The organism is Enterobacter asburiae (assembly GCF_024599655.1).
In the GTDB taxonomy this organism is placed as follows: Bacteria; Pseudomonadota; Gammaproteobacteria; order Enterobacterales; family Enterobacteriaceae; genus Enterobacter; species Enterobacter asburiae_D.
Map to the genome: position 1 here is coordinate 2,691,457 of NZ_CP102247.1, position 56,307 is coordinate 2,747,763.

At 55.7% G+C, this 56,307-nt stretch carries 56 protein-coding genes and 1 pseudogene (2 of these 57 cut by a window edge); 33 read left to right on the top strand and 24 right to left on the bottom strand.

The window, feature by feature from the left end; genetic code table 11:
• From NQ230_RS12680 to clcB, 6 genes are all read left to right on the top strand, one after another.
• Positions 1-276, top strand: partial view of a YoaK family protein gene (locus NQ230_RS12680; protein ID WP_257257886.1) — the final stretch only. Its footprint begins 462 nt before the window's first position; 276 of the gene's 738 nt are visible here — the last part of the coding sequence; the start codon falls outside the window, past its left edge; it ends in the stop codon at positions 274-276.
• 275 nt (positions 277-551) lie between these two features.
• A complete protein-coding gene (gene osmY / locus NQ230_RS12685) occupies positions 552-1,262 on the top strand; it encodes an osmoprotectant ABC transporter permease OsmY (protein ID WP_257257887.1) in 711 nt (236 codons plus the stop codon).
• Positions 1,263-1,280: 18 nt separating this feature from the next.
• The gene (osmX, locus tag NQ230_RS12690; protein ID WP_257257888.1) at positions 1,281-2,180 is read left to right on the top strand and encodes an osmoprotectant ABC transporter substrate-binding protein OsmX; all 900 of its coding nucleotides are present in this window, start codon (positions 1,281-1,283) and stop codon (positions 2,178-2,180) included.
• Positions 2,181-2,188: 8 nt separating this feature from the next.
• The gene (osmW, locus tag NQ230_RS12695) at positions 2,189-2,836 is read left to right on the top strand and encodes an osmoprotectant ABC transporter permease OsmW (protein WP_023311514.1); all 648 of its coding nucleotides are present in this window, start codon (positions 2,189-2,191) and stop codon (positions 2,834-2,836) included.
• Complete coding sequence (osmV, locus tag NQ230_RS12700; protein ID WP_257257889.1) at positions 2,836-3,984, top strand: osmoprotectant ABC transporter ATP-binding protein OsmV; 1,149 nt, start codon at positions 2,836-2,838, stop codon at positions 3,982-3,984. Before osmW ends, osmV begins: the two co-directional genes overlap by 1 nt.
• 102 nt (positions 3,985-4,086) lie before the next feature.
• A complete protein-coding gene (gene clcB / locus NQ230_RS12705) occupies positions 4,087-5,397 on the top strand; it encodes a voltage-gated ClC-type chloride channel ClcB (protein WP_257257890.1) in 1,311 nt (436 codons plus the stop codon).
• Here clcB and bioD read toward each other — a convergent pair.
• The 3 genes from bioD to ynfL form a co-directional block, all read right to left on the bottom strand.
• Positions 5,332-6,027 (bottom strand): dethiobiotin synthase, encoded by a 696-nt coding sequence (bioD, locus tag NQ230_RS12710; protein ID WP_024909130.1) that lies wholly within the window; start codon positions 6,025-6,027, stop codon positions 5,332-5,334. The two genes, clcB and bioD, sit on opposite strands and share 66 nt — an antisense overlap.
• Before the next feature lie 130 nt (positions 6,028-6,157).
• Positions 6,158-7,378 (bottom strand): sugar metabolism global transcriptional regulator Mlc, encoded by a 1,221-nt coding sequence (mlc, locus tag NQ230_RS12715; RefSeq protein ID WP_121423550.1) that lies wholly within the window; start codon positions 7,376-7,378, stop codon positions 6,158-6,160.
• 118 nt (positions 7,379-7,496) lie between these two features.
• Positions 7,497-8,405, bottom strand: a complete 909-nt coding sequence (ynfL, locus tag NQ230_RS12720; RefSeq protein ID WP_257257891.1) for a multidrug efflux transcriptional activator YnfL/SxtR(Kp) — start codon at positions 8,403-8,405, stop codon at positions 7,497-7,499.
• Positions 8,406-8,526: 121 nt separating this feature from the next.
• On the opposite strand from ynfL, the gene ynfM reads away from it, so the two are divergent.
• A complete protein-coding gene (ynfM, locus tag NQ230_RS12725) occupies positions 8,527-9,780 on the top strand; it encodes a multidrug efflux MFS transporter YnfM/SxtP(Kp) (protein WP_257257892.1) in 1,254 nt (417 codons plus the stop codon).
• 63 nt (positions 9,781-9,843) lie between these two features.
• On the opposite strand, the gene NQ230_RS12730 is transcribed toward ynfM, so the two are convergent.
• The 3 genes from NQ230_RS12730 to NQ230_RS12735 form a co-directional block, all read right to left on the bottom strand.
• Positions 9,844-11,235 carry an APC family permease gene (locus NQ230_RS12730; protein ID WP_257257893.1) on the bottom strand — a complete coding sequence of 464 codons (1,392 nt, stop codon included), beginning with the start codon at positions 11,233-11,235 and terminating at the stop codon, positions 9,844-9,846.
• Positions 11,225-11,419 carry a YmjE family protein gene (locus NQ230_RS23045; protein WP_442778872.1) on the bottom strand — a complete coding sequence of 65 codons (195 nt, stop codon included), beginning with the start codon at positions 11,417-11,419 and terminating at the stop codon, positions 11,225-11,227. The genes NQ230_RS12730 and NQ230_RS23045 overlap by 11 nt, the downstream gene beginning before the upstream one ends.
• Before the next feature lie 172 nt (positions 11,420-11,591).
• Complete coding sequence (locus NQ230_RS12735; RefSeq protein ID WP_032657576.1) at positions 11,592-13,010, bottom strand: glutamine synthetase family protein; 1,419 nt, start codon at positions 13,008-13,010, stop codon at positions 11,592-11,594.
• Between the two features lie 214 nt (positions 13,011-13,224).
• Between NQ230_RS12735 and puuD the strand changes: the two genes are divergently transcribed.
• The 7 genes from puuD to NQ230_RS12770 all read left to right on the top strand — a co-directional run bounded on the left by puuD (position 13,225) and on the right by NQ230_RS12770 (position 20,138).
• Complete coding sequence (gene puuD / locus NQ230_RS12740; protein ID WP_257257894.1) at positions 13,225-13,989, top strand: gamma-glutamyl-gamma-aminobutyrate hydrolase; 765 nt, start codon at positions 13,225-13,227, stop codon at positions 13,987-13,989.
• Between the two features lie 25 nt (positions 13,990-14,014).
• On the top strand, positions 14,015-14,572 hold the full coding sequence (gene puuR / locus NQ230_RS12745) for an HTH-type transcriptional regulator PuuR (RefSeq protein WP_013096835.1): 558 nt from the start codon (positions 14,015-14,017) through the stop codon (positions 14,570-14,572).
• A gap of 158 nt (positions 14,573-14,730) precedes the next feature.
• Positions 14,731-16,224 (top strand): aldehyde dehydrogenase PuuC, encoded by a 1,494-nt coding sequence (puuC, locus tag NQ230_RS12750; protein ID WP_257257895.1) that lies wholly within the window; start codon positions 14,731-14,733, stop codon positions 16,222-16,224.
• Complete coding sequence (locus NQ230_RS12755; RefSeq protein WP_121423542.1) at positions 16,221-17,501, top strand: NAD(P)/FAD-dependent oxidoreductase; 1,281 nt, start codon at positions 16,221-16,223, stop codon at positions 17,499-17,501. Before puuC ends, NQ230_RS12755 begins: the two co-directional genes overlap by 4 nt.
• A 25-nt stretch (positions 17,502-17,526) precedes the next feature.
• Entirely contained in the window at positions 17,527-18,798 is a 1,272-nt protein-coding gene (gene puuE / locus NQ230_RS12760) for a 4-aminobutyrate transaminase (RefSeq protein ID WP_257257896.1), read from the top strand.
• A gap of 514 nt (positions 18,799-19,312) precedes the next feature.
• A complete protein-coding gene (locus tag NQ230_RS12765) occupies positions 19,313-19,993 on the top strand; it encodes a DUF4145 domain-containing protein (protein ID WP_257257897.1) in 681 nt (226 codons plus the stop codon).
• 4 nt (positions 19,994-19,997) lie between these two features.
• Positions 19,998-20,138 carry a hypothetical protein gene (locus tag NQ230_RS12770; RefSeq protein WP_252089916.1) on the top strand — a complete coding sequence of 47 codons (141 nt, stop codon included), beginning with the start codon at positions 19,998-20,000 and terminating at the stop codon, positions 20,136-20,138.
• A 51-nt stretch (positions 20,139-20,189) separates the two neighbouring features.
• Here NQ230_RS12770 and NQ230_RS12775 read toward each other — a convergent pair whose 3' ends face one another.
• The 4 genes from NQ230_RS12775 to NQ230_RS12790 form a co-directional block, all read right to left on the bottom strand.
• Entirely contained in the window at positions 20,190-21,029 is an 840-nt protein-coding gene (locus NQ230_RS12775) for a hypothetical protein (protein ID WP_257257898.1), read from the bottom strand.
• 277 nt (positions 21,030-21,306) lie between these two features.
• A complete protein-coding gene (locus NQ230_RS12780) occupies positions 21,307-21,918 on the bottom strand; it encodes a recombinase family protein (RefSeq protein WP_257257899.1) in 612 nt (203 codons plus the stop codon).
• 135 nt (positions 21,919-22,053) lie between these two features.
• Positions 22,054-22,398 carry a hypothetical protein gene (locus NQ230_RS12785; RefSeq protein WP_257257900.1) on the bottom strand — a complete coding sequence of 115 codons (345 nt, stop codon included), beginning with the start codon at positions 22,396-22,398 and terminating at the stop codon, positions 22,054-22,056.
• 855 nt (positions 22,399-23,253) lie between these two features.
• On the bottom strand, positions 23,254-24,087 hold the full coding sequence (locus NQ230_RS12790; RefSeq protein ID WP_257257901.1) for a hypothetical protein: 834 nt from the start codon (positions 24,085-24,087) through the stop codon (positions 23,254-23,256).
• A gap of 1,385 nt (positions 24,088-25,472) precedes the next feature.
• Between NQ230_RS12790 and NQ230_RS12795 the strand changes: the two genes are divergently transcribed.
• Positions 25,473-26,402 carry a hypothetical protein gene (locus NQ230_RS12795; protein ID WP_257257902.1) on the top strand — a complete coding sequence of 310 codons (930 nt, stop codon included), beginning with the start codon at positions 25,473-25,475 and terminating at the stop codon, positions 26,400-26,402.
• Positions 26,403-26,429: 27 nt separating this feature from the next.
• Here the strand turns inward: NQ230_RS12795 and NQ230_RS12800 are convergent, their stop codons facing one another.
• Entirely contained in the window at positions 26,430-27,404 is a 975-nt protein-coding gene (locus NQ230_RS12800; protein ID WP_257257903.1) for a site-specific integrase, read from the bottom strand.
• 254 nt (positions 27,405-27,658) lie between these two features.
• Here NQ230_RS12800 and NQ230_RS12805 point away from each other — a divergent pair, with 254 nt between their 5' ends.
• The 5 genes from NQ230_RS12805 to NQ230_RS12820 all read left to right on the top strand — a co-directional run bounded on the left by NQ230_RS12805 (position 27,659) and on the right by NQ230_RS12820 (position 31,585).
• Complete coding sequence (locus NQ230_RS12805; RefSeq protein ID WP_257257904.1) at positions 27,659-29,146, top strand: carboxypeptidase M32; 1,488 nt, start codon at positions 27,659-27,661, stop codon at positions 29,144-29,146.
• A 156-nt stretch (positions 29,147-29,302) separates the two neighbouring features.
• Complete coding sequence (locus tag NQ230_RS12810) at positions 29,303-29,842, top strand: thioredoxin fold domain-containing protein (RefSeq protein ID WP_257261341.1); 540 nt, start codon at positions 29,303-29,305, stop codon at positions 29,840-29,842.
• Positions 29,843-30,016: 174 nt separating this feature from the next.
• The gene (gene asr / locus NQ230_RS12815) at positions 30,017-30,484 is read left to right on the top strand and encodes an acid resistance repetitive basic protein Asr (RefSeq protein WP_050583699.1); all 468 of its coding nucleotides are present in this window, start codon (positions 30,017-30,019) and stop codon (positions 30,482-30,484) included.
• A 93-nt stretch (positions 30,485-30,577) separates the two neighbouring features.
• Complete coding sequence (ydgU, locus tag NQ230_RS23070) at positions 30,578-30,661, top strand: small membrane protein YdgU (protein WP_021241182.1); 84 nt, start codon at positions 30,578-30,580, stop codon at positions 30,659-30,661.
• Positions 30,662-30,763: 102 nt separating this feature from the next.
• Complete coding sequence (locus tag NQ230_RS12820; protein WP_219322420.1) at positions 30,764-31,585, top strand: trypsin-like serine peptidase; 822 nt, start codon at positions 30,764-30,766, stop codon at positions 31,583-31,585.
• A gap of 1 nt (position 31,586) precedes the next feature.
• On the opposite strand, the gene NQ230_RS12825 is transcribed toward NQ230_RS12820, so the two are convergent.
• From NQ230_RS12825 to NQ230_RS23050, 4 genes and pseudogenes are all read right to left on the bottom strand, one after another.
• Entirely contained in the window at positions 31,587-33,749 is a 2,163-nt protein-coding gene (locus NQ230_RS12825) for a bifunctional diguanylate cyclase/phosphodiesterase (protein WP_257257905.1), read from the bottom strand.
• A gap of 83 nt (positions 33,750-33,832) precedes the next feature.
• A complete protein-coding gene (gene mdtI / locus NQ230_RS12830) occupies positions 33,833-34,162 on the bottom strand; it encodes a multidrug/spermidine efflux SMR transporter subunit MdtI (protein ID WP_024909144.1) in 330 nt (109 codons plus the stop codon).
• Positions 34,149-34,511, bottom strand: coding sequence for a multidrug/spermidine efflux SMR transporter subunit MdtJ (mdtJ, locus tag NQ230_RS12835; RefSeq protein WP_213820690.1), 363 nt, complete (start codon positions 34,509-34,511; stop codon positions 34,149-34,151). Before mdtJ ends, mdtI begins: the two co-directional genes overlap by 14 nt.
• A gap of 117 nt (positions 34,512-34,628) precedes the next feature.
• Positions 34,629-34,799, bottom strand: a pseudogene (locus NQ230_RS23050) (protein YdgV).
• 133 nt (positions 34,800-34,932) lie between these two features.
• Here NQ230_RS23050 and NQ230_RS12840 point away from each other — a divergent pair.
• The gene (locus NQ230_RS12840; protein ID WP_032638218.1) at positions 34,933-35,967 is read left to right on the top strand and encodes an AI-2E family transporter; all 1,035 of its coding nucleotides are present in this window, start codon (positions 34,933-34,935) and stop codon (positions 35,965-35,967) included.
• A gap of 3 nt (positions 35,968-35,970) precedes the next feature.
• Here the strand turns inward: NQ230_RS12840 and NQ230_RS12845 are convergent, their stop codons facing one another.
• Both NQ230_RS12845 and NQ230_RS12850 read right to left on the bottom strand, forming a co-directional pair.
• The gene (locus tag NQ230_RS12845) at positions 35,971-36,918 is read right to left on the bottom strand and encodes a zinc-dependent alcohol dehydrogenase family protein (protein ID WP_257257906.1); all 948 of its coding nucleotides are present in this window, start codon (positions 36,916-36,918) and stop codon (positions 35,971-35,973) included.
• Between the two features lie 28 nt (positions 36,919-36,946).
• A complete protein-coding gene (locus NQ230_RS12850) occupies positions 36,947-37,972 on the bottom strand; it encodes an LLM class flavin-dependent oxidoreductase (RefSeq protein ID WP_032657621.1) in 1,026 nt (341 codons plus the stop codon).
• Between the two features lie 178 nt (positions 37,973-38,150).
• Between NQ230_RS12850 and yajD the strand changes: the two genes are divergently transcribed.
• The gene (gene yajD / locus NQ230_RS12855) at positions 38,151-38,498 is read left to right on the top strand and encodes an HNH nuclease YajD (RefSeq protein WP_003857471.1); all 348 of its coding nucleotides are present in this window, start codon (positions 38,151-38,153) and stop codon (positions 38,496-38,498) included.
• A 52-nt stretch (positions 38,499-38,550) separates the two neighbouring features.
• On the top strand, positions 38,551-38,820 hold the full coding sequence (locus tag NQ230_RS12860) for a hypothetical protein (RefSeq protein ID WP_213328442.1): 270 nt from the start codon (positions 38,551-38,553) through the stop codon (positions 38,818-38,820).
• A 12-nt stretch (positions 38,821-38,832) separates the two neighbouring features.
• On the opposite strand, the gene NQ230_RS12865 is transcribed toward NQ230_RS12860, so the two are convergent.
• Complete coding sequence (locus NQ230_RS12865) at positions 38,833-39,618, bottom strand: MipA/OmpV family protein (protein ID WP_257257907.1); 786 nt, start codon at positions 39,616-39,618, stop codon at positions 38,833-38,835.
• 124 nt (positions 39,619-39,742) lie between these two features.
• Here NQ230_RS12865 and NQ230_RS12870 point away from each other — a divergent pair, with 124 nt between their 5' ends.
• From NQ230_RS12870 to NQ230_RS12885, 4 genes are all read left to right on the top strand, one after another.
• Positions 39,743-40,438 carry a response regulator gene (locus NQ230_RS12870; protein ID WP_159514012.1) on the top strand — a complete coding sequence of 232 codons (696 nt, stop codon included), beginning with the start codon at positions 39,743-39,745 and terminating at the stop codon, positions 40,436-40,438.
• Positions 40,435-41,631: a sensor histidine kinase gene (locus tag NQ230_RS12875; RefSeq protein WP_159514011.1), complete on the top strand. Its 1,197-nt coding sequence runs from the start codon at positions 40,435-40,437 to the stop codon at positions 41,629-41,631. Before NQ230_RS12870 ends, NQ230_RS12875 begins: the two co-directional genes overlap by 4 nt.
• Before the next feature lie 78 nt (positions 41,632-41,709).
• Positions 41,710-42,858, top strand: a complete 1,149-nt coding sequence (locus NQ230_RS12880) for an efflux RND transporter periplasmic adaptor subunit (protein WP_257257908.1) — start codon at positions 41,710-41,712, stop codon at positions 42,856-42,858.
• Entirely contained in the window at positions 42,855-45,932 is a 3,078-nt protein-coding gene (locus NQ230_RS12885; protein ID WP_257257909.1) for an efflux RND transporter permease subunit, read from the top strand. Before NQ230_RS12880 ends, NQ230_RS12885 begins: the two co-directional genes overlap by 4 nt.
• Before the next feature lie 22 nt (positions 45,933-45,954).
• On the opposite strand, the gene NQ230_RS12890 is transcribed toward NQ230_RS12885, so the two are convergent.
• Positions 45,955-46,722, bottom strand: coding sequence for an arylamine N-acetyltransferase family protein (locus NQ230_RS12890; RefSeq protein ID WP_257257910.1), 768 nt, complete (start codon positions 46,720-46,722; stop codon positions 45,955-45,957).
• 96 nt (positions 46,723-46,818) lie between these two features.
• Here NQ230_RS12890 and NQ230_RS12895 point away from each other — a divergent pair, with 96 nt between their 5' ends.
• The gene (locus tag NQ230_RS12895) at positions 46,819-48,273 is read left to right on the top strand and encodes an aminotransferase-like domain-containing protein (protein WP_257257911.1); all 1,455 of its coding nucleotides are present in this window, start codon (positions 46,819-46,821) and stop codon (positions 48,271-48,273) included.
• On the opposite strand, the gene NQ230_RS12900 is transcribed toward NQ230_RS12895, so the two are convergent.
• Positions 48,245-49,129, bottom strand: a complete 885-nt coding sequence (locus tag NQ230_RS12900) for a LysR family transcriptional regulator (RefSeq protein ID WP_257257912.1) — start codon at positions 49,127-49,129, stop codon at positions 48,245-48,247. The genes NQ230_RS12895 and NQ230_RS12900 overlap by 29 nt on opposite strands.
• 135 nt (positions 49,130-49,264) lie before the next feature.
• Between NQ230_RS12900 and NQ230_RS12905 the strand changes: the two genes are divergently transcribed.
• Complete coding sequence (locus NQ230_RS12905; RefSeq protein WP_159514005.1) at positions 49,265-50,245, top strand: NAD(P)H-dependent flavin oxidoreductase; 981 nt, start codon at positions 49,265-49,267, stop codon at positions 50,243-50,245.
• A 41-nt stretch (positions 50,246-50,286) separates the two neighbouring features.
• Here the strand turns inward: NQ230_RS12905 and NQ230_RS12910 are convergent, their stop codons facing one another.
• Entirely contained in the window at positions 50,287-51,342 is a 1,056-nt protein-coding gene (locus NQ230_RS12910) for an SDR family oxidoreductase (protein WP_257257913.1), read from the bottom strand.
• A gap of 97 nt (positions 51,343-51,439) precedes the next feature.
• Here NQ230_RS12910 and NQ230_RS12915 point away from each other — a divergent pair, with 97 nt between their 5' ends.
• Positions 51,440-52,327 (top strand): LysR family transcriptional regulator, encoded by an 888-nt coding sequence (locus tag NQ230_RS12915; protein WP_257257914.1) that lies wholly within the window; start codon positions 51,440-51,442, stop codon positions 52,325-52,327.
• 82 nt (positions 52,328-52,409) lie between these two features.
• A complete protein-coding gene (locus NQ230_RS12920) occupies positions 52,410-52,679 on the top strand; it encodes a hypothetical protein (RefSeq protein WP_048980445.1) in 270 nt (89 codons plus the stop codon).
• Between the two features lie 12 nt (positions 52,680-52,691).
• Here the strand turns inward: NQ230_RS12920 and umuC are convergent, their stop codons facing one another.
• Both umuC and umuD read right to left on the bottom strand, forming a co-directional pair.
• Entirely contained in the window at positions 52,692-53,954 is a 1,263-nt protein-coding gene (umuC, locus tag NQ230_RS12925) for a translesion error-prone DNA polymerase V subunit UmuC (protein ID WP_257257915.1), read from the bottom strand.
• Complete coding sequence (gene umuD, locus NQ230_RS12930; RefSeq protein ID WP_193939791.1) at positions 53,938-54,372, bottom strand: translesion error-prone DNA polymerase V autoproteolytic subunit; 435 nt, start codon at positions 54,370-54,372, stop codon at positions 53,938-53,940. The genes umuC and umuD overlap by 17 nt, the downstream gene beginning before the upstream one ends.
• A 285-nt stretch (positions 54,373-54,657) precedes the next feature.
• Between umuD and NQ230_RS12935 the strand changes: the two genes are divergently transcribed.
• Positions 54,658-54,858 (top strand): hypothetical protein, encoded by a 201-nt coding sequence (locus NQ230_RS12935; protein ID WP_023311485.1) that lies wholly within the window; start codon positions 54,658-54,660, stop codon positions 54,856-54,858.
• A gap of 45 nt (positions 54,859-54,903) precedes the next feature.
• Here the strand turns inward: NQ230_RS12935 and NQ230_RS12940 are convergent, their stop codons facing one another.
• A complete protein-coding gene (locus NQ230_RS12940) occupies positions 54,904-55,770 on the bottom strand; it encodes an aldo/keto reductase family oxidoreductase (RefSeq protein WP_252031087.1) in 867 nt (288 codons plus the stop codon).
• Between the two features lie 143 nt (positions 55,771-55,913).
• Here NQ230_RS12940 and tcp point away from each other — a divergent pair, with 143 nt between their 5' ends.
• Positions 55,914-56,307, top strand: the 5' end (the start) of a protein-coding gene (gene tcp, locus NQ230_RS12945; RefSeq protein ID WP_257257916.1) for a methyl-accepting chemotaxis citrate transducer. It continues 1,268 nt past the right edge of the window; only the first 394 of its 1,662 coding nucleotides appear in the window; the start codon lies at positions 55,914-55,916; the stop codon falls past the right edge of the window.

A 56,307-nucleotide genomic window follows, 5' to 3' on the forward strand; every position in this document is an offset into this window, starting at 1 on the left:
GGCACGCTGACGGACGCGGGAATATCCCTGGCCTCCGTACTGGTGGCAATGCTCCGCAGGGATTACTCCAAAGATACGGCGGCACAAAAAAGCCAGTTGAAAACCCACTTAACCACCCTTTTCTCGTTTATCACGGGCGGTATCGCAGGACTGCTGCTGTTCAGGTGGATCGGGTTTAACGCCATGCTGGCGCTCGGGTTGATGCTCGCCGTGGTCGCTATCGTTTCAATTATCACCGTCTCGACGCGGGTTCGACGCGTTCGCGCCTCTCTATAAGATAATGACCTGTATCGGGCGTAAGAGCTCTTTAGATGTGACGTTGTCACATCTAAAAATTCGCTTTAGGACTATTCTGCCTGCCCCTCAATCAGCCCTTACGCCATAAGGCTTAACACCAGGTTGTCACTGTTTTCATAGGGTTACTGATTTTACCCCTTCGCTGGAACCCTTCCCAAACGCTTGCTATAGGTGAAATACCCCTGCCGAAACATGGCATAACAACAGGCAACCGGTGGTTGCTATAACGCATGCGCACAGGGAGACACACCGCAATGCACCCATTACTCAAACGCTCGCTGCTGTTTGTCGGCGCCATTATCGTGGTCCTCGCCCTCCTCGTCTGGGGTATCGGGATGGAGACGATAAAGGCGCGCCAGATTGACCTGGTCTATCTCGGGCAACAGCACATGATTCTGGTTTTCTCATCGATGTTTTTTGCCCTGCTGGTGGGTATTCCAGCCGGTATTCTACTAAGCCGCCCGGCCGCGCGGGGTATCGCCGAATATGTGATGCAAATCTTCAACGTCGGCAACACGCTGCCGCCGCTGGCCGTTCTGGCGCTGGCGATGGTGGTGATTGGCATTGGCGATACGCCCGCCGTCATCGCCCTGTTCCTCGCCTCGCTGCTGCCGATCGTGCGTAACACCTACGCCGGGCTGTGCTCGGTCCCGCCGTCGCTGCTGGAAGCGGCAAACGGCATCGGGATGACCAAATGGCAGCGCCTGCGTCAGGTTGAGCTACCAGCCGCCTGGCCGGTCATGCTCTCGGGGATCCGCATCGCCACGGCTATTAACGTCGGTACCGCACCGCTGGCGTTCCTGATTGGCGCCAGCAGCTACGGCGAGCTGATTTTCCCCGGTATTTACCTGAACGATTTTCCGACCCTGATCCTCGGCGCGGCGGCCACCGCCCTGATCGCCCTGATCCTCGATACCCTGCTGGCGGCGCTGGGTCGCGCGATGAGTCCCCATCTCGCTCGATAATAATAACAAGGAGCTTTTATGAGACTGTTTTCCGGCCTGACGGCGCTGTGTGCCGCGGCGCTGTTCACCAGCCAGGCGATGGCGGCCCCGCTGATTCTGGCGACCAAGAGCTTTACCGAGCAGCACATTCTCTCGGCGATGACCGTGCAGTACCTGCAAAAGAAAGGTTTTCAGGTCCAGCCGCAAACCAACATTGCCACGGTGATCTCCCGCAACGCGATGATCAACAAGCAGATTGACATGACCTGGGAGTACACCGGCACGTCGCTGATCATCTTTAACCACATCAACAAGCGCATGTCGCCGCAGGAGTCTTACGAGACGGTGAAACGCCTGGACGCGAAGCACGGTCTGGTCTGGCTCAAACCCGCCGACATGAACAATACCTACGCTTTCGCCATGCAGCGCAAGCGCGCCGAGGCGGAACATATCAACACCATGTCGGAGATGGTGGCGAAGATTGAGCAGGTCCGTAAAACCAATCCGGACAAAAACTGGCTGCTGGGCTTGGACCTGGAGTTTGCGGGGCGCAGCGACGGCATGAAGCCGCTTCAGGCGGCCTACAAGATGGATCTGGACCGCCCGCAAATCCGTCAGATGGACCCCGGTCTGGTCTATAACGCGGTGCGCGACGGCTTCGTTGACGCCGGTCTGATTTACACCACCGACGGGCGCGTGAAAGGCTTCGACCTCAAGGTGCTGGAAGACGATAAAGACTTCTTCCCGAGCTACGCGGTGACGCCGGTGGTGCGTAAGGACACGCTGGAGGCCAACCCCGGTCTGGAAGAGGCGCTCAATACCCTCTCGGCCCAGCTCAACAACGACGTTATCACCGAGCTGAACAAGAAGGTGGATATCGACCATCAGTCACCGCAGCAGGTCGCCCGCGATTTCCTGCGTAGCAAACAGCTGCTGTAGGAGGCGCTATGGAGACGATTCACTACATTCTGGACAACTGGGATTACCTCTTAACCCTGACGCTACAGCACCTGTGGCTGGTGGCGCTGGCCGTAGGTTTAGCCATCATCATCGGCGTACCGCTGGGCATTCTGATTGTGCGCCACAGGTGGCTGGCAACGCCGGTGCTGGGGATAGCCACCATCGTGCTGACCATTCCGTCCATCGCCCTGTTTGGCCTGATGATCCCGCTCTTTTCGCTGATCGGTCAGGGTATCGGTGCCCTACCCGCGATCACGGCGGTGTTTCTCTACTCGCTGCTGCCGATTGTGCGTAACACCCATACGGCGCTCGACAGCCTGCCGCCGGGCCTGCGCGAAGCCGGCCGCGGCATCGGCATGACCTTCTGGCAGCGGCTGCGCTGGGTCGAGATCCCGATGGCGCTGCCGGTGATTTTCGGCGGGATCCGCACCGCCGTGGTAATGAATATCGGCGTGATGGCGATTGCCGCCGTGATCGGCGCGGGCGGTCTGGGCCTGCTGCTGCTCAACGGCATCGGCGGAAGCGATATTCGCATGTTGATTGCCGGCGCGCTGATGATTTGTCTTTTAGCGATTGTGCTCGACTGGCTGCTGCACCGTCTGCAGGTGGTTCTGACTCCAAAGGGGATTCGATAATGATAAAACTGGAAAACCTCACCAAACAATTTTCACAGAAGCACGGCCAGACCTTTAAGGCTGTCGATAACGTCAACCTGAACGTGCCCGAAGGGGAAATGTGCGTCCTGCTCGGCCCGTCCGGCTGCGGGAAGACCACCACCCTGAAGATGATTAACCGCCTCATTACCCCAAGCAGCGGGACGATCCTGATCAACGGTGAAGACACCAGCGGGATGGACACCGTCACCCTGCGCCGCAACATCGGCTACGTGATCCAGCAGATTGGCCTGTTTCCGAACATGACCATCGAAGAGAACATTACCGTTGTGCCGCGCATGCTGGGCTGGGATAAAGCGCGCTGCAAAACCCGCGCCGAAGAGCTGATGGATATGGTGGCGATGGATCCGCACAAGTTCCTCAACCGCTACCCGCGCGAGATGTCCGGCGGCCAGCAGCAGCGTATCGGCGTGATCCGCGCCCTGGCGGCGGATCCCCCGGTGCTGCTGATGGATGAACCCTTCGGCGCGGTGGACCCGATCAACCGCGAGGTGATCCAGAACCAGTTCCTGGAGATGCAGCGCAAGCTGAAAAAAACCGTCATGCTGGTGAGCCACGATATCGATGAAGCCCTGAAGCTCGGCGACCGTATTGCGGTGTTCCGTCAGGGGAAAATCGTGCAGTGCGCCAGCCCGGATGAACTGCTTGCGAAACCGGCGAATGAGTTTGTCGGCTCATTTGTCGGTCAGGACCGCACCCTGAAGCGCCTGCTGCTGGTATCGGCGGGCGACGTCACCGACCAGCAGCCGACCATTACGGTGCGGGGCTCTACTCCGCTTCCCGACGCCTTTGCGACCATGGATGATAACGATATTCGCGCGGTTACCGTGGTCGACGATCACGGCAAACCGCTGGGCTTTGTGAAGCGTCGCGAAGCGCGTAACGCCAGCGGCACCTGCGCCGACATTCTGCATCCGTTCCGCATGACCGGCAAAGCGGAAGATAACCTGCGCGTGGTGCTTTCACGTCTGTATGAGAGCAATACCAGCTGGATGCCGATCGTGGATGAGGACGGTCGCTACAACGGTGAGATTTCGCAGGACTATATCGCCGAGTACCTGAGTTCAGGGCGTACGCGCCGGGCGCTGAATATTCATAGCGACAGCTAACCCTCCTGGCCGGGCATCGCCCGGCTTTTTCGCACGCATACCTTTTGCTAACCCCTCGATTTCCCGCCACAATATTGTATCGTCCCCGTTTAATCGCGACTCATGCAACGTCTTCATACGTACCCCGACATCCGCGCGATGTTTCGCCGACTGCTGATTGCCACCGTCACCGGCGTGCTGGCCGCGCTGGCCGTGGCGGTATTCCGCCACGGAATGTACCTGCTGGAGTGGCTGCTTCTCAGCAACGACAGCGGCAGCCTGGTGAATGCCGCCGAGTCGCTCTCGCCCTGGCGGCGCGCGCTGACGCCAGCGCTGGGTGGGCTGGCCGCCGGGCTGCTGCTCTGGGGATGGCAGCGTCTGACGGCGCAGCGGCCTCATGCCCCCACCGATTACATGGAAGCGCTGGAGACCGGTGACGGCCAGTTTGACTACGGCGCCAGCCTTGTGAAATCCCTTGCGTCGCTGCTGGTCGTGGCCAGCGGAAGCGCCATCGGGCGTGAAGGGGCGATGATCCTGCTTGCCGCCCTCGCCGCCTCCCTTTTCGCCCGGCGCTTTACGCCCAAATCCGAATGGAAATTATGGATAGCCTGCGGTGCCGCCGCCGGGATGGCCAGCGCCTACCATGCTCCGTTAGCCGGAAGCCTGTTCATTGCTGAGATTCTGTTTGGCACGCTGATGCTGGCCTCGCTCGGCCCCGTGGTTATCGCGGCGGTGGTGGCGCTGCTCACCACGCAGCTTCTGGCACCGGGCGCCGGTACGCTCTACGCGGTCCATCTGAGCGGCATCCTCACCGCGGCCGATTATGCCCTGCTGGTCGCGATAGGGCTGGTGGCGGGTCTCTGCGGACCGCTGCTGATGTGGCTGATGGCGTTCAGCCACGGTCTTTTCCTGCGCCTCAAGCTTTCGCCGCCGTGGCAATTAGCGCTGGGCGGTGCGATCGTCGGGCTGCTGTCTCTCCTGACGCCGAAGGTGTGGGGGAATGGCTATAGCGTGGTTCAGGCTTTTCTGCTCGCGCCGCCGCTGCTGTCGGTGATTGCCGGGGTGTTTATCTGCAAACTGCTGGCGGTACTGGCGAGCAGCGGATCGGGCGCGCCGGGAGGGGTGTTTACGCCCACGCTGTTTGTCGGTATGGCAACGGGGATGCTGTTCGCACAGCTGTTCGCGCTGTGGCTACCGGGTTCTGAGACGGCGATTCTGCTGGGGCTGGCAGGGATGGCAACGCTACTTGCCGCGACCACGCATGCGCCCATTATGTCGGCGCTGATGGTCTGTGAAATGACCGGGCAGTATTTTTTACTGCCCGGCCTGCTGGTCGCCTGCGTGGTGGCGTCCGTATTGTCGCGGACGTTACGCCACGACTCGATCTACGGTCAACACGCCACCGAGGGCAGAGAGATCGATGTACTGCGCTAGCTCGCGCTGCTCGGCGCGCGGCAGATAAGGCAGCTCGCCCACCAGCGGTCCGGGCAGCTTGGTGCTCAGCACGTCGATGATCTCCGCGTAGTGCGCCAGGCCCGGGTTGATGCGGTTTGCCACCCAGCCAACCAGCGGCAGGCCGTCATTGGCGATCGCCTGCGCCGTCAGCAGCGCGTGGTTGATGCACCCTTCCTGGATACCCACCACCATCACCACCGGAAGCTGCTCCTGCACGACCCATTCAGACAGCGGGCGCAGGTCATTCATCAGGCTGCGCCAGCCGCCCGTCCCTTCAACCACCACGTGGTCAACCTTCTCGCTCAGGTTCGCCAGGCCGTCGGACAACAGGGGATAATTAATCAGGCCGCTGTGCGCTACGCTGCTCTCCTCTTCGCTTAACGCAATGGGATTGACCGCGTGATAAGGCAGTTCCAGTGACGAGACGCTTTGCAGCACCAGGGCGTCTTTATTACGCAATCCCTCTGGCGTCTCTTTACTGCCTTTTGCGACCGGTTTGTACCCTGCCACGCGTTTACCGCTTGCTGCCAGCGCCTGCAGCAATGCGCGGGATACGACGGTCTTGCCGACAGAGGTATCTGTACCAGTAACAAAGAAACGCTTAAGCATGACTCACTCCACCTCTTGGGTATGCTTCGAAAATATAAACCAGGTAAATAATTCAGTGGAGGAAGTCTACGGGATGCGTGCGCTACCCGGCTTGAGATAGCGCAATTTTTCTTACATCTGCGGAAAAGAGTTAACCCTGTAGCAGGCGGATCAACAGCGAGCCGTTATACATGGCATCTTTGACCAGCGCCGCGCCTGCCATCGTGCCCTGATTGGAAAACTGGGTGCTTTCTACCGCAATATTCCGGCTGTAGGCGGGAAGCGACTGCTGCTGAATACAGGCCGTAATCGCCGGGAAAAGGATCTCCGCCGCCTGGCTCAGCGGTGAGCCAATGAGGATTTTTTGCGGGTTGAAGAGGTTCACCATAATGGCCAGAATGCGGCCAACGTTATTCCCCACCCCGGTAATAATGTCCTTCGCCAGCAGATCGCCCTGGCGCGCGGCGGCGCAGAGGGAATCCACCGTTAGGGGTTGTCCGTGCAGCGAGGAGCTCATGGACTGGCTGAGCCTGACCTGCGCCAGCTCAAGCACGCTTTCCACGCTGGCAATGGTCTCCAGACAGCCGTGGTTCCCGCAGTAGCAGCGCTTGCCGTACGGGTCGACCTGGGTGTGGCCAATTTCCACCAGGCTGCTGCTTCCGGCGTGGAGAAGACGTCCGTCGGTGATCACGCCCGCCCCGACGTTATGGTCGATGACCACCTGAATCACATCCCGCGCGCCGCGCGACGCGCCAAACAGCGCCTCCGCCATCGTCCAGGCGCTGATGTCATGCTGAATATAGACCGGCACGCCGGTATGGTTTTTCAGCACCTCGCCCAGCGGCATCTCTTTGACGTCGTCGTAAAACGGCATGCGGTGAACAATACCGTTTTCGGTATCAATAATCCCCGGCATGGTGATGGCAATCGCCGTTAAGCGTTCGAGCCGCTGCTGATGGCGGATAAAGAAGTGATCGATGTGCGAGACAATCGCGTCGAGGAGCGGTTCCTCCGCGTTGAGCGGCAGTTCAAGGCGGTCTTCCACCACCAGCTTGCTGCTCAGGTCACGCAGCGCAAGGAAGATCTCCCCCCGGCTGATGCGCAGTGACAGGTAGTGCCATGCTTCCGTTTCAACCACCAGTCCGACTGCCGGACGGCCACGGCTGCCCGGCTCCTGAATTTCCGTCTCCTGAACCAGGTGCGCTTCCAGCATCTCGCGGACAATCTTGGTGATACTGGCAGGTGCCAGTTGTGCCAGGCGCGAAAGATCGATACGCGAAACCGGACCAAGCTGATCAATCAGGCGATACACCGCGCCAGCGTTGGTCTGCTTAATCTGATCGATATGCCCTGGCTGACTATCAGCAACCACCTCGTACTCCCTTATTTTCGAGCTTCGAAATAAACTGTTTGCTATGGTGAAGCACTTCCATGTCCGTCGTCAAATATTTACTTAGCCATGTGATTTACCGCACATTTTTACCCTGTTTTCACTGAAAATGCCGCCCGGCAGAGGCGCTAATTAGCTGCTGTTTGAAGCGCTGCGCGGCGTGGCTCTGCTCGCGGTGCTTTGACCAGACCAGCCACATTTCGGAAACGGCATCCTCTTCGGCAATGGTCACCCAGCGCATTTCGCGCAATTGTACCCGTTTAAAGGAGGCCGGAAGAATAGACACGCCCAGCCCGGCCGCCACCAGGCCTATTATAGTCATCGCTTCCCCTACCTCCTGAGTGATGACCGGGGCGAGATCGTAGCGGCGCATCAGTCCCAGGATATCGTCATACAGACCCGTCCCGACCTGCGGGTCAAAAAAGACAAACGGCTCTTTTGCCAGCTCTGCCAGCGAGACCGCCGGACGCGACGCCAGCGGGTGATCGTGTGGGATCATCGCCATCAGCGGCTCGCGCAGGATCACCTCCCACGCCAGCGTGTCCGGCAGCTGGGTGTTACGCATCAGCCCCAGATCCAGCGAACCTTCATTCAGCGGCGCAATCTGCTCGCGGGTGTTGATTTCGCGCGTCTGAATGTGAACATCCGGAAAGTGACGACGGAATGACGATAGCGTCTCCGAGACGGCGCTGATAAACGGCGCGGACGAGGTAAACCCGATTCGCAGCTCTCCGGCCTCCCCGAGATAGAGCCGTTCTGCGCGAGCGGCGGCGTCATCGACCATGCTCAGAATTTGTCGGCTGTCGATCAGGAACTGCTTCCCCGCCGCCGTCAGGCTCACGCTGCGGTTGGTGCGGGCCAGAAGGCGCGCCCCGACCTGCTGTTCCAGGATCTGAATCTGCTGGCTTAACGGTGGCTGAGAGATATTCAGCCGCGCCGCCGCGCGGCCAAAATGCAGCTCCTCGGCGACGGCGACAAAGTAGCGAAGATGACGCAGCTCGATATTCATATTTTTAAAGTATCATTTGAGATTATTAATATATTAGACAGAATATTTACATTTTCCTACCCTGAACATGTGGTCATACCCGTCACCAGAAATCACGGGGATGTTTAAGCAAGGAACATGTGTGAGTCGTACAACTACCATTGATATCACTCCGGCAAATGATATTGATGATTTACCTGCAGCATCGCAGCCGGTGCAGTTTATTAAACGTGGTACCCCTCAGTTTATGCGCGTCACGCTGGCGCTCTTTTCCGCCGGTCTGGCAACCTTCGCCCTGCTCTATTGCGTTCAGCCGATCCTGCCCGTTCTCTCTCATGAGTTTGGCGTATCGCCTGCCAGCAGCAGTATTTCACTCTCTATTTCTACTGGCATGCTGGCGATTGGCCTGCTCTTTACCGGGCCGCTGTCCGACGCCATTGGCCGTAAACAGGTGATGGTGACCGCGCTGATGCTGGCGTCGGTCTGCACGTTACTCTCGACCATGATGACCAGCTGGCACGGTATTCTGGTGATGCGCGCGCTGATTGGACTCTCGCTCAGCGGCGTGGCGGCGGTCGGGATGACCTATCTCAGCGAGGAGATCCACCCGAGCTTTGTGGCCTTCTCGATGGGGCTTTACATCAGCGGGAACTCGATTGGCGGAATGAGCGGACGCCTGCTGAGCGGGGTCTTTACGGACTTCTTTAGCTGGCGTATTGCGCTGGCGGTCATCGGGTGTTTTGCGCTGGCATCAGCCCTGATGTTCTGGAAAATTCTGCCGGAATCGCGCCATTTCCGCCCGACCTCGTTGCGCCCAAAAACGCTGTTTATCAACTTCCGCCTGCACTGGCGTGACAAAGGGCTGCCGCGCCTGTTCCTGGTCGGCTTTCTGCTGATGGGGTCCTTTGTCACGCTGTTTAACTATATTGGCTATCGCCTGATGCTTTCCCCGTGGCATCTCAGCCAGGCGGTGGTTGGCCTGCTTTCCGTGGCGTACCTCACCGGTACCTGGAGTTCGCCAAAAGCCGGAGCAATGACCGCACGCTATGGGCGCGGCCCGGTGATGTTGTTCTTCACGGCGGTGATGCTGGTCGGCCTGCTGCTGACGCTCTTTTCCTCCCTGTGGCTGATTTTTGCCGGAATGCTGCTCTTCTCCGCGGGGTTCTTCGCCGCTCACTCGGTCGCCAGCAGCTGGATTGGCCCGCGCGCGCGTCGCGCCAAAGGTCAGGCATCGTCGCTGTATCTGTTTAGCTATTACCTGGGTTCCAGCATCGCCGGGACCCTCGGCGGCGTGTTCTGGCATAACTACGGCTGGAACGGCGTGGGCGGGTTTATTGCGCTGATGCTCTGTGCCGCACTGCTGGTGGGAGCAAGTCTTCATAAACGTCTGAGATAATAAGTCTGCGGGCTGATTCCCGATCCCGATAAACGGCACCAGCGTACTGGTGCCGTTTATCGTTCAGGAATCCCAGGCCTGCTCTATCTTAGCGGCTTCAAACTGCGGAGGCGGTTTTCGGAAACGGCGCGTTAGCCATGTCAGGTAAAGGATCCCCAGTGCCGCCCAGATGAGGCCAAGCGTCAGGGACGTCGCTTCGAGGTTTATCCACAGCACCCCAACCGTTACGGCACCAATGAGCGGCAGCAGGAGATAGTGGAACCGATCTTTCCACGTTTTATTCATCCCCTTACGCCGCCAGAAATGGTTGTACACCGAGAGATTAACAAACGTAAACGCCACCAGCGCGCCAAAGTTGATCAGTGCCGTCGCGGTCACGAGGTCAAAGTACAGGGCCGACAGCGCCACAATCCCTACCATAATGACGTTCAGAGCCGGAGTCCGCCATTTCGGATGCACGTAGCCAAACACCCGCTCCGGAAAGACGTTGTCACGCCCCATAACATACAACAAGCGTGAGACGCTGGCGTGCGAGGCCAGGCCTGAAGCGAGCGTATTCACAAACGTGGTACACAGAAACACCGACTGAAAGAGCTTGCCGCCCACGTACAGCGCAATTTCCGGCAGCGCGGCGTCCGGGTTCTTGAAGCGCGCGATCGTCGGGAAAAAGAGCTGCATGAAAAACGAGGCAACAATGAATATCAGCCCGCCATACAGCGCAGTCAGGAAAATGGCTTTGGGAATCACCCGCGCCGCGTTTGGCGTCTCCTCCGACAGCGTGGTGACCGCGTCAAAGCCGAGGAAAGAGAAGCAGACGATAGTCGCGCCGGTAATAATAGGGATCAGGTGCGCGTTCTCGCTGATAAACGGCTGGAGCGACCAGACGGTGCCAACGCCCTCACCCTTGTGCAGGCCATGCACCACGAGAATGATAAACACCACCATGATAGCGACCTGCACCAGCACAAACAGGGTATTAAAGTTGGCGACCAAATTAACGCTCTTCAGGTTCGCCAGCGTCAGGATCGTCACAAACCCCACCACCCAGACCCACGGCGGAACTTCAGGGAACAGCGCGGAAAGGTAGATCTTCGCCAGCAGCACGTTGATCATCGGCAGAAAGAGATAGTCCAGCAGCGATGACCAGCCGACCATAAAACCGAGGTGGGGTCCGATCGATTTCTGCGTGTAGGTGTACGCAGAGCCCGCTTCCGGGAACTGTCGTACCAGCTTGCCGTAGCTGATAGCGGTAAACATGACGCCAGCCAGCGCCAGGAGATACGAGGCGGGCACGTGGCCATTGCTGATACCGGACACAATGCCGAAGGTATCAAACACGGTCATGGGGGTGAGGTAAGCCAGCCCCATCATGACCACCTGCCAGAGCTTGAGGGAACTGCGCAGCCGGGTTCTTCCGGCCATGCCCGGCGAGTCAAGAGACGTGTTAGTCGCCATAAACCGTCCCCCCCATGCTTACCGTGGTTTGCAATCGCGTTGACCTTAACGCAAACCTGCTTAGCAAAGGGGGAAGTTGTAAAGAACACACGCCATCGTACCAGCGCACCGTCTCTGGTTCGCACTCACAGCTGGAGCCTGACTGGCCCCCTTCGCCCTGCGGATAGTTGAACATCTGCATCATTTCTTACCTCGTCACACAGTGTCGTTAAGAAAATCCCTGTGCCGCCTGCGCTCCATAACGCGACTCCCGGGAGATAGCTGGCGTGCCAGCAAACAGTTAGGCCAGGCTCCGCGCAGGCCGTTAGGTGATACGTATGCGATGAAACAAAGCGGCCCCTTACCGGGGCACGTTATCAGGCGTTTTTCAGCATCCACTCGATTTCAGTTTCGGTAATCAGGCGTTCAAACTGCAGCAATTCATCATTTTTGCAGGCGTGATAGACGTGGCAGAAACGCTCGCCCAGCCGCTCGCGAAGACGATCGTTTTGCATAAATTCCCACAGCGCATCGCTCTGACGGATCGGGAACGGCAGTCCGTCCTGCTCCAGACCATTGCCTTCCACTTCTTCCTGCAGGGGTAAATCGTTATCCAGCCCATGTAGAATGCCGGCAAAAATCGCCGCCATCACCAGATACGGATTCGCGTCTGCTCCCGCCACCCGGTACTCGACCCGATGGTTATGGCGATCGCCGCACGGGATACGCAGGGCAACCGTGCGATTGTTGTGTCCCCATGACGCCTGCGTCGGCACGTACATTCCCGGCTGGAAACGGCGGTAGGAGTTGACGTTCGGTGCCAGCAGCGCCATGGACGCCGGCATCAGGTCGATCATCCCGGCCAGCGCGCGTTTCAGCAGCGCGGAATCCTCGCCGCTAGCGTCTGCGAGCACGTTTTCGCCTCTGTTGTTTTGCATGCTGATGTGGATATGCATCCCGCTGCCCGCATGCTCTTCATACGGCTTTGCCATAAACGTGGCGTGCATCTTATGTTTTTCCGCCATCTGCCTGACGAGACGTTTTAGCGCCAGCGCATCATCGCAGGCATCAAGCACGTTTTCCGTATGGTGCAGGTTAATCTCAAACTGGCCCGGGGAGGCCTCGGCCACTGCCCCGTCGGCGGGGATCAGCTGCAGCTGCGCCAGCTCGTCAATGTCATTCAGCACGTCAGCAAAGTGGTTCAGGTTGTCAACCGAGTAGACCTGACTCTGCGTGTTACGCACGTCGGTGCCCGGCGCGCAGGGTGGCTGCAGATAGCCTTCGGCATCGCGTTTACGGTCAAGCAAATAGAACTCCAGCTCTACCGCTACCACGGGGAACAGACCGCGCTGGCGCAGCTGCTGCCAGAGTCGGTTGAGTACGTTCCGCGGCTCAACGTCAAAGGGAGCGCCATCTTCATCGACCATGGTGAGCTGCACCTGACCAATGTATTCCGGGTCGGCGGCGGACGGCGTCAGGGTGCCCGGTACCGGCACGCAGATACAGTCCGGCTCGCCGAGCTCCTGCCCCAGGCCCGCCTCTTCCACGACGTTACCCAAAATGTCCATGGCGAAAACCGATGCCGGGAAATAGCAGCCTTTTTCAAGTTTGCTCAGTCCGGCAACCGGGATACGTTTGCCGCGAAAACAGCCGTTCAGGTCGGTCAGGAGGACATCAATAAACTGGGTGTCAGGATACTTTTCTAAATAGCGCTTCACTTCCTGCGTAAAGGCGCTGCCCCGCCTCTCATCCGTGTGCTGCACAAAGTTCTCAACTTCTACGATATTGGTTTCCATGATTTACCACCGTTTTTGGGATTTGCGTTCGCTGCTCTGGACTGTCAAATATAATGTCCACGCTATCGAATTTGTATGCAAACAAATTGTTTGTCAAATGTTAAATTAAGTTTGCAAAAGGCAGATCTCGTTGCTAGATTGAGAAAATATTGAACGAAAAGGCCGTTCCAGAGGTGAGAATGGCCTAAATTTAGTCCACTTTGTGAGGGCGATCATGGAAAATATAATGAACAAGCCAGTTATTGGCGTGGTGATGTGTAGAAACAGGCTTAAGGGTCATGAGACCCAGACCCTGCAAGAAAAGTACCTGAATGCCGTTATTAACGCGGGGGGCTTACCTATTGCCTTACCGCATGCGCTGGCGGAGCCAGAGCTAATGGCCGCCCTGCTGCCAACCCTGGACGGAATTTACCTGCCGGGCAGCCCAAGTAACGTGCAGCCGCACCTTTATGGTGAAAACGGCGATGAGCCTAACGCCGATCCCGGGCGAGATCTTCTGAGTATGGCGCTGATTGCCGCCGCGCTCGAAAGGCGCATCCCCATTTTCGCCATCTGCCGGGGGCTGCAGGAACTGGTTGTTGCGACGGGAGGAACGCTGTATCGCCACCTGTTCGAGCAGAACGACCTGCTTGAACACCGGGAGGATGCTGAACTGCCGGTTGAGCTACAATACGCCCCGTCTCATGAAGTTCAGGTTCAGGAGGGAGGACTGCTGTCTCAATTAATTCCAGGCTGTAACAAATTTTGGGTAAACTCGTTACACGGGCAAGGTGCACGAACGTTAGGACCACGGCTCCGCGTGGAGGCCCGTTCGACGGACGGGCTGGTCGAAGCGGTTAGCGTTCATGACCACCCTTTTGCCCTCGGCGTGCAATGGCACCCCGAATGGAACAGCAGCGAGTACGCCCTGTCACGCATGTTGTTTGAAGGTTTTATCACCGCCTGTCAAAGCCACGTTGCCGAGAAGCAACGGCTTTGACCACTATCGTAAAGGAAATGCAACTATGAGCGATGACGGACTGGCGCCAGGGAAACGTCTGTCAGAGATCCGCCAGCAGCTGGGTCTCTCGCAGCGGCGTGCCGCCGAACTGTCTGGGTTAACACACAGTGCCATCAGCACCATTGAGCAGGATAAAGTCAGTCCTGCCATCAGTACGCTGCAAAAGCTGCTGAAAGTTTATGGGCTGTCGCTCTCGGAATTCTTTTCGGAACCGGAAAAACCTGATGAACCGCAGGTGGTTATTAATCAGGAAGACCTTATCGAAATAGGCAGTCAGGGTGTTTCGATGAAGCTGGTTCATAACGGAAATCCGAACCGTACGCTGGCGATGATTTTTGAAACTTACCAGCCTGGAACCACGACCGGAGAGAGGATCAAACATCAGGGTGAGGAGATCGGTACGATACTGGAAGGTGAAATAGTGCTGACCATTAATGGCCAGCCATATCACCTGGTTGCGGGGCAGAGCTATGCCATTAATACCGGCATACCGCACAGCTTCAGCAACACCTCGGCAGGCATCTGCCGCATTATCAGTGCCCACACCCCCACCACGTTCTAATTACCACTCGGTCCCGGCGTAAGCGCGCTTACGCCGGGACAAATAAAAAACGATCGATGTCGGCATTCAACGGGTTAATTCCCGGGATGCCCCACGGCTTCGTATTGCCTGAAACGGCCATGCCTTTATTTATCTGATTGCGAAAGAAAGGAGTGAATATGCATTTTCAGCACCTGACTTACTGGCAGGATAAAGCAAAAAACAGCGCCATTGAGACCCGGTTATTTATTAACGGTGCCTATTGTGACGCCGCCGATAATGCCACGTTTGAAACCGTCAATCCCGCTACCCGGCAGACGCTGGCGAACGTGGCCCGGGGCAAGCAGGCGGACGTGGACCGTGCGGTTCAGGCCGCGCGTGAGGTATTTGAGCGCGGTGACTGGTCGCAGGCGTCTCCGGCGCAGCGCAAGGCCGTGCTACATAAGCTCGCCGATTTGATGGAACGCCACGGCGAAGAGCTGGCCTTACTGGAAACGCTGGACACCGGTAAACCCATTCGCCACAGCCTGCGCGACGATATTCCCGGCGCGGCGCGCGCCATTCGCTGGTACGCCGAAGCGGCGGATAAAGTCTACGGCGAGGTGGCGCCTACGGGTCCGGGCGAGCTGGCGATGATCGTGCGCGAGCCGATCGGGGTTGTCGCGGCCATCGTCCCCTGGAACTTCCCGCTGCTGCTGGCCTGCTGGAAGCTGGGCCCGGCGCTGATCGCGGGCAATAGCGTGGTACTGAAACCGTCAGAGAAATCGCCGCTCACCGCCCTGCGCATGGCCGGGCTGGCGAAAGAGGCGGGCCTGCCGGACGGCGTGCTGAATGTGATAAGCGGTTACGGCCACGAAGCGGGCCAGGCGCTGGCGCTGCATCCTGAGGTCGAGGTGCTGACGTTTACCGGCTCTACCCGTACCGGCAAGCAGCTGTTGCAGGACGCGGGTGAAAGCAACATGAAGCGCGTCTGGCTGGAGGCAGGCGGCAAGAGCGCCAACATTATCTTTGCCGACTGTCCGGACCTGGACAAGGCCGTGAGCGCGACCGCCGCCGGGATTTTTTATAACCAGGGGCAAGTCTGTATCGCCGGTACCCGCCTGCTGCTCGAAGACAGCATCGCCGATGACGTCCTGGCAAAGCTGAAAGCGCAGGCCCGTCACTGGCAGCCGGGCGATCCGCTCGATCCCGACAGCACGATGGGAATGCTCATCGACGCTGCGCACGCCGATACCGTCCACACGTTTATTCGCGAGGGAACCCAAAAAGGCACGCTGCTGCTGGACGGGCGGGAACAATCATGGCCTTCCGCAGTCGGTCCAACCATTTTTGTCGACATCGACCCCGTCTCTCCGCTGTGCCGGGAAGAGATTTTCGGGCCGGTGCTGGTCGTCACCCGTTTTAAAACCGAAGAGGAAGCCTTAACGCTGGCCAACGACAGTGAATATGGGCTTGGCGCGGCGGTATGGACCCGCGATCTCTCCCGCGCGCACCGCATGAGCCGCCGCCTGAAAGCAGGCTCGGTCTTCGTCAATAACTATAACGACGGTGATATGACCGTACCCTTTGGCGGCTATAAGCAGAGCGGCAACGGCCGCGATAAGTCCCTGCACGCGCTGGAAAAATTTACTGAACTGAAAACCATCTGGATTGCCCTGGAGCCTCAATCATGACCGAACATACCACCAGCTACTACGCGGCCAGCGCGAACGCATACGAACCTTTCCCGACGCTTAACGAGTCGATCAGCTGTGACGTGTGCGTGGTAGGCGGCGGCTATACCGGCCTCTCCTCCGCGCTGCATCTCGCCGAAATGGGCTACGACGTGGTGCTCCTTGAAGGGGCGCGCATCGGCTTCGGCGCCAGCGGACGCAACGGCGGCCAGCTGGTTAACTCCTACAGCCGCGATATCGACGTGATTGAGAAAAACTATGGACCCGACGCCGCCAGAGTCCTCGGGAGCATGATGTTTGAAGGCGGAGAGATCATCCGGGAGCGTATCCAGCGCTATCAGATCCAGTGCGACTATCGTCCCGGCGGGCTGTTTGTGGCGTTAAACCATAAGCAGATGGAGACGCTGGAGGAGCAAAAAGCCAACTGGGAACGCTACGGCAACACGCAGCTGGAGCTGCTGGACGCCAGCGCCATCCGCCGGGAAGTCGACAGCGAGCGCTATACCGGCGCGCTGCTGGACCGCAGCGGAGGGCACATTCATCCACTTAACCTGGCGATCGGCGAAGCGGACGCCATTCGCCTGAACGGCGGGCGGGTGTATGAACAGTCCCCGGTGACCGCCATTCAGCACACCAGCCCGGCCGTGGTGAGCACGCAGCATGGCCAGGTGACCGCCCGCTACGTGATCGTCGCCGGGAATGCCTATCTGGGCGATAAGATAGAGCCGGAACTGGCAAAACGCAGCATGCCCTGCGGCACCCAGGTGGTGACCACCGCCCCGCTGCCGGAGGAGGTAGCCCGCACGCTGATCCCCAATAACTACTGCGTGGAAGATTGCAACTACCTGCTGGATTACTATCGCCTCACCGCCGACAACCGCCTGCTCTACGGTGGTGGCGTAGTCTATGGCGCGCGCGATCCGGACGATGTCGAGCGCCTGGTAATGCCAAAACTGCTGCAAACTTTCCCTCAGCTGGCAGGCGTCAAAATCGACTACCGCTGGACGGGCAACTTCCTGCTGACCCTGTCGCGTATGCCGCAGTTTGGTCGCCTGGACAAAAACATCTATTACATGCAGGGCTACAGCGGCCACGGCGTGACCTGCACCCACCTGGCCGGACGGCTGATCTCTGAACTGTTGCGCGGTGACGCTGAACGCTTTGATGCGTTTGCCAAACTCCCGCACTACCCCTTCCCGGGCGGTCGCAGCCTGCGGATCCCATTCACGGCGATGGGCGCGGCGTATTACAGCCTGCGCGATCGTCTTGGCGTATGATCGTTTCTACAAAAGGGTATCTGACATGAGTAACCAGGAATTTCATCAGCGCAGACTTTCTGCCACCCCGCGCGGCGTAGGCGTAATGTGTGATTTCTTTGCCCGCACGGCGGAGAATGCCACGCTTACCGACGTGGAAGGCAACGACTATATTGATTTCGCCGCCGGGATCGCGGTACTGAATACCGGCCATCGTCATCCTGAACTGGTAGCCGCAGTGGAAAAACAGCTTCACCAGTTCACCCACACGGCCTATCAGATTGTGCCGTACGAAAGCTACGTTTCATTAGCCGAAAAACTTAACGAGCTGGCCCCGGTGCAGAGTCCGGCCAAAACGGCGTTCTTCACAACGGGCGCGGAAGCGGTGGAAAATGCCATTAAAATCGCCCGGGCCCACACCGGCAGACCGGGTGTGATTGCCTTCGGGGGAGGCTTTCACGGCCGAACCTATATGACCATGGCGTTAACCGGCAAGGTCGCGCCCTATAAGCTGGGATTTGGCCCCTTCCCGGGGTCGGTTTATCACGTGCCGTATCCCTCCGAGCTGCACGGCATAACGACCCAGGATGCCATCACGGCGATAGAACGCCTGTTCAAAGCGGATATTGAGGCGAAACAGGTGGCGGCGATTATTTTTGAACCCATTCAGGGTGAAGGCGGATTCAACGTCGCCCCGCCTGAGCTGGTGGCCGCCATCCGCCGTATCTGCGATGAGCACGGGATCGTGATGATTGCCGACGAAGTGCAGAGCGGCTTCGCCCGTACGGGTAAACTGTTTGCCATGGAACACTACGCGGACAAGCCCGACCTGATGACGATGGCTAAAAGCCTGGCAGGCGGAATGCCGCTGTCCGGCGTGGTGGGCCGCGCCGGGATCATGGACGCGCCGGCGCCCGGTGGTCTGGGGGGAACCTATGCAGGCAACCCACTTGCGGTGGCCGCCGCGCACGCGGTGCTGAATATTATCGACAGCGAGTCACTGTGCGCGCGCGCCTGTCATCTGGGCGAACGACTGACAGCCACGCTGGAGGAGATTCAGGGCAGCTATCCTGCGCTCGTAGCGATAAGGGGAAGAGGATCGATGATTGCGGCGGAGTTTTTTGATCCCGAGAGCCGCGAACCTTCGGCCGCCATCGCGCAGGCGATCCAGCAAAAGGCGCTCGCCCGGGGCCTGCTGCTGTTGATCTGCGGCCAGTACGGCAACGTGATCCGCTTCCTTTATCCGCTGACCATTCCGGATGCCCAGTTCACCCAGGCGCTGGCGATCTTGCAACAGGTTATGCGTGATAAGGACTAAGTGCCCACCGAAAACCGTCTCCCGGTATTGCGGCGACGGTTTCAACGGAGGAGATCGGCATTGATTTCCTCCGTGTGGGAAATGTTGGGGAATTTGGTCTGTTTCATTGTATGCTCCCTGAAACACATCCCTGGCAAGAGGAAATAAGAATTGCAAAAAACATCAGCCTATCAGTCACTTGTCAAAACCTTCCAGCGTCTCTCCCGCTTCTCGCACCTCTCCTCCATCGCCAGCTGGGACATGTTCACCATTAGTAATTAATCATTAAATTCATGAGATTACATTACATGAGTAATGAATCGAGCATGAACAGTGAACGAAATGCTCATAGATTTTGTAGCTTTTATAAGAAGAAATCCAGCATCAAAGCAGGTCAATAAAACGTTTACGTTTTTGGAGTAAGTAGTATGTGATTCAACTATCCATTCATCACCACAGATATCAGAGAAAGCCATTGAAAACCATATGAATACCGTGGCATAAGATGAGGTAAAACTAGTAATGGAGAGTTACGATGTCTTGGATATGTCCGCACTGCAACTTTGCAGCAGTAATTAGAGATGAAGATAAGAAAACTACTGAATTTGACCTTGATTCAAGCCTTGGTATATGGAAATACAAAACAACTGGAACGGTTTGCCCAAATCCTGAGTGCACTAAGCCAACGATAACCGTTGAAATGGCTGAGTATGATAATTACGGTACTCATAAGTTGTTAAGACATGCCCGTCAAATCGTCCCCGTACTGCCTCAGTTACAGAAGCAACGTGCAAAAAATTATTCTGATTGCATACCCAAAGCTGTACTTGCTGACTACCGTGAAGCCTGTGCTATTGCTGAACTATCACCTAAAGCTTCTGCGACTCTTGCAAGACGATGTCTACAGGGCATGATTCGTGATTTCTGGGGAGTAAGTGGCAGAACTCTTCACGACGAAATAAAAGCCATTGAAGATAAGGTTGACCCTTTCGTATGGGAGGCAATTCTGGACGTCAAAAGTATAGGTAATATTGGTGCCCACATGGAAAAAGACATCAATCTTATTGTTGATGTGAGCACTGAAGAAGCAGACCTTTTGATAGAAATGATTGAGATGTTACTTGATGACTGGTACGTAGCTCGTCACAAAAAACAGCAGAAACTCCAGCGTATAAAGGAAGTTGCGGCTGAAAAGGCTGTTGCGCGTAAAGGATAACCAAATGGACAAATTGATTCTGATGGTTTGCCCCTGCCGCAACGGTATGGCGCAATTGCTACCATTATTATCGGTATTTCAATGGCAGTCCTTGACGGTGCCATTGCAAACGTGGCGCTTCCGCCGCCAGCTCCATTTGGATTGATGCGCTGTAAAATAGCAAATACGGTTATTTATCGCACAGAGACTAATACCACTACTCATTTTCTAATCGGATTGGAGAAGCGCTTAAGGCTATAGTGGGGGTATTTAATATTTCACCCTTTTCGGCTTTTACCTTTTCCAGAAGTTCAGCCACGGTGAGGTGCTTCTTGCGAGTGACTTTTGAGCCGTTTCTCTCCTCGGACTCCTCAAATTCAGCGACAGTAAACAAATCGGAAATTGCGCTCACTAACTGAGCAACCGAATTCCTGTTATCGAGCCTAAGTGATTGTTCTAACAAGGTTGAAACCTGAACGGCGAGGTCTTGAAACTTTTGCTTTTCCTTTATCATCTCTTCGAATTCCAGTTGATCTTCCTCGAATTTTTTCGAAAGAAGTTCGATTTTCTCCTCAAGCACTTTTTGCTGGGCTTCAAGTTCTTCTGTGATTATCTGTTCACGCTTCCCGCGCTCAGTGTCAGCCTGAATGTCTGCGCTGATTCTGGCGGTTTCGGCTTGTTCTGCCAGGAGTGACTGAACTTTCAGCTTAGAGAGCTTGATGTTATCTTGATAAACACGCTCTTTACCCTGGAAAATGTTATCGCTGTAACGGTCATCAGCCCATTTGTGAGCCCTGGAAAGTAACCACTGTACATACGGGGAGACAATAGCCAAAAGCCCACCTATCACAAATGGTCGAACAATGTAGGCAAGGTAAAAATGCTCCTGGTTCAGAATGTTATCAATTCTTAGTTTTACAGGTTCATCACTCATGAACAGCATCGCCATGTTAGGCCAGTTGAACCATACCCACGCCAGGATGATGAAGCCCCACAAGGGATTTTTGAGCCTGTCTTCCAGCACCTGCTTTAACGACTCTCCTGCACTTTCGCCCATGTCTATGTCTCTGATGTTGAGATAATTCTGTATCATAAACCAACAGTTCATCTTTATAAACCGTCCACCGATTTGTTAATTTTTTATTTTTTCCGCAGCAGGTCAAGCCATTATCACAATGGTTGCTGGAGGCTGTGGAAAGCATCTATCAGACTGTCGACGTGCTTAGTAGGGCTGGCAGAGTCAGTTACTCTTCCTGGCAAAATCCTAAAGTATTGGGTGAGATACGAAAAAGACCGCCATAAGGCAGTCTGCAATAGGGAGTTATGACCTGGTCTTATTGGGTCTGTAGCGCTTTAACCTTTGACACCATACCAAGTGAACAATCACAGAGTTTTGCTATCTCTGCGTAGGTATACCCACCTTTCCCAAGATAGGTTGAAATCTTGTCACGTAGCACTGTATTTGCTGGTCTTCCCTGATACTTCCCCTGCTCCTTTGCCTTGCTGATACCTTCTGCCTGACGCTTACGGCGCTTTGTATAATCTTCGTGTGCGTAATGTGCTGCGATATCCATCATGAGACCGTTAATAAGCTGAACAATGCGGTCATCAGCATCAGCTTTAAGTGCTCCGTGGCTGGTGGGCAGGTCGACAGCTACAACCTTGAGGCCACGCTCAGTGATACGAGCTTTTAGCGCTTCGTACTGGTCAGCAGGAAGACGAGTCAGGCGGTCAATAGACTCAACGATAATCAAGTCACCTTGCTCTGCCTGTGATAAGAGTCTGTTCAGTTCAGGACGCTCAAGCTTTGCACCAGAGAAGTTTTCTATATAGGTCTCTGTAGTTGTCAGACTGTTCTTAGCTGCAAAGTCTGTGACCGTCTGCAAAGCGCGGGATGCATCCTGGTCATCAGTCGAAGCACGAAGATAGAGATGGGCTGTTTTCATGATGATTTTCACATTGGGTCTCGATGTGACAACCATACGTGAAATAACCACATAGAGTCACCCAAAACCACCCATTGTGAACGAGATTTTCATGAATTGTAGCCTTCAGATAAGGCATACCCTATGTGAACAGGGTCAAACAGCTTTAAGTGTCTTTGATGGGGCGGGATTGAAAGTTGCCTTACCAGCGGGTGCAGGCTTATTAGTCACAGGTACAGATTCCTTATCACCGAGAACAGCAGCAGCCTGAACACGTTTAGATTTAGACCTTGCCTTAGTGTTCTCTGATTGCAGAAGAAGCTTTGCAGCATCTGAACGTGCTGAAGTTGTATCGAGTTCGTTTACCTGCTCTTTCGTCAGGCCATACGTCAGGAGTTTCTTAGAATCCCCGGTGAGGATAGCGGTAAACCATTCCTGAGCTTGTGATGGTTGTTCGATGTCCTGAACAGATGTATCACCAGATGTTGCATTAGTAGTCATTCAGACCCCTGTATGTTGTGTGTCTTTTTGAGATTGGAAAAGTGGGAAATAGTATCGAGGTAAAGTATAGAATCAGCACCTAAACAGACACTAATAATATTATTACAAATCAATTATTTAACTGATATCGCTTACGAACGGTACAGATGATGTTATTAACGTAACTGGTCGAGATACCCAGGATAGAAAAAATCTGCTTATGTGTTTTGCACTCAGCTTTCAGTCGTAGGACATTTGTCACAAGGTTATCAGTGCTGCTCTGTTGTGTTGCTAATTTAAATAGTGCGAGGTGCTCAGGGGTAATTTTCATTAGGTACTTGCTCCGGTGTAATCCTGAATCTTCAGAAGCACACGCTGATAAAGAGTGTGATTGCACTCAAAAAGTGGGTCTTCAAATTGCGGATTAGTAAATTGATAAAAGATAAAGTGTCTCGCTATACGGGCTACTTTACGGTTGATATTGATTTCAATGTCTCGAATCTGGTCAGGTGTGTATGCCATGGTTTAACCTTGTTCCTGTAGTCCATTGGAGGATTTGGAAAATCCGATTAATGATGATGTGATGGGTAAACAGTGTTTTTTAACCTTCTCTCTCGCTCATCATTAGCTCGATGCTCACGCATGAGTGGCTTTGTTCATGCATCTGAACAGAGACTTATCAGTGGCAAAATGAGTCATCGTGAGTGACGAAGAGAAGGTTTTAAGTTTGATAAGGGGTCTGTTCAGTAGGGTATCACAGTAAAAGACGGCTCTCGCTTCGCTGTGTAGCCTGTGGTCGCCATACTCGATGGCTCCCTTAGTTGTACAGAAAACTTATCAGAGGTTCTCTTATATATAACTCGTTATATTTTTTACTTACCAACCGAACATTTCGCCTGTGTTCGAATCAACGTAACATTGCAGTTCAGGTAACCACTGAAGACTACCCACATCATCAGGGTCACTGTGTTCAGGGGTGTAGTCAGAAACAAGCTGAATAGAAATCCCAGCTCTAAAGCGAATGCTGAACCCCCACATAACCTTTTCACCGTTCATATGGGATTCAACCTGAGATGGTGTTAATCCAGCCTTAACCAGTAACTCCCTTTTCTGCTCAGAAGTCTGTACTGGCTGAACATGATTTCTGTAATCTTCCGCATCAGATTCAGTGTCAAAGTCATCGTGAAGAGTTCCCTCTTTATAATAACTCGTTATATTTTTGACTTCTGAATGGTGCCCGAAAGCACTGATGACGTTACGACAAGCGCAAGCTACCAGTTGAGCGTATCTCACATCAATGTGCTCTGCCTTCGGTCTGCGGCTGTTAACTGCCATGTAAACAGATTCTGTAGAAACCGTGTTCAGAGACTTCAGCAGATTGAAAACAACATACGGATTCAAGTTAGAACCTGTTGTAGTCTGTCTTACTGCTCCCATGAAGATATCTTCCACCGTAGACAGCATATTGTCGTAACTGTGAATATGTCTGAACTCAGCATAGAAGAGGTTAGGAGTCTTTTTGCCCGTTCGAGGCTTACGTTGCTTACCAGTCTTGGTAATGGTCACTGCTGGATGGGATAATGGCTCTGGTACAGATGGGAGGATTTCTTCGAGAACTTCTTGGACAGCCTTTTCGATGTCTTGCTCTGTTGGGACTCTGAAACTATCAGGTAACCCGTACTGACGATTAATCTTTAACTGGTCATACATTAATACCTCAAAAATAGAAATAAACCTTAATGCCACTAAGAACTATACTACCAGAACAGGGCTAAATTGTCAATGCATTGTTATATTATTGTTAATTAAATGTTAAGAAACACAAGGGAGGCTATCTTGATAAACCTAACTAGGAAGTCTGGCAACACATCGACCGGAATCCACATGTTGCAGAGATCTGGAAAGAGGTACAAATTCAGATGCTGCCAGGACAGCCTGAAGCGTCTTACCTCTGTTGATGTGAAAAATGAGCATCTAAACCTTTTCACCCAACGCAAAGATGGCGTTTATCACTCAGAACTTTTCGACAGCGTAGAAGATGGGAAAGATGCTTTAATCGACTTTATTTTCAAAGTATGCGGCGTTCGCTGCAAGGTTGATTAAGTAAGCCCCCTCGCAATATGGAGGGGATTGCCATTACATCTTAACGCTTCAGGAGTGATGGAGAGAATCCAGCATTCTGACCTGCAACCTGCCAGCCACCACCTAACCCCTGAGAAGTCATCAAGATGCTTTCCATGTGGTCACCCATCATATCCTGCACTTCTGCCTGTGTTGTGTACGTAGAGCCATCAGGCATAGGGATATTCAGTGTCAGAGGTGCAAAGGTAGTCTTCACCTGAACCTGTACGGCCTGTGAACGAAGCCTTCCCAGACACTACGGTGAGAACCTCAAGGAGGGGGTATAGACAAAAGAAGTGCAAGTCTTGCCTACCATTTAATAATGACACAAATATAACAAGTTGTCAACAATTTATTAACATATGCGCAATCTTACAATTTAGTGCTTCACTTCGTTATAATAACGCTAGTTAATAAATTAAAAATATGATATAAAAGAGATATTCTGTTAAGAGTGTCTCAGAGTTAGTTTAAGGTCTGTTCAGTATTGGTGAACTGAACTATCAACAGAACGTCTTATCGTTAGTCAGATGTCTACATCAAGAAGACATCCATGTGATAAAACACTTCACAGTTACTCCTGACCTAATGTTAACAGGTGGCTTTGCCCCCTATCACGGTCATAAACTTGTATCTGTTAAGTTCTCTGTCAATAATTCTGTAAAGACCCGTATCGGTGAAAGCTGGTACGGGTTTTCTTATTTATGGTTATCATTGTGACGATACAGATTTCTCACCTTTCACATCAGCAGGTAAACTCACTCCACCTAACATCTGAAAGGATTAGCCAGAATGGGACATCTTAGCAGCTACACCAAAGCACAATTACGTCTTCAACCGTCAGGGTGCGGAGTTCCCGTGCCAGTCTCTACGGCTAAATGTGGAACACTCCAGCCCGACATGGAGCAATGGCTATGTAATAAATGCCATGCTGAATGGATGAAGTGTATGCAGGATGAGGAGGTAGATGAAAAATGAAAATGAAAGAAACCGTCTATAACATCTTTTTCTTTTCTCACGATGGGTTGTTCATCACTCATGCAGGAATCGTCCCTCACGAACTGGAAGGAAATGACCATGAGAAGCTGGAGTTCTTAAAACGCAGATTAGAAACTGACCTGGCTTCTTGTCGTTCATTTCATGAAATACATCCGTCCGTTCTGGATGGTGATAACAAGTTATCCCTTGCTAGGTATAACTCCAATTTAAGGGTTGGCAATCCTTTCGCACCGTTTGAGTTAGCACTTGAGTCTGTGAATGCCCCTGCTTCACCCTTAGTTATTGTTACGCCAGTTGTTCAGGGAAAACTACAACCCCAGATTCAGGTCTCTTTAGCAGAACAACTTAGAAACAAGCATATGCCCAACCATCACATTGAAGGTGTTAAGACCCTTCCTGATTACCTTGACAGCTATATGAACGAAGAAGGTTTTCAAATCGCTAAGCTACTTAACGATGACCATATGGAACCAATAAAGCTGCTATTTAATAGCAAGCATTATCTTGCAAGCTTTAAGCTATTGATGTCCTTCATTGATACAATCGCCTACATCGAATTTGGTAACACTAAGAGGGTGTTTCAGAATTGGCTTGATACATATTCAGCAATACAAGCACTTGGGATTACCTCTGATGAACTATATGAGTTAAGAAACTCACTTCTTCATATGACTAACCTCAATTCTCACAAGGTCACACAAGGTAAAGAGCGTCGCCTGAGCATTGCCATTTGTAAGCGAGGCCATCCAACTCAACATCATGATGGCATCGTGTACCTGAATTATACCGATTTTCTGTTCCTGTTCGATGAAGCAGTAAAAAAATGGGTTGATAGCTACAACGGAAGTAATAAGCAATTAACATTCATTGAGCGGTATGATGAAGTAGTAAGGGATAATTACTAATCTCAATATAGGGGCTTAATTGCCCCCTCACTGCATCACTGTGGCCTTATTTAACGCCAGAAGCATCTGTTTCAACGGCTGTCTGGTCTTATACACACGGTCTGACGTGGTGGTGTGCGCATGACCGAGTATGTGATATCGAACTGAATCCGGTACATCACAATCACGTAACCTGTCCGACAGGCTGTACCTGAAATCATGTGAACTGTGTTTCAAGCCAATTTGTTCAAAAGCAAACACAATTCGACTCCCAGCGGCATTGTTCTTTGACCAACCCAATGCTGGTTTAGCCTCCCATATCCCCATTCTCAGAAGTTCGTCGCTTATCGGTATGTCTCTGATAGAGGAATCATTTTTGACTTGCTTACCGCCCTCAGCATTGATGCTTATGCACTTGATTCCATCAACCTCACGGTAATCACACGGACGTAACTGTATTGCCTCCCCTATTCTCATACCTGTGTTCCAAAGAATCGCCAGAAGCCATTTCAGACCAGTGTAGTTTTGGACATACTCAGTCCTCATCACCTGGCTGTATTGTTCTGTGGTGACTTCGGTCTTATTGTTCACAGTTGTCACCTTCGCGTATGTCATTCCTTTCACAGGATTTACAGTCAAGTAGTCCCTTTTGCTTACACAAAAGTTGAACAGAGCCTGTAGCTTGATGAGCGCATCCTGCCTGCTTCGGGGTGCCTTATAGTGTTTCTCAAGAAAACCCTTGAACTCAGAAATGTGCTTTTTGCTGATTTCTTCGAGATGTCGTAAAGATTTTTTCTCAGCCCAATTAATGAACAGCTCTACGCTTCGTCTGTTAAGTTTCTCTGTACGAGGTTTCCAGTCGGAACGATTATCCCTACACCATTCTTCAAGTGCATCGGAGAGGCTATGTTGAGGCTTCTCAGTCACCGTTACCCTTGGTTCTTCCTCAACGTCTCCCAGACTGCCTAAAGCGATTAGAATCGCTTCATCAACTAATCTGTCACGGTATTTTTTAAGACTCACCCTCATTACCTCGAAAGATAGGCAAAGCTCTTTGCATTTCACAAACTGAATCGTGAGATTTCTGGCTCTCAGCTTTGCTGTCTCTGGATGTCGTGTCTTCAAGCTTACGGAAAGCGTCTTGTTGTTAAGTTTCTTTCTCCACAGATAACCATCCTTTGCAGAGTGGGTAAGATGAGTGCATGAAAAGTGCATGAATCGTGTAGGAATCACGTTAAACTCCCTTAACACTCCCAAAACGATAAGGAAGAACAAGAATGGAAAAAACATCGGCTTATCAGGCTCTCACCCGCACCTTCCAGCGTCTCTCCCGCTTCTCGCACCTCTCCTCCATCGCCAGCTGGGACATGTTCACCATGATGCCGCCAGGCGGCAGCGCCGCGCGCGGTGAAGCACTCGCGGAGATGAGCGTCCTGCAGCACCAGATCCTGACCGATAAAAAAGTCGGTGACCTGTTAGCGGCAGCGGCAGGAGAAGATCTGAATGGCGTCGAGCAGGCCAACCTGCGCGAAATGACGCGCCACTACCAGCAGGCGACCCTGCTGCCCGAATCGCTGGTGGAAGCCAAATCGCTGGCGGGCAGTAAATGTGAACACGCCTGGCGTACCCAGCGTCCCGCCAACGACTGGCAGGGTTTTTCCGCCAACCTGAAAGAGGTGGTCAAACTCAGCCGCGAAGAGGCTCGCCTGAGGGCGGAAGCCAAAGGCTGTACGCCTTACGACGCGCTGCTGGATATTTTTGAGCCCGATATGACCAGCGCGCGTCTGGACATTCTGTTCGGCGATATGAAGTCCTGGCTACCGGACCTGCTGGCAAACGTGGTGGAAAAACAGGCTCAGCGCTCGTTCGTTCCCCCTCAGGGCCCCTTCCCGACGGCAACACAGCGTGAGCTGGGCCTGGAAGCCATGAAGATGCTCGGCTTCGATTTTAACGGCGGCCGTCTGGACGTGAGTGCGCACCCGTTCTGCGGCGGCGTCCCGGAAGACGTGCGTATCACCACGCGCTATGACGAAGATGAACTGCTCAGCGCGCTGTTTGGGGTGATCCACGAAACCGGACATGCCCGCTACGAACAAAACCTGCCGCGCGCGTGGGCAGGACAGCCAATTGCTCTGGCGCGTTCAACCGCGATCCATGAATCACAGAGCCTGTTCTTTGAAATGCAGCTGGGGCGCAGTGAGGCCTTCCTCAAACATCTCCTCCCTGCGGTGCATGCCCGTTTTGGCAGCCAGGCGGCGTTCAGCGAAGAGAACTTTATTGCCTGGAACCAGCGCGTGAAGCCGGGTTATATCCGCGTCGATGCGGACGAAGTAAGCTATCCGGCACACGTGGTGCTGCGCTATGAGATTGAGCGGTCGCTGATCAACGGCGAGATCGAGGTGGACGATATTCCCGCCCTGTGGGATGAGAAAATGCAGGTCTGGCTCGGGTTGTCCACCAAAGACAACTACCGCAACGGCTGCATGCAGGATATCCACTGGACCGACGGCGGTTTTGGTTACTTCCCGTCGTATACGCTGGGGGCCATGTATGCCGCACAGCTGTTCCACGCCGCGAAAACGGCGCTTCCGGGTCTGCAGGCTTCCATCGCTGAAGGCGATTTTTCCGCACTCTTTGAGTGGCTGCGCCAGAACATCTGGCAGCACGGTAGCCGCTTCAGCACGTCGCAATTAATCACCCAGGCGACGGGCGAGGATCTGAATATCCGTTACTTCCGCGAACATCTGACCTCACGTTACCTTTAGTCCCTCTGCCGGAGCCTGCTCCGGCACTTTTCCCACCCTTTTCAATAAGAAAATGATTTAACACATGTTGTCATGATTGCATCGGGTGTATGAATGCATGTCCTCGCGACACAATAAAACTGCTATCGGGTCAGGATAAAAAAAATAAAAGGATGAATAATGAAAGGCATAATGAAAACGATGTTAGCTATTCTGTGTGCGACCAGTTTAAGCACTTTCGCAGCCACGGATAATACCCCGCAAGATGCGTTCAACGACATTACCCGCTCTCTTGCAGATCTACAGCCCATCACGTTTCAGGCTCCCGCTGAAAAATATAAGCTGCTGGTGTTTATTGATAATCAGTGCATTTACTGCAGCAATGTAGTGAAAAACGTTAAGCAATATACGGATGCTGGGTTGACGATGTCGTTTCTGACCGTTGCGCCCAACGCCATTCGCGACTCGGTGATTGAAGATATGGGGCGTGTCTGGTGTTCAACCGATAAGGTCAAAAGCCTGCAAAAAGCGATGGCGGGATTTTTACCGGATAACGACACGACTCAGGCCTGCTCCGATCTGATCGCGCAGCAATCTGCCCTGGCTGAACGACTGGGCATTAGCATTACCCCGGTAATGGTAGTGATCGAACCAGAGTCACGGTCGATTATAGGTAGTCAGTCACCTGCGGCTATTCTGGCGACACTGAACAAATAACAGAGGTCTGTACGAGCAGCGGCGTTAGGCCTGTTCGTACATTCTTCTCCCCTCTGTACATTCCGTTACACGCCGATACCAATCACTCACGGAAACCTCGAATTTACAGGGATATAGTTATTTCAACGGCCCCGCAGTGGGGTTAAATGAAAAACCAAATTCGAGGGTATGAGAATGAATAAAGTATTAGCTCTGGTTGTTGCCGCTGCTATGGGTCTGTCCTCTGCTGCGTTTGCTGCTGACACTACCGCAACTGCTGCACCGGCTGCCGCACCTGCTGCAACCACCACCGCTGCGCCAGCAAAAGCGGTTCACCATAAGAAACATCACAAAGCTGCAGCGAAAAAAGAAGCCGCTGCACCAGCAACCGCAGCACCAACCGAGCAGAAAGCTCAGGCTGCCAAAAAGCACCACAAAAAAGCCGCTAAACCGGCTGTAGAGCAGAAAGCTCAGGCCGCTAAAAAGCACCACAAAAAAGCGACCAAACCAGCTGTAGAGCAGAAAGCTCAGGCTGCTAAAAAACATCACCACAAAAAAGCTGCTAAACCAGCTGTAGAACAGAAAGCTCAGGCTGCTAAAAAGCATCACAAAAAAGCAGTAAAACACGAAGCTGCTAAACCAGCTGCACAGCCAGCTGCGTAAGAGTACAAGCTTAACCGTGCCCTTCGGGGCACGTTGGTAAACCGGCGCTGAACCGGAACAGGTTCCGCGCCGTTTTTTTTATCCGGAGGGCGTATGCTGCGACGCTATCGGTTTGAGCTGATTCTGATCCTGCTTATTTTATGCGCGCTCATCGCCAGCCATTTTTATCTTTCCTGATTGTAGCACGCTGATTTTACTCCCACTTTAGCGCTGTCCCGTCTATAGTATTTTCATAGGGTTCACTTTTAATAATCATAATTACCCCCACCAGAGTGTGATATGCGTAAATCTGTTGTGTTGTTACTGGGAACGTTTAGTCTTTTTTCTGGATTCTCACATGCGGATGATGGCGGTGATGACACCATTAGCGCGAAAGAGCTAAAGACGCTTTTTTTCGGTCATGACGATCGTACGCGCGTCGCCGATCCCACCCAGGCCCCCTGGGATGCAATAGGTCAACTGGAAACCGCCAGCGGTAACTTATGTACCGCGACGTTGATCACTCCACAGCTTGCCCTGACGGCAGGCCACTGTCTGTTAACACCGCCAAACGGCAAGCCGGATAAAGCGGTTGCCTTGCGGTTTGTGTCGCAAAAAGGGACCTGGCGCTATGAAATCCACGGCATTGAAGGCCGGGTCGATCCGTCTCTCGGCAAACGTCTGAAACCGGATGGTGACGGCTGGATAGTGCCACCGGCGGCCGCCTCATGGGATTTTGGCCTGATCGTTTTGCGCTACCCACCTTCAGGCATTACGCCGCTGCCGTTATTTGACGGCGACAAAGCCGCACTCACCGCCGCGCTGAAAGCCGCCGACCGCAAAGTGACGCAGTCGGGCTATCCTGTCGATCATCTGGATACGCTTTATACGCATACCGACTGTATTGTGACGGGCTGGGCGCAAAACAGCGTGCTTTCGCATCAGTGCGATACGTTGCCGGGTGACAGCGGTTCGCCGCTGATGCTGAAGACGGAAAACGGCTGGCAGCTGATCGGCGTCCAGAGCTCTGCCCCGGCGGCAAAAGACCGGTGGCGCGCCGACAACCGGGCCCTGTCCGTTACTGGTTTCCGCGACCAGCTGGAAGCGCTGGCGCAGCAGTAAATCAGCAGCGTCTGACCTTACGTAACGCTCTGATTGAATCAATCGGCATCGGCTGGCTGAACCAAAAACCCTGCAGTTGATGGCAGCCAGCCAGCCGCAGCAGTTTCATTTGCTTCTCGGTTTCCACCCCTTCTGCCACCACCGCCATGCCCAGCGCATTGGCGATCCGCACCGTGCCGCTCACCAGCGCTGCCGCCTGTTCATCGTGGTCCACCAGCCCGGCCAGGGATTTATCGATCTTGATAGTGTCGAAGTTAAAACGCCGCAAATAGCCAATGCTGGAATAGCCGGTACCAAAATCATCCAGCGCCACCGCGGTGCCCAGCGCTTTGAGATTGGCTATCGCCATGCGGGCACGCTCCGGATTCTCCAGCACATAGCTCTCCGTGACCTCAAGCTGCAGCCGGTGGGCCGGGAAACGGGTGCTCTCCAGCACGCTGGCCACTTTTTCTTCAAAGGCGGGATCGCGAAACTGCGCGGGCGAGATATTAACGGAAAGCTTTAATTCACCGTACGGCTGCAGATCCTCACAGGCCCGCTGCAATACAAACTGACCCAGTTTGTAAATCAGCCCGCTGGTCTCCGCAATGGCGATAAAGGTATCCGGACCAAGCGGCCCCTCAGGGCGACGCGGCCAGCGGACCAGCGCTTCGACGCTGCTCATTGTCTGGCTGCGGGCGTCAATAATCGGCTGATACCAGACCTCAAACTCATCGCGCTCCAGACCGTCACGAATCTGATTTTCAATCGCCAGCTTGCGTTCCCGGACGCTGTTCAGCTCCGCGTCGTAGTGGGTGATACGCCCTTTCCCGCTCATTTTGGCGTGATACATGGCAATATCGGCGCGGCGAAACAGTTCCGAGCTGTTGCATTCAGTCAGGGTTCCGCTGGCGATACCGATGCTGGCACCGATATGGATTGTGCGTTCCCCCAGCAGAACCGGGGTGGAGAGATAATCCAGCACGGAAACGGCAAAAGCGGTAGCCTGCGCCTCTGCATCATCACCGCCAATGGTCATGGCGAACTCATCCCCGCCCATGCGCGCCAGCATCCCGCCGGGCGGCACGCGTTCATTCAGCGTTTTCGCTATCGCCACGATGAGATCGTCACCGACGCTGTGACCGTAGATGTCATTCACATCCTTAAAGCCATCGAGATCGATAAACACCACGCTTTTGACGTCGGTATCACCTCGTAAACGCACCCGATCCAGCGCCTCGATGAGCGCGCGCCGGTTAGGTAAATGGCTTAGCCAGTCCGTTCTTGCGACCAGACGCGCCTGGCTTTCGCCGCGCGCGAGTTTGTACAGCCCCACGCTGCTCACCAGAATGAAAAGCAGGATCAGCGCCGACGCCAGCACCACAATCTGCCTGATGTCAGAAGATGCCGCCCGGGCGGCCTGCGCGCCCGGAAGCCGCGCCTGCCAGTTCAGAAATCCGACTAACTCCCCTGCTGCACTGTGAAGCGGCATGCTGCGCTCGTTAATTTTGCCTGGGGTAAAGTTGAGGTTATCGATCTGAAAGGTGCCGCCCAGGTCGGATAGGATTCTGGCGTTAAGATGGCGGGTAATGACCAGATAGCGACGCGTTCCGTCGTGAACCTGTAACCTGCCGACCATCGGGCGAATCAGCCCAATGCCGACAAAGGCCACGCCGGTGCGCGTCTGGCTGATCCCCGCATAGATATTTTTTTCACCCGCGAGCGCGCGCCCGTGCTGGTCGATAAGCGCTTTAAGGCCTTTACCAAAGAAGTCGAGGTTTTTTTCGTTAAAGGGTCGGCTTTGAAACGATCCCCAAAGGACGTTGAAATGCTCATCCAGCACGAAGGTGCCGTCATAGAGGTTATTGATTTTAAAGCCGGCTCCCCAGGTGTTGTACAGCCAGTCGGTATCGAGCGTGGGACGGTAGGCCTCCCGCACCGCATCGTCCCAGACGGCATTATCGAGCACCAGAGAGGAGACGCGGTTAACCGAAGTCTGAATGGCCCCCTGCACGGAAAGCGCCGTGCGGTGTTCATCAATTTCGTTGGTTTTGGTACTGATAAGATGCAGGGAAAGGTAGAGCAGTGCGACGATGGAGATGATTAAGCCGATCCCCGCCATGAAGACCATGGCAAACAACGTTCTCGCATTGGGAATATTGCGCCAGCTTAATGTGCGATACATCAGCCATCCTCTTCATGTTTTGCTTTTCTAAGCGTAATACAGGCAGCGAATTTCGCTGCCTGTAAATCATGGTTCGAGGTCTGTCAGGCAAGTTTTATCATGATCATGCCGGCAAGCAGCAGTATAAGCCCCATCCAGCCCTTGTTATTTAAGCGCTGGCCGAAGAGTACCCAGCCTGCGGCCAGCGTGGCGGCGATACCAAAACCACCCCACAGCGCATAAGCCACCGAAAGATCGATCCCTTTTACCGCCTGGGACAGGGCGCTGAACGCCCCCAGCACCGCGGCAATCGACATCAGGCCATAGAGCTTACGGCGAAAACCATCCGAGAATTTCAGCAGAACGTTCGCCAGGATTTCCAGCACGATGGCGAGCCCCAGCCAGGCCGCATGAACCCACTCAAACTGTTGCATGGTTCTGCTCCTTCTGCGGTTTGCCCGGCTTTCGGGTACCGGATTTAATCAGCACAATACCCGCGACCAGCGTCGTTAATCCGGCGACCTTCATTGTTGTTAATGTTTCGTCAAATATCAGCACGCTGAACAGCGTAATCAACAAAATACCGATCCCTTCCCAGAGTGCATACGCGACGCCCAGCGCAATTTTTTTCACCGCAAACGAGAGGAAAATATAAGAAAGCGAAATCATCACCAGCATCAAAATAAAACCGGTGTTGCCATCGCTGATGCTTGCCCACTTCATAGACAGCGTGCCGGTAATTTCAGCGATAATTGCCAGCGCTAATAGGATCCAGTAAAACATGTTTTTCTCCTGCTTGAGAATATAATCCATCGTGGCCCGCTGCGTGCAGCAAACCAAAAAATACGAATTGAAATCAGACAGCTAAGCGCTTAGCGCCAGCTCAGGCAGAAGAAATGACTATAGTGCGGTGCGCCAGTGTTGCTCACCAGAAAGCAGGCAGAAGGAGGTGGAGTATACAGCGGTATTGTTTGAAGAGTACGTCCTGAACATATTGTCCATAAAATTACAATTATCCGCGTTGTTGCTTCTCGTCTTTGCGGATGAAAATTGTCCTCAGTAGTTAAACACACCAAATTTGTACCATAAGCTAGGATTTTACTCAAAGTCTTTGCAATTCTTTACCCATCCCGTTTGATTTTGGTTAGTTTATTGCAACGCCTTTCACCTTTATTATAAATAAAAAGATTATTCCGGAGTCACCATGGCTAAACCCATCATTACCCTGAACGGGTTAAAAATTGTCATCATGCTGGGCATGCTGGTGATCATACTGACAGGCGTTCGTTTTGCCGCCGATATTATTGTGCCTTTTATTCTGGCCCTGTTTGTTGCGGTGATCCTTAACCCGCTGGTACAGCGCATGACGCGGCTACGCATTCCGCGCGTGCTGGCCATCACGCTGCTTATCAGCATCATTATTGTGGCGATGGTGTTGCTGGTGGCGTATCTGGGTACCTCGCTAAATGAGCTGGCGCGAACGCTGCCGAAGTACCGCTCTTCGCTGGCGATACCGCTGCTGCAGCTGGAACCCTGGCTGCAGCGCGCGGGTATCGAAGTCTCGGTTGAGGAACTCCTGAAATATATCGACCCCAATGCGGCCATGACGATCGTCACCAGCCTGCTGGCGCAGCTTTCCAATGCCATGACCTCCATTTTCCTGCTGTTTTTAACGGTGGTGTTCATGCTGCTGGAGGTGCCGCAGCTGCCGGCAAAGCTGCAGCAGATAATGGTCCGCCCTGTTGAAGGAATGGGGGCGATTCAGCGCGCGCTGGACAGCGTCTCACGCTATCTGGTGCTGAAAACCGCCATTAGCCTGGTCACGGGCGGCGTCGTCTGGGTGATGCTTCTGGCGCTGGACGTTCGCTTTGCGTTTGTCTGGGGGCTGCTGGCGTTTGCGCTTAACTACATTCCCAACATCGGCTCCGTGCTGGCGGCGATCCCCCCTATCCTTCAGGTGCTGGTTTTCAGCGGGCTTTATGACGCGCTGATCCTGCTGGCCGGATACCTGGTCATCAATCTGGTGTTCGGTAACATTCTTGAGCCGCGCATGATGGGACGAGGGCTGGGACTCTCCACGCTGGTGGTCTTTTTGTCCCTGATTTTTTGGGGCTGGCTGCTCGGGCCCGTTGGGATGCTGCTCTCCGTCCCGCTGACCATCATCGTTAAGATTGGCCTGGAACAAACGGCGGGCGGGCAAAGTATCGCCGTGCTGCTGAGCGATATGAGCCATCAATAGCGGTCAGTCCACCATCGACAGGAGGGGCTTGCGGGTCCTTCCTCCTTCGCGATAAGCACCGATCGCCCTCTGCCATTCCGCCAGTGGAAAGATCGCGACGTCGCTGTACCCGCTGTTGGGCAAATTAAGCCAGATGCGGTCAAACTCCGCTCGCCACGCCTCGGCGCTGAGCGCGTCCAGACCGTTTCGGATATGGAACCACGCCACGCGCGGCGCTGGCCGTTGCTGTCTGAAGGTTTGCCCGGAGAGCAGCCCGTAGCAGACAAACATGCCCTGCTCGGGCATCGCGCTGAGGATCGCTTCCGCAAGCGGCCCGCCGGTGGCATCGTAGACGACGTCGGTACGCGCGGCGACGGAGCCAATCCGCTGGGCGTCATGCTGCGCGACGGGAATGATCCCCATCGCCTCCAGCCGTTCAGCGTGAACGGCGGAACGGTGGATCCCGTACACCGCCTCCGCTCCCGCCTGACGCGCCCACTGCCCCAGCAGAATGGCGCAATCCGACCCGGCCGCCGTGAGCAGCACCCGCTTTCCCTGAGGCGGATAGCGGGTAAGCATCATCTGCGCCGCCAGCGGGTTGATATAGGCCCGCGCGGCCAGACGTGCGTCAACAGCGTCCGGAACGGGGATGGCATACTCTGCCGGACAATCAACATAGCGCTGCCAGGTGCCTTGACCGCGCAGCGGCAGGACGCGTTTACCCAACAGATGCGCAAACGACGCGGGCGCGTCGGTGACAACGCCGACACCTTCATACCCCGCTACCGCCGGTAACGGGGTTCGGTGGCAGTAGGCGCCGGTAATGGGAATGAGATCGGACGCGTTCACCGGAGAAAACAGCATTTGCACGCGAAGGTGACCCGGCGCAAGCGCCCCCAGCGGCGCGGTTTCAGGTTGCAGAACGGTTTCTGGCTCGCCAAAACGGCGATACCAGAGGGCCAGGTTTTCCATTACGATCTCACGGCTGATAGCGGAACGACTACTCGCGCCAGCCCATTGCCGGTGCGACATGTTTGAGAATAGACTCAATCACGTGCGCATTATAATCCACACCCAGCTGGTTCGGCACGGTCAGTAATAACGTATCGGCTTCGGCAATCGCGTCGTCCTTTTTCAGCTGTTCGATCAGCTTGTCCGGCTCCGCCGCATAGCTGCGTCCGAAGATGGCGCGCGTTTTTTCATCAAGGTAACCCACGCTATCGCTGTCGTTACGGCTGGCACCGAAATACATCCGGTCGCGGTCGTCCATCAGCGCAAAAATACTGCGGCTGACCGACACCCGCGGCTGACGCGTGTGCCCTGCCTCTTTCCAGGCCTGACGGTACGCGCGGATCTGTTTTGCCTGCTGAATATGGAACGGCTCACCGGTTTCATCGTCCTTCAGGGTTGAGCTTTGCAGGTTCATTCCCAGCTTTGCGGCCCATACGGCCGTCGCATTTGAACCGGCTCCCCACCAGATACGCTCGCGCAGCCCTTCAGAATACGGCTCCAGGCGCAGCAGCCCCGGCGGATTCGGGAACATAGGCTGTGGGTTGGGTTTTGCAAACCCTTCACCGCGCAGCACCTCAAGCAGCACCTCGGTATGACGGCGCGCCATATCCGATTCGTCTTCCCCTTCCTGCGGGACATAGCCGAAGTGACGCCAGCCATCAATGACCTGCTCCGGCGAGCCGCGGCTGATGCCAAGCTGCAGACGACCGCCGGAAATCAGATCCGCAGCCCCCGCATCTTCGGCCATGTACATCGGATTTTCATAGCGCATATCAATCACGCCGGTCCCGATTTCGATAGTTTTCGTTTTTGCGCCTATTGCCGCCAGCAGCGGGAACGGCGAGCTAAGCTGTCGGGCGAAGTGGTGCACGCGGAAATACGCGCCGTCTGCCCCCAGCTCTTCAGCCGCCACGGCTAAATCGATGGACTGCAGCAGCGTGTCTGCCGCCGAGCGCGTGCCGGACTGCGGAGAAGGCGTCCAGTGACCAAAGGATAAAAACCCGATCTTTTTCATAACCATGTGTCCTGATAATGCATTGCGTTCTGTCCACTTTACGCATTACCCGGTAAGAATAAATGCCGTTTATTTAACGGAGTGATTCAAATAAATTGACAGAATTGAGCGGGGCGTCATTACGCGCCATAATGGGATATAATATCCCCCACTTTTTTCATGGCAGGTAAACCCGGCAATGGCTCTGATCCCTAAAAACTACGCGCGACTGGAAAGCGGCTATCGCGAGAAAGCATTAAAAATCTATCCCTGGGTCTGCGGACGCTGCTCGCGGGAGTTTGTCTATTCCAATCTGCGTGAACTCACGGTTCACCATATCGATCACGACCATACCAACAACCCGGAAGATGGCAGCAACTGGGAGCTGTTGTGCCTGTTTTGCCACGATCACGAGCATTCGAAATACACCGAAGCGGATCAGTACGGCACCACCGTGGTCGCAGGGGAAGACGCGCAAAAAGACGTGGGCGTCGCCACGTTTAACCCGTTTGCCGATTTAAAAGCGATGATGGATAAGAAGAAATAATCGTTCACCGCCCATACCTGCCGTATGGGCGGTCCAGGAAAGGATAAAGGCCATGGACACCCTCCGCTGCTACTGGGATATGTTTTATACCGCCTACGGTTTACTTTTCACGAGAATACTTAGCCTCATACTTCTGGTATGGCTGTGCCATGATTTGCTGCGCCGCCCAGGGAAAAACGCTGCTGATGCCGCTGGCCCGATCGCAGAAGCCGATGCCCGGGAGCGGTATCAATGGCGTTTTCAGCTGTGGTCATTGCGAACCGTACAAATCCTCTGCCTGCTATCACTTTTCTGGATGCTTATTAAGGGACTCTTTGCCTGACCCTGTCCCTGATTAAAATGTCCAGGTGATAGCGGCGGTTGCAGACCCTTCATTGCGCCGCATCACGATCGGGCTGTCATTCGCGCGATCGCCAAGCCAGGTATAGTCCGCGCTCAGCACCGTCCCCCAGTGGGCATCGAACTGATGGCTCCAGGTCAGACTGGTGTCGACGCCGTAAAATCCACCCGGCGCTGAATAGCGGCGATATCCGATGCGGCGGCTCTGCTGCTCGCTGACACCATACCAGGTATTCAGATAACGGCCGTCGCCAAACAGGGCCGCGGACTGAAAGGCGATCGTGTCCTGGTTATTTTGTACGGGGATTAGCGTCACGGAGGCCTGATAGCTGGCCCCCTGGCTGTCCGTTAACGGCAGCGTCGCTTTGCCTTCCACACTCAGCCAGGGCGCGGCCTGCCAGCCCACGGCAAGGCCGGTATTCAGGGTGGCATCAATGTCCCCCATCCCTTTCAGATTGTTTGCGCCCTCACGCCAGCCAGAATTTTTCTCAGCCCTTCCGAAGTCGTAGCCCAGCGTGTGTTCGAAATACCAACCGCTGTCGTTTTGCAGGTCATATCCCACCCCTTTTTGCGCATCAATAAAGAAAGCGCCTTTACGACCCTGCAGCACCGGAACCACCTGCCACACCTGCTTGTCTGAGCCTGAGTAACGCGGGGCATACTGTCCCCCAAGCCCGACGGTGAAGGAATCGGACGCGGAGCCATCATCCGCCTGCACGCCGGACGTCACGACCATCAGAAGCGGGACGGACATATACAGGACTTTTTTTATCGCTATCATACTGCTCTCCATACAGACGCTGGCGTCTCCTGATTCAGGGGCGGCCATACAATGTTGGCGCAGTATGATTTGGCTGAATCAATGAATCGTCGGGAAAGTGTTAAGAAATGGTCAAGGTGAACGGATGTTGTCCAGAAGAGTGCTGATTATTGAAGATGACGCCGATGCGGCTGGCGTGCTCGAAGCCTATTTACGGCGTGAAAATTACGACGTGACCATTACCGGAGACGGTCTTTCCGGGCTGGATATGGCGCAGCGGTGGAAGCCCGACCTCATCCTGCTGGATGTCATGCTGCCCGGGCTTAACGGCACCGAGGTGCTGGCTGGCCTGCGTCGTAAAAGCGATGTGCCGGTGATCATGGTCACGGCCATGGGGGATACCCCCGACCGCATTGGCGCCCTGCGGTACGGTGCCGATGATTACGTTGTGAAGCCTTATCATCCGGGGGAAGTGGTGGCTCGGGTGCAGGCGGTGCTGCGGCGCAGCCGTAAAAAAGAGGCTGACGAAGCGATCCTTCGCTGGCAAACGCTGGAGGTGGATGTCGCCGCCATTGTGGCGAGCGTGGATAACGGCGACGACGCGCCCGTGATGCTCGATCTTACGCCAACGGAATTCTCGCTTCTGGCAACGCTGCTGCGCTCTCCTGCGCACCCATTCTCCCGCCAGTATTTACTGGAACACTGTTTGCCGGAAAGCGAGGCGCTGGAGCGCGTGGTGGACACCCATATTTATAACCTGCGTAAAAAACTTGAGGCGGCGGGTATTTCCGGCGTGCTGATCAACGTTCGCGGCGTGGGTTACAGGTTCAGACAGCCATGATAAAAAACCGGCACTCCTCTCTGTGGCGCTGGATTTGCGCGCGCATCTTAGCGCTGGCCATCGGCAGCGTGATCGTCATTGCCACCTGCATGTGGCTACGCTATGCGGTGCAGAACTACTGGATAATGGGCAGGATGCCGTCGGCTGTCCGGCAGGAGTTTCTTACGCTCAGCCAGAACCCGCAGGCCAATCCGGCCCGCTTCCACACGATTGTGGACACCTGGTGGGGCCTGAGCTATTCCACACCGTCTATCGCCTCAGCCGACTGGGTCACGGTGGCCCTGCTGGTGCTGGTAATGATCCCGTTTATCGTGGTGATGGGGCTAAAACACGCCCGGCCGCTGGCGCTGCAGTTCAGCCGTCTTCGCGATGCGGCAAAGGATGTCGCCGACGGGCAGTTTGGCCGTCAGGCGGAACTTATCAAGGATGCGCCGGCGGAAATGGTCAGCTTTGCGGCCGACTTTAACTCCATGACGGGGCAACTCGCCCGCTATGAAAAAGAGCTCCGCGCCTCACACGTCGCGATGGCGCACGAGCTGCGCTCGCCCCTGACGGCCGCCATTGGGCGTCTGCAGGGCATGTTAGACGGCGTGTTTGATGCCAGCCCGGCGCAGCTGGGCATGGTGATGAAACAGCTCCAGCACCTCAACCGCCTCACCGATGAGCTCCACCTTCTCTCGTTGGCCGACGCGGGTAACCTTGTGCTGGAGGACCAGCCGTTCTGTCTGGATGAGCTGATTCAGGAGCGGGCTGCCTGGATTATGCCCCAGGCTGATGCGCATCATTTCCGGATAACGCTTCGTAACCCGCGCACCTGTCCCTTCAGAGGCGATGCGTTCCGTCTGGGCCAGGTTGTTACCATCCTCATGGAAAATGCGCTACGTTACGGACGCGATGGTGGCCATCTTGAGGTGGCGCTGCACTACGCCAGCGGGCATTACACCCTCGAATTTACCGATGACGGGCCGGGGGTATCGCCTCAGTTCCTACCGGAAATGTTTAAACGCTTTAGCCGCGAGGAGCAGTCCCGCGCGCGGCATTCCGGCGGCAGCGGCCTCGGTTTGTCCATCGCCCGGGCGATTTGTCAGGCGCATGGGGGTGAGATTAGCGCGTCGTTACCGGAAACCGGCGGCCTTGCCGTGCGCATTTTATTGCCCTGGCAACCGTCCGATAATGAAAATCTCCACTCTTGATAAAGCCTTGACAGAACATCGAATCTTTCTCGACTTAGCGCGCATTTAATAACGCCATTCCCTTTATGGAGCGCCGTTATGTCAGACGAATTTTTTTTCTCCCTCCGCCACTGCCTGCATCATATGTACGGCGTGGCGCGCACCCTTTCCTGGCTGCATTTTCTTCCCCTGGCCCTGCTTGCGCTGGCGATTTTTCCGCTGACCGGCTGCGGTGATAAACACGAGAATAAGCCCGACCCGGTCCGAACGGTACGCTACGTCGTGGTTGGCACCGCCCAAACCCTTCCCGCGCTGGAAAGAACCGGTGAGATCCATGCCCACGATGAAACGACCCTGAGCTTTCGCACCGGGGGCCGGATACTGACGCGTAGCGTCGATATTGGTGACAGTGTCACCGCCGGACAGCTGCTGGCCACGCTTGACAACACGACCGGGCAAAACCAGCTCGACGGCGCTGAGGCCGACTATGAAGGCGCCAAAGCCTCTGCGCAGGTCGCCGCGCTTAACGTCAGCCGAATGCAAAAGCTCATGCCAACGGGGGCGATAGCCCGCACGCAGCTCGACAGCGCCCGTGCGGACTGGCTTGTCGCCAGCGCGCGCTTAAAAAGCAGCGAGGCCGCGCGACGAAATGCACGCGAAAGCCTCGGCTGGACGCGCCTGATCGCGCCACAAGCGGGCGTCATCACGGCCGTGAACGCCTCTGCGGGACAGGTTGTCAGCGACGGTCAGTCCGTGCTGACGCTGGCGACCGCTGAAGCCCGCGACGTGGCGTTTGATATTGCCACTCCCGATGCGATCCCACCTCTGGACAAGGCGGTTTTGCAGGTTTCCCTCCTCAGCGACCCGTCGGTACAGGCGTCTGCCGTGCTGCGGGATATTACTCCGCAGGCCGATCCTCAGACCCGCACCTGGCGCGTCAGGGCCACCCTGCAAAACCCGCCCGCGGCCATGGCGCTGGGTGCCAGCGTGACCGTCACGTTGCCATCGTCAGCCCCGCACGGGTACCCCCTTCCCGCGTCGGCGCTGACCCGCATTGGCGACAAACCGGCCGTTTTTGTGATTACCCCGCAGTCTCGGGCGCAGCTGCGCGCGGTGGTACCCGCGAGCTATACGGCCTCCTCCGTCATGATTGCCTCCGGCCTTGAGCCCGGCGATCGGGTGATTACGGCGGGCGTGAGCACATTGCGGTCCGGCGAGCCGGTGATGGCCGGAGAGGTTCAGCCATGAACACAGGACAGGAAGCCAAATTTAATCTCTCCGCCTGGGCGCTGAAGAACCAGCAGATGGTCAGCTTTTTCATGCTGCTGGTGATTGCGATGGGCGTGTTCTGCTATGAGGAGCTGCCGCGTAACGAAGATCCGGCTTTCACCATCAAAACGGCCGTCGTCTCCGCGCAGTGGCCGGGAGCATCCGTGGCGGATACCACCCGCCTGCTGACCGATACGCTTGAAAAAAAGCTGCAGGAAACGCCCTGGCTGGACTATCTCGAAAGTGAAACCCGGGCCGGACGCACCGTTATCCACGTCAACCTCCGTGACGATACGCCCCCGCAAAGCGTGCCGGATATCTGGTATCAGGTTCGCAAAAAAATGCATGACATCGCGCCGTCCCTGCCTGAAGGGGTGCAGGGCCCTGCCGTGGACGACGAGTTTGACGACACGTTCGGCACAATTTATGCCTTTATTCCCGAAGGTTTCACCCTGCGAGAGGTGCGGGATCGCGCAGAGACAATTCGTCGCGAGCTGATGTCCCTGCCGGATATGGGCAAAACCACCCTGCTGGGCGAACAGCAGGAGCAATGGGTTCTCGCCTTTTCTCCGGCACGCCTGGCCGGGATGGGGCTCGATATTCAGGCGGTCGCCGACGCCCTCCGGGCGCAGAACGCGGTTGTTCCGGCAGGCACTCTGCGTACCGGACAGGATAACATGGCGATAAAGGTCAGCGGGGCGCTCACGACCGAAGAGAATTTACGGGCCGTCACGCTGCACGTGAACAATCGCTATATTCCGCTGACCGACATTGCCACCGTCACCCGGGAAATCGCCGAGCCGCCTGCCCCCGCTTACCGGGTAAACGGCAAACCGGCTATCGGGCTGGCGGTGTCGATGGCGCCAACGGGCAACATGCTGCGTTTCGGTGCTGCGCTGAACGCCAGAATGGCGGCCCTCAGCGCCGGGCTGCCGCACGGTATCGAGATGGTGAAAGTCGCCGATCAGTCAGCGGTGGTCAGCGACGCGGTAAGCGGGTTTATCCGGGTGCTTATCGAAGCCGTTATTATCGTGCTGGCGGTTTCATTTGTTTCACTGGGCTTACGGGCCGGACTGGTGGTGGCGACGGCCATCCCGCTGGTGCTCGCCATGACGTTTGCCGGGATGATGCTCGCAGGCATCGGCCTTCAGCGCATCTCGCTCGGGGCGCTGATCATTGCCCTGGGCCTGCTGGTGGATGACGCCATGATCGCCGTTGAAACGATGGTCTCCCGGCTGGAAGCGGGGGATTCCCGTCGGCATGCCGCCACCCATGCATTCAAAACGACGGCCTTCCCGATGCTCACCGGTACCCTGGTGATGATTGCCGGTTTTATTCCCGTTGGTTTTGCGGCCTCCAGCGCCGGTGAATACTGTTTTTCCCTGTTTGCGGTGGTGCTCATTGCCCTGCTCTGTTCCTGGGCTGTCGCGATCCTGTTTTCGCCGCTGACGGGCACGTGGCTGTTGCCGGAAAAAGTTAGACATCACGCGGCGGGACCCGGAAGGATCGCGCGCGGGTACGGACGGCTTTTACGCCTGGCACTGCGTCACCGGGTCGCTACCGTGCTGCTCGCCCTTTCCGCACTGGGGCTGTCCGTGTACGGCACGACGTTTATGCAGGGCGAGTTTTTCCCCGCTTCGGACCGGCCTGAGCTGCTGGTCAGCCTGACGCTTCCGGCCAACGCGTCGCAGCCGGAAACGTTAAGAGAGGTGGAAAAACTCGAAAAGGCGCTGGCTGGCAACGGCAACATCAATCGCTATTCGACGTACGTCGGGTCGGGCGCCATCCGTTTTTACCTGCCGATGGACGTGCTGCTGGAAAATGAAAACATCGCCCAGATGGTTGTGGTGGCTAAGGATCTTGAGGCGCGGGATCGTCTGCATGCGCAGCTCAACAGGATCCTGGCGACGCAGTTTAGCGACATCATCACACGCGTGTCGCCCCTTGAGCTGGGGCCGCCCGTCGGCTGGCCAATCAAATACCGGGTGAGCGGGCCGGATTATCTGCAGGTCCGGGCGTTTGCGAACCGTCTCACGGACGCGATTGGCCAGTCCCCTTACTCACGCGACGTTAACCAGACGGCCGGAGAGCCGGAGAGGGTCATAACCCTTGAGGTGAATCAGACGGCGGCCAGGGCGGCGGGAATATCATCCGAAAGCCTCGCTCGCACGCTAAACACCGTCTGGTCCGGCAGCGTTGTCACGTCCATCAGGGATAACGACCGCCTTGTTGACGTGGTGCTCCGGGCCACGGACGATGAACGTCACAGCACCGCCACCCTCTCCTCGCTCACGATTCAGGGGAATGACGGTAAAAAAATTCCGCTCAGCGCCGTCGCAACGCCGGTCTGGGGCGTGGACGATCCGGTCATCTGGCGTCGCCAGCGCGTGCCCTTTATCACGGTGCAAACGGATCTTGCTCCGGGGCTGAAGGCTGAAGCGGTATCCGCGGCGCTGCGTCCGGCGGTCGATAAACTGCGCGCGAGCCTGCCGGCAGGTTACAGCATTGAAGAAGGCGGCGCGGTTGCCGAATCGGATAAGGGGAACAGCTCCGTCTTTACCGTTCTTCCGGTGACGCTGGTCATCATGCTGTTGCTGCTGATGCTTCAGCTGCGGCGATATTCCCGTATGCTGCTGACACTCCTGATGGCCCCGTTTGGTTTACCGGGGATCGTGCTGGCTATGCTGCCCGGTGGAACGCCGATGGGGTTTGTCGCGCTGCTGGGCGTCATCGCCCTGGCGGGGATGATCGTGCGAAACGCGGTGATATTGATTAGCGAGGTTGACAGCAATCTTGCTCAGGGGATGGCAAACGATGCCGCAATCAGGGCGGCTGCGGAACACCGGGCCAGACCCATCTGTCTGACCGCCTGCGCCGCCATTCTGGGCATGATCCCCATTTCTCACCAGGTCTTCTGGGGCCCGATGGCCTATGCCATTATCGGCGGACTGCTGGTTGCGACGCTGGTGACGCTGACCGTGTTACCCGCGTCGTTTAGCCTGCTGCTACAGTGGGGCGCTCAGCGCAACGCCACAGAAGACGGACAGCGCTGAGGCCCCACCGTTTCCCGGCAGATTACGCCTCGGTCAGCGCAAAACGGTTTTTCAGGACATGGCGGATTTCCTCCTCCGCCAGCTGCCGCGTTTCAGTGCCGTTCGCCGTGATGGTTTTCAGCACATCGCCCAGTAAAATCTGGCGCCCTTCCGGGCTGTGCTGCACCACCACCCGCTTCTGCACAAAGATGGCATCCGGGTGCGTGGAGTTAAGGTAGTTGGCCGGGACGAAATCAATCCATTCCTGAGGCGTGAGATCAAAGCCGTATTGCCGGGCCCATTCTCCCTCAACCTTCGCCTCAAGCAGATATTCGCCCTCCGCGCTGCGGCTTAGCCGAAACGTGTCGAAATCCTGCGTGATTTCCACATTAAGCGTGTCCAGCGCCATCGGCGCGCGAATGCCGTAGCTGCCAAACCCGAGATCGCAGAGCCACTGTCGGCTATCTACCTCAGCGATGAGCGCCATATGGGTTTTCGGCCGCCGCGCGGGGTAGAACATCGGGCGCGCCGCCACGAAGCGGTAAGGTATTCCTAACGCCTCCAGCGCCATGGCAAAAAGCCCGTTCACCTCGTAGCAGTAGCCGCCGCGCCCCTGCGTTAAGACCTTATCGGCAATGTCGTCTGGTGCCAGCGAGACAATTTTACCCGCCTGCACGTCCAGATTCTCAAAGGGAACGGAAAAGAGCTGATGACGCATCAGCGCATGCAGGGTGGCCGTATCGGCAGCCGCCGGTCCGGTGTAGTTTATGCGTTTGAAATAGGTGGAAATGTTGAAATTATCGCTGTGCATAATGCCTCCTTGTCCTGAACATGTCGGACACTATAGATGGCGCGCATCATTGGCTGTATAGTCAGTTTTATCGAAAATTAGCCTGAACAGATACCCATGTCTGCCCCGTCCCAGTCGTCCCCACACTATCGCCGAATTGCCGAGATGCTGCGCCTCACGCTCACGTCTGGCGCGCTGCGCGTCGGTGACAGGATGATCTCCGCACGCAAACTGGCCGAGCGCGAGCACGTTAGCCTTCCGACGGCGCTGGAGGCCCTTCGCTGCCTGGAGGCTGAAGGGCTGATCGTTGCGCGCCCGCGTTCAGGTTATTACATCCGCCAGACCAGCCTGCCACCGCGCGTAGAGCCCGCGCGTTCCTCACCAGGCCCGGTCCCCGTCACCCTGTCCGCCGTGGCCCGGTCGCTGTTCAGCAGTGCAGAAGCCAGGCTGATCCCGCTGGGCGCCGCCCTGCCCGATCCCGCGTGGCTGCCGGGAGACGCGCTGCAGCGGGCATTGCACTCTGCGGGCCGTCGTCTGGACGCGCATGGACAGAGCTACAGCCTGCCTCCGGGAAGGGGGGATTTGCGAAGTAAGATTGCCGCCCGTTCTGCACAGTGGGGAGCCCGGTTCGGCGCGGACGATCTCATTATTACCGCAGGCGCGACGCAGGCGCTGCGCCTGGCCCTTCGGGCCGTGTGCCAGCCGGGCGATGTCGTGGCGATTGAGCAGCCAGCCTACTTTGGCACGCTTCTGCTGCTGGAGGATTTAAGCCTGAAGGCCTTAGCGATCCCCACCGACCCTGTCGACGGCCTGCTGCTGGAACCGCTGGCGGACGCCATTCGCTGCCACCGCCCTGCTGCCGTTCTGGCCTCGCCCACCGTGCAAAACCCGTTGGGTGCCAGCATGCCCGTCGCCCGCAAGCAGGAGCTGGTTGCCCTGCTTGAAGAGGCGGGAATTCCTTTGATTGAGGACGATGTTTACGGTGACCTGGTCGGCGAGGGGCAACGTCCTCCGGCCTGCAAGGCGTTCGACCAGAGCGGGAATGTGATTTACTGCAGTTCTCTGTCTAAAACGCTTGCGCCGGGCTGGCGAATCGGCTGGATTGCCGCCGGACGCTACCACCCGCAGGTCTTACAGGCCCGCATGGCCGGAGACTGGGCCGGTACGCCGCTGCTGGAAGCCGCGGCGAGCGAGATGCTGGCAAGCGGCGACTACGATCGCCACCTGCGGCGGCTAAAGCGCCGGGTCGCAGAGGGTGTTTTAGCCGTCGTCGCACAAGTCGAGGCCAGTTTCCCACCCGGTACGCGCGTTAGCGTACCCGCAGCCGGTTTCCTGCTGTGGGTAGAACTGCCTCAGCAGGTCAACGCGCTGGAGGTGCACCGTCGCGCGCTGGCGCTGGGCATTGGCGTCAGCCCTGGTCCCCTGTTTTCCCCGGCCGCGGAGTTAACGCACTTTCTGCGGCTGAACTGCGCAAACGAACCTACGCCCCGCCTGCTGAACGCCGTGGACCAGATTGGCGCGCTGTGTCACGAGCTGGCTGTTTTCACACCAGACTCTCCAGCCACTCGGTAAAGACCCGCACCTTGCGGGAGAGATGACGGTGTGGATAGAGCAGTGACAGATTGCGGTCCGGCGAGCGATAGTCTGGCAAGACTTCAACCAGAAGGCCGCGGTCAATGTAAGGCTGAAGAAAAAGATTCATCCCCTGCATTAACCCCAGCCCGGCAAGGCCTGCCGCGATGTAGGCCTCGGAGTTATCCACGACAAGCTTACCGGGAAGTTTAATCTCCGCGACGCCTTCCGGCGTGGTAAACGTCCACGGATGAATTTGTCTGCTGCGGTTATTAATCCAGTTGATGGCCTGATGTTGCCGTAAATCATCCGGCGTTTCTGGCGTACCGTGTTTTGCCAGCCAGGCCGGGCTGGCGCAGGTCGTGATTTTGATGTTCCCGATTTTACGCGCGATATACTCGCCGTCCTCCAGCTCTCCCACCCGCAGCACGCAGTCCAGGCCATCCCGCAGCATATCCCGACGGCGGTCAGAGCTGCTCAGAATGATGTCGATCTCAGGATGCTGACGATAAAAATCAGGCAGATTGGGGATGACCCGCAGCGTGGCAATAGAGACCGGCATATCCACACGCAGCTGACCGTGTATTGCCCGGTCCGTACCAAACGACTCCAGTAATTCGTCCGCCTGCGCCAGCAGGGGTTTACTCCGGCGGTAAAACGCTTCCCCATCCGGCGTCAGGCTAATCCGACGCGTTGTGCGCTGCAGTAGCCGCGTGCCGCTGTGCTGCTCCAGAAGCTGTAACGCTTTGGTGACCGCCGGACGATGGATCTGCAGATTCTCCGCTGCCTGGGTAAGGCTGCCTGACTCGACAATTTCAATAAAAATTCGAATAGCTTCAAAGAGGTTTATTTGCATAAGGGACGCTTTTGCCGCGAGCAGGATAAAATGATTGTTACTAATTTTATAACAGTGATGAATCTTTTTGGCTATTTTTCCTAACAATCCTGCGCCATACACTCTTCCCCATTCAAACGTAAGGAAGAGTCTGCTATGAAAAATAACCGTATTTGTCAGATCCTGGGTATCGAAAAACCTGTTATTCAGGGGCCGTTATCCTGGCTCACGGATGCCCGTTTAGTCGCTGCGGTCAGCAATGCCGGAGGGCTCGGCGTGCTGGGGCCCAATGCCGGTTTAACCGCCGACACCGCGGTGTCCACGCCGGAAGAGACCGCCGAAAAAATGCGCGAAGAAATTCGTAAAACCAAACGGCTGACCGAAAAGCCCTTTGGCGTGAACCTGATCCCCACGGCCGTTAATGACGTCTGGACAGGGCCGATCCTTCAGGTGGTGAAAGACGAAGGCGTCAGGGTCGTGGTGTATACGGGCTATGGGGAAGGCAGCATTATTCCCGCACTGTTCAGCGAGTTAAAGGAGGCGGGTATCGCCATTATCTACCGCGACATCAACCCAACGCCGGAGAACACCCGCCTCGCGGAAGAAATGGGGGCTGACATTATCGTCGCCACCGGTTTTGATGAGGGCGGAACGTTACCCGCAACGGTGCTTGGCACCTTTTCCATCGTGCCGCTGATTGCCGATGCCGTGAAGCACGTCCCGGTGATGGCCGCGGGCGGCATTACCGATAATCGCACCGCCAGAGCGGCGCATGCATTGGGTGCGGAAGGCGTGTTTGCCGGGTCGGTCTTTATCAGCACGGAAGAAAGCCGCGTGCCGCAGGGGGTCAAAGAGAAAATTGTTGCCGCCAACGGCCTCGATTTGCTGCTTTTCCGCACCGTGCCCCACTACTACCGCTCTCTTCCCGGCAAGCTGGCGGAAAAACTGGCGGCGATGGATAAAGCAGGCGCAAGTAACGAAGCGCTGGGCAAGGCGATGGGAGGATTACGGGGCCTGCGTCTTGGCATGCTGGAAGATAACACCGATGAAGGCTATATCGCGCTCGGCACGGGGATTGGAAACATCCGCAGCGTGAAAAGCGTGGCCGAGGTTGTTAATGCGTTAACGGTTGAGTAAGTGCCCCGGCGTCCTGGCCTGCACCAGGACGCCCAGGTTCATCAGGGAATAATCCGTGCGGCTCTCAGCTGCGCGAACAGGCTGAAAAACATCTCATCAGTCGCCTGCATTTGCGTAAAACCCGCCCTGCGCAGCTTGCTCCCGTCACCGAACATGTCGTAATCCCAGCTAAAGACAAAATCGGCAAACCGCCCGTCGCTCAGCTGCAGAATATCCGCTTCCACCAGCCGCGCTTCGGCAAGCTCGCGCCATACCCCGCGATAGTCGTTAAACAGCTGATGAAATGACAACCTCACCGGCGGCGCAGAGTCCAGTTCAAACCAGCGTGCAATGCGCGGCCACAGTTCGCTCCAGCGCCAGACATCGCCATTGTTTACGTTGAAGGCCTGATTCTGTGCCGCAGGTGACGTGGCGGCCCACAGGGTTGCCTCGGCCAGCAGCCCGGCGTCGGTATGGTCAACGATGCTGAGCCAGGCCTGTTCCGAACCGGGAAAACGCAGCGGTAAACCCAGCACCTTGCACAGGGAGGCGTACAGGGCGATGCTCAGCGCAAGGTTCATGGTATTGCCCGATACCGCACTCCCCACCACGCCCGGCCTGATGGCATTCCAGTGCCAGCCTTTCCCCCGCTGAAACTGGCTGAGCCACGTGAGTTGCGCGGCGTTAAATTCGACACCCGGTACGCCGGGATCGCTTTCCCGCGCCGGGGTTTTAAACGGCCCAAGATGTGCACCATAAACTTTATACCCCTGCATCAGGCTTACCGTCTGCAAAGGCGCCGTTTTTTCGTGGGTGCTGACCAGATTACGCAGCATGGTGACGTTCGGCTCAACCATGTCCGTCCAGTTCGCCGCGTTCGCCCAGGCGCTGTAAAAGATATGGGTGACACCGTTCAGGGCGTGCAGCGCCCGCGCGGTGTCCTGCGCATCCAGTAAATCGACGTTCACCACGGGAATGCCGTCCGGGTGGGCTACCGCGTGGCGACTGAGGCCGATCACCTCCCACTGATGGTGCAGAAGGGTGTTGACCAGCTGCCTGCCGACAATGCCGCTGGCGCCCGCGACCAGGGCGACGTTGTGTTGCTGCATCTTATTCATGGTGTTTCTCCGTAAAGGGTGACAGACGCAGTGTGATCTATTATTTTTTTTGGAGATATCCCCTGAAACCGATGGCACTTATAAGCAGAATCATTAAATGAATAATAAGCTCACTGCCATTTACACCTTTCTACGCGTCGCTGAAGCGGGCTCGTTTTCGGCGGCCGCCCGTCAGACCGGTATTAAGCAGTCCGCCGTCAGTCAACAGATCGCGGCGCTTGAGGAATCACTGGGTGTGGTACTGCTGCACCGTACGACGCGTACGATGAAGCTGACCGAACAGGGTGAACGTTACCGGCGAGATATGCAGCTCGTGCTGGATGCCATGGGGGAAGCGGAGAGGCGTTTACATCCTGTCGACCCTGGCGTTCAGGGACGCGTCCATGTCCAGCTACCGAGCGGCCTGGGGCAAATTTTTTTGCCGCATCTGCTGGCGCTACAGCGCCTTCATCCCGAACTGCAGCTCAAGATTTCCCTGGATGACCGCCTTGCCGATCTGGTGACGGAGGGCGTGGATGTCGCGATACGGCTGGGCAGTGAGCCTCCGCAGGCGCACGCGGCTCGCGTGCTGGCGCGTATTGAAGCCGCGCTGTTTGCCGCTCCCGGTTTTCAGGCGGTACACGCCGTCAGCGAGCTGGCAACGCTGCCACACGTACGGTTCAGCGCTATTCCACTGGATGCCCCCCTGCGCCTGATTGCTGACGAGGAAACGGTCGAGGTCAACGTGAATACCGTTTTCCGTGCCAACACCAGCGACGCGCTGCTGCAGGCGCTGGAGTCAGGCATCGGTATCGGCGGCATGCAGCGACCGCTCGTGGCCAGGGCGCTGCAGGCGGGCACGCTGGTACCGGTGCTGCCCCACTGGCGGTTACCCGATCGCTTCCTCTATGCCGTTTATCCTGACGCACGCTTTATTCCGCAGCGCGTCAGAAAGGTCGTCAGCGTGATTGAGAAGTTACTGCCTGAAATAATAAAGAAAAACTGATTGTTTCCGCCGTAAATCACGTGCATTTTTTACCCGCAAGGAATAGAGTGTTTTTACCGTATCCCCTCTTTCTGGAGCACGTATGCCGGATTACTGTTTTTTCCAAAAAGGCCCGAACCTCATTGCGATCGAGAGCGCAAACACCGATGCGGCCGCTCAGCTCATCGCTCAGGGGTTTGAAAAACAGTTTGAGGAGATCGGCGCTGCGGATGAAAAAGAGGCGCTTACCCGCCTTGCGGATATCCGTAAAAATAATGAGATCGATCGCCATAACTTCCTGGCCGGAGCGGGCGAAATGCCGCTGATCGGCGCGCTGGCGGCTGCGGCAACCTGGTTGGTGCAAAAGAAATAACGCAACCATCCTCTACTTCGCCACCGGCAAATCGGCGTACCGCGTCGTATAGGCCGGTGACAGCATCTCACGCTTCATCGCCCAGGATTTCTCAATACCCTGCCCGGCGAACCATATCTTCCCTTTACCGGAATGATTTACGCTGTCCATCATCGCCATCAGCGCCGCGCTGTTGGCGCGCAGACGATTATCGTCAAACAAATTCAGCTGGGCGACGCCGCTGCTGAAAAAGTCCGCCAGCATGACCCCGGCTTTCATATAGCGATATCCGTCGAGCCATATACGCCCCAGCGCCTCCGTGGCGGCGCGGATGATATCACGCGAGTCATTGGTGGGCGTCATCAGGGTGACAGAAGCCTGATTGCCGTAATAAATTTCGTTGTCCGCGTGCGGGCTGGTGCGCACAAACACGCTGATAAAACGACAGTATTGATGCTCGCCGCGCAGTTTTTCCGCAGCGCGTTCCGCGTAGGCGCAAATGGCCTGGTGCATCTCCTCGTACTGCGTAATACGGTGTCCAAACGAACGGCTACAGATAATTTGCTGCTTCGTGGGGGTGAACTCTTCCAGATCAAGACAGGGCTCACCGCGAAGCTCGCGGGCCGTCCGTTCCAGTACCACGTTGAAATGTTTGCGAATGACCCAGGACGACGCTTCCGCCAGCTCCAGCGCCGTGGTAATGCCCATCGCGTTCAGTTTTTTCGTGATGCGCCGCCCTACCCCCCACACCTCCTCTACCGGAACCTTTGCCAGCAGCTTACGCTGCCGCTCGTGGCCTGAGAGATCGACCACGCCGCCCGTGCTGGCCCAGCGTTTCGCCGCATAGTTGGCCAGCTTCGCCAGCGTTTTGGTCGGGGCAATACCGACGCCAACGGTTAAGCCCGTATTTTTAAAGACCTGCGTGCGCATCTGGTGACCGAACGCTTCCAGAGACAGGCAGTGACTGACCCCTGAAACGTTCACGAACGCCTCATCAATGGAGTAAATCTCTATTGCCGGGGCGAGATCGGTCAGCGTCTGCATGACCCGACTGCTGAGATCGGCATACAGCGCATAGTTCGAGCTAAAGACGTAAACCCGCGACGGGTATAGCTTTTCTTTGAATTTAAAATACGGCTCCCCCATTTTTATGCCGAACTGCTTTGCCTCCCGCGACAGTGAAATAATGCAGCCGTCGTTATTGGACACCACCACGATGGGTTTCCCCTCCAGATCGGGGCGGAATACCCGCTCGCAGGAGGCATAGAAGCTATTCACATCAACCAGCGCGAACATGTTTATGCGTTTTGAGCGTGTGGGTGACGACGCCGAAGATCTGCAGCTCCTCTTCGGACTGAAAGGTAATCGGCTGATAGCGGGCATTATGCGCCAGAAGTCTCAGAACCGGACGGGTCTGTAGCTCTTTCACCGTAAACTCACCGGCGACCGACGCCACGACAATATCCCCATGTTCGGCATTTAACGAACGATCGACCACCAGCAGATCGCCGTCGCCGATCCCCGCCCCAATCATGGAGTCTCCACTCACCTTGATAAAATAGGTCGCACTGGGGTGCCTTACTGCCAGCCGGTTAAGATCGAGACGATCCTCCACATAATCCTGCGCCGGGCTGGGAAACCCACAGGCAACACGTTCTAAAAATAAAGGTAATTCAATGATTTGTTTTGGTTGATAAGAAAAGAGAGTGTCCATAATGCCTTTCTCGCCAGATACTGTATATAAATACAGTATTACGGATTATGGACAAGGATCAAGGTCATTTCCGGAGGCGAACCCAAACGCGTTGAAGTTTGAGCGGTTTTAATTAAGCAACATCGCCTGCGTTAACAGGCCTGACAGTATAAGTCATATAAAAGTCATTTGGTTTATGACTTACAAAAATAACATCACTACGCAATAACTACATATTGACTTTAAAGTCAGATAAAAGCATATTTTACGGCACGAATTAACAAGACTTACTGGAGAATATTTTCCATGCCAGCCCGTGACTATCCAGACAAGCGTGTTGCACGCGGTCTGGCAAAGGAGGCCGATCTCAGGATGCTGAGCGCCCGCATCGATCCCGACCTGATGGAGTACATCAGAACCACCGCCTTTGAGACGCGTAAAAGTAAGCAAGAGATTGTGGCGGAAGCGTTAGCGCTCCACAGGCAGAAAAGTCAGACAGGAGCCTAAGCGCGCAAAGCCGGAAGTCCCCTTCGGGCTTTGCGCATATTACGTTTAATCTATCAGCGAATTCAGCGTTTCCAGCGCTTCAGGCGGCAACCGCAGCTCCCCCGCCGCGAGGTTTTGCCGCAGATGCGCCACGGAAGAGGTGCCAGGGATCAGCAGAATATTCGGGGAACGCTGCAGCAGCCATGCCAGCGCTACCTGCATTGGCGTTGCGCCCAGTGAATCCGCGACGGCCTTCAGCCCGGAAGATTGCAGTGGCGTAAAGCCGCCCAGCGGGAAGAACGGCACATACGCAATCCCCTGCTGCGCAAGCAGATCCACCAGCGCGTCATCCCCCCGGTTCACAATGTTGTACATGTTCTGCACGCACACCACCGGGACCATCTTCTGCGCTTCCGCGACTTGGGTGGCCGTGACGTTGCTCAGGCCAATATGCCGCACCAGCCCCTGCTGCTGTAATTCGGCCAGGGTGGAGAGCGGTTCAGCAATTGACCCTTCCGCTGGCCCGTGCGCGCTAAACATGATCCGCAGATTCACCACGTCCAGCACGTCCAGCTGCAGATTACGCAGGTTGTCATGCACCGCCTGGGTCAGTTCCTGCGCGGAAAAGGCCGGCAGCCAGGCGCCTTTGTCGTCGCGACGGGCGCCAATCTTGGTGACAAGCGTCAGATCGTCCCGGTACGGGTGAAGCGCCTCGCGGATCAGCTGGTTAGTAACATGGGGACCATAAAAATCACTGGTATCAATGTGGTTCACCCCCGCCGCCACCGCTTCGCGCAGCACGTCCAGCGCGGCCTGCTTGTCCTTCGGTGGACCAAAGACGCCCGGCCCGGCGAGCTGCATCGCACCGTAGCCCAGTCGTTTAACCGTCCGCGTCCCGAGCGCGTACGTCCCGCTTTTATCAATGCTGCTCATGTTAACCTTCCTCATAAAAATGATCCGGATTTACAACAGGTTCCCTCAAAGAACCTTTAGTTAAGCGCGAGTTAATTAAAGTTTAAATTCTCTACGACGATAGTAATGAAGTACCCCTGCATCTTCTCTAACGGACGACCGCTATGCTGAAAAATCTGCACGTGATTACCGGTATTATCTTTGCCCTCACCATATTCTGTCTGCTGCAAGTTGTCACGGGAGGGTTGTTCTACTCTGCCGTCAGTAACGATCGCCATAACTTCCAGAACTCCGGCGTGCTCAATGCCCAGCAGGAAAGCCTGAGCGACAGCGTGAACACGCTGGTGAAAACGCGCGTCACCGTCACCCGCGTGGCGATCCGCTATCTGAAAAACCAGCGCGACCCGGCTTCCCTTGCGGCGATCAATAAGCTGCTTGGCACCGCAGCCGACTCGCTGGCAAAAGCCGAAGCCTATAACAAAGAGTGGCAGAAACTGCCGCAGGTTAAGGGCCAGGAGGCGGCATTAACCGACGAGATGCAGAAGTCCTGGAACCAGA

Excerpts from the sequence above, each read along its gene's own strand:
- osmY (WP_257257887.1), top strand. The coding sequence starts at position 552 with ATGCACCCATTACTCAAACGCTCGCTGCTGTTTGTCGGCGCCATTATC.
- osmX (WP_257257888.1), top strand. The coding sequence starts at position 1,281 with ATGAGACTGTTTTCCGGCCTGACGGCGCTGTGTGCCGCGGCGCTGTTC.
- osmW (WP_023311514.1), top strand. The coding sequence starts at position 2,189 with ATGGAGACGATTCACTACATTCTGGACAACTGGGATTACCTCTTAACC.
- osmV (WP_257257889.1), top strand. The coding sequence starts at position 2,836 with ATGATAAAACTGGAAAACCTCACCAAACAATTTTCACAGAAGCACGGC.
- clcB (WP_257257890.1), top strand. The coding sequence starts at position 4,087 with ATGCAACGTCTTCATACGTACCCCGACATCCGCGCGATGTTTCGCCGA.
- bioD (WP_024909130.1), bottom strand. The coding sequence starts at position 6,027 with ATGCTTAAGCGTTTCTTTGTTACTGGTACAGATACCTCTGTCGGCAAG.
- ynfL (WP_257257891.1), bottom strand. The coding sequence starts at position 8,405 with ATGAATATCGAGCTGCGTCATCTTCGCTACTTTGTCGCCGTCGCCGAG.
- NQ230_RS12730 (WP_257257893.1), bottom strand. The coding sequence starts at position 11,235 with ATGGCGACTAACACGTCTCTTGACTCGCCGGGCATGGCCGGAAGAACC.
- NQ230_RS23045 (WP_442778872.1), bottom strand. The coding sequence starts at position 11,419 with ATGATGCAGATGTTCAACTATCCGCAGGGCGAAGGGGGCCAGTCAGGC.
- NQ230_RS12735 (WP_032657576.1), bottom strand. The coding sequence starts at position 13,010 with ATGGAAACCAATATCGTAGAAGTTGAGAACTTTGTGCAGCACACGGAT.
- puuD (WP_257257894.1), top strand. The coding sequence starts at position 13,225 with ATGGAAAATATAATGAACAAGCCAGTTATTGGCGTGGTGATGTGTAGA.
- puuR (WP_013096835.1), top strand. The coding sequence starts at position 14,015 with ATGAGCGATGACGGACTGGCGCCAGGGAAACGTCTGTCAGAGATCCGC.
- puuC (WP_257257895.1), top strand. The coding sequence starts at position 14,731 with ATGCATTTTCAGCACCTGACTTACTGGCAGGATAAAGCAAAAAACAGC.
- NQ230_RS12755 (WP_121423542.1), top strand. The coding sequence starts at position 16,221 with ATGACCGAACATACCACCAGCTACTACGCGGCCAGCGCGAACGCATAC.
- puuE (WP_257257896.1), top strand. The coding sequence starts at position 17,527 with ATGAGTAACCAGGAATTTCATCAGCGCAGACTTTCTGCCACCCCGCGC.
- NQ230_RS12765 (WP_257257897.1), top strand. The coding sequence starts at position 19,313 with ATGTCTTGGATATGTCCGCACTGCAACTTTGCAGCAGTAATTAGAGAT.
- NQ230_RS12770 (WP_252089916.1), top strand. The coding sequence starts at position 19,998 with ATGGACAAATTGATTCTGATGGTTTGCCCCTGCCGCAACGGTATGGCG.
- NQ230_RS12775 (WP_257257898.1), bottom strand. The coding sequence starts at position 21,029 with ATGGGCGAAAGTGCAGGAGAGTCGTTAAAGCAGGTGCTGGAAGACAGG.
- NQ230_RS12780 (WP_257257899.1), bottom strand. The coding sequence starts at position 21,918 with ATGAAAACAGCCCATCTCTATCTTCGTGCTTCGACTGATGACCAGGAT.
- NQ230_RS12785 (WP_257257900.1), bottom strand. The coding sequence starts at position 22,398 with ATGACTACTAATGCAACATCTGGTGATACATCTGTTCAGGACATCGAA.
- NQ230_RS12790 (WP_257257901.1), bottom strand. The coding sequence starts at position 24,087 with ATGTATGACCAGTTAAAGATTAATCGTCAGTACGGGTTACCTGATAGT.
- NQ230_RS12795 (WP_257257902.1), top strand. The coding sequence starts at position 25,473 with ATGAAAATGAAAGAAACCGTCTATAACATCTTTTTCTTTTCTCACGAT.
- NQ230_RS12805 (WP_257257904.1), top strand. The coding sequence starts at position 27,659 with ATGGAAAAAACATCGGCTTATCAGGCTCTCACCCGCACCTTCCAGCGT.
- asr (WP_050583699.1), top strand. The coding sequence starts at position 30,017 with ATGAATAAAGTATTAGCTCTGGTTGTTGCCGCTGCTATGGGTCTGTCC.
- ydgU (WP_021241182.1), top strand. The coding sequence starts at position 30,578 with ATGCTGCGACGCTATCGGTTTGAGCTGATTCTGATCCTGCTTATTTTA.
- NQ230_RS12820 (WP_219322420.1), top strand. The coding sequence starts at position 30,764 with ATGCGTAAATCTGTTGTGTTGTTACTGGGAACGTTTAGTCTTTTTTCT.
- NQ230_RS12825 (WP_257257905.1), bottom strand. The coding sequence starts at position 33,749 with ATGTATCGCACATTAAGCTGGCGCAATATTCCCAATGCGAGAACGTTG.
- mdtI (WP_024909144.1), bottom strand. The coding sequence starts at position 34,162 with ATGCAACAGTTTGAGTGGGTTCATGCGGCCTGGCTGGGGCTCGCCATC.
- mdtJ (WP_213820690.1), bottom strand. The coding sequence starts at position 34,511 with ATGTTTTACTGGATCCTATTAGCGCTGGCAATTATCGCTGAAATTACC.
- NQ230_RS12840 (WP_032638218.1), top strand. The coding sequence starts at position 34,933 with ATGGCTAAACCCATCATTACCCTGAACGGGTTAAAAATTGTCATCATG.
- NQ230_RS12845 (WP_257257906.1), bottom strand. The coding sequence starts at position 36,918 with ATGGAAAACCTGGCCCTCTGGTATCGCCGTTTTGGCGAGCCAGAAACC.
- NQ230_RS12850 (WP_032657621.1), bottom strand. The coding sequence starts at position 37,972 with ATGAAAAAGATCGGGTTTTTATCCTTTGGTCACTGGACGCCTTCTCCG.
- yajD (WP_003857471.1), top strand. The coding sequence starts at position 38,151 with ATGGCTCTGATCCCTAAAAACTACGCGCGACTGGAAAGCGGCTATCGC.
- NQ230_RS12860 (WP_213328442.1), top strand. The coding sequence starts at position 38,551 with ATGGACACCCTCCGCTGCTACTGGGATATGTTTTATACCGCCTACGGT.
- NQ230_RS12865 (WP_257257907.1), bottom strand. The coding sequence starts at position 39,618 with ATGATAGCGATAAAAAAAGTCCTGTATATGTCCGTCCCGCTTCTGATG.
- NQ230_RS12870 (WP_159514012.1), top strand. The coding sequence starts at position 39,743 with ATGTTGTCCAGAAGAGTGCTGATTATTGAAGATGACGCCGATGCGGCT.
- NQ230_RS12875 (WP_159514011.1), top strand. The coding sequence starts at position 40,435 with ATGATAAAAAACCGGCACTCCTCTCTGTGGCGCTGGATTTGCGCGCGC.
- NQ230_RS12880 (WP_257257908.1), top strand. The coding sequence starts at position 41,710 with ATGTCAGACGAATTTTTTTTCTCCCTCCGCCACTGCCTGCATCATATG.
- NQ230_RS12885 (WP_257257909.1), top strand. The coding sequence starts at position 42,855 with ATGAACACAGGACAGGAAGCCAAATTTAATCTCTCCGCCTGGGCGCTG.
- NQ230_RS12890 (WP_257257910.1), bottom strand. The coding sequence starts at position 46,722 with ATGCACAGCGATAATTTCAACATTTCCACCTATTTCAAACGCATAAAC.
- NQ230_RS12895 (WP_257257911.1), top strand. The coding sequence starts at position 46,819 with ATGTCTGCCCCGTCCCAGTCGTCCCCACACTATCGCCGAATTGCCGAG.
- NQ230_RS12900 (WP_257257912.1), bottom strand. The coding sequence starts at position 49,129 with ATGCAAATAAACCTCTTTGAAGCTATTCGAATTTTTATTGAAATTGTC.
- NQ230_RS12905 (WP_159514005.1), top strand. The coding sequence starts at position 49,265 with ATGAAAAATAACCGTATTTGTCAGATCCTGGGTATCGAAAAACCTGTT.
- NQ230_RS12910 (WP_257257913.1), bottom strand. The coding sequence starts at position 51,342 with ATGAATAAGATGCAGCAACACAACGTCGCCCTGGTCGCGGGCGCCAGC.
- NQ230_RS12915 (WP_257257914.1), top strand. The coding sequence starts at position 51,440 with ATGAATAATAAGCTCACTGCCATTTACACCTTTCTACGCGTCGCTGAA.
- NQ230_RS12920 (WP_048980445.1), top strand. The coding sequence starts at position 52,410 with ATGCCGGATTACTGTTTTTTCCAAAAAGGCCCGAACCTCATTGCGATC.
- umuC (WP_257257915.1), bottom strand. The coding sequence starts at position 53,954 with ATGTTCGCGCTGGTTGATGTGAATAGCTTCTATGCCTCCTGCGAGCGG.
- umuD (WP_193939791.1), bottom strand. The coding sequence starts at position 54,372 with ATGGACACTCTCTTTTCTTATCAACCAAAACAAATCATTGAATTACCT.
- NQ230_RS12935 (WP_023311485.1), top strand. The coding sequence starts at position 54,658 with ATGCCAGCCCGTGACTATCCAGACAAGCGTGTTGCACGCGGTCTGGCA.
- NQ230_RS12940 (WP_252031087.1), bottom strand. The coding sequence starts at position 55,770 with ATGAGCAGCATTGATAAAAGCGGGACGTACGCGCTCGGGACGCGGACG.